The 57671-nt window shown below is 40.4% G+C and carries 59 protein-coding genes and 2 pseudogenes (2 of these 61 cut by a window edge); 5 read left to right on the top strand and 56 right to left on the bottom strand.

Translation table 11 applies throughout. The features are described 5' to 3' along the window. From FXW34_RS17835 to FXW34_RS17780, 12 genes and pseudogenes are all read right to left on the bottom strand, one after another. Positions 1-372: the 5' portion of a flagellin N-terminal helical domain-containing protein gene (locus FXW34_RS17835; RefSeq protein ID WP_147535408.1), read on the bottom strand. The gene continues 342 nt to the left of window position 1, outside the view; 372 of the gene's 714 nt are visible here — the first part of the coding sequence; its start codon is at positions 370-372; its stop codon lies off the left edge, out of view. An 82-nt stretch (positions 373-454) separates the two neighbouring features. After that, on the bottom strand, positions 455-802 hold the full coding sequence (locus FXW34_RS23185; RefSeq protein ID WP_222705334.1) for a carbon storage regulator: 348 nt from the start codon (positions 800-802) through the stop codon (positions 455-457). Between the two features lie 199 nt (positions 803-1001). Beyond that, positions 1002-2501 (bottom strand): flagellar filament capping protein FliD, encoded by a 1500-nt coding sequence (gene fliD, locus FXW34_RS17820; protein ID WP_147535407.1) that lies wholly within the window; start codon positions 2499-2501, stop codon positions 1002-1004. A gap of 237 nt (positions 2502-2738) precedes the next feature. Beyond that, on the bottom strand, positions 2739-3599 hold the full coding sequence (locus FXW34_RS17815) for a flagellar hook-basal body protein (protein WP_147535406.1): 861 nt from the start codon (positions 3597-3599) through the stop codon (positions 2739-2741). Positions 3600-3625: 26 nt separating this feature from the next. Next, entirely contained in the window at positions 3626-4507 is an 882-nt protein-coding gene (locus FXW34_RS17810; protein ID WP_147535405.1) for a flagellar hook-basal body protein, read from the bottom strand. Positions 4508-4552: 45 nt separating this feature from the next. Further along, entirely contained in the window at positions 4553-4984 is a 432-nt protein-coding gene (locus tag FXW34_RS17805) for a flagellar basal body-associated FliL family protein (RefSeq protein WP_147535404.1), read from the bottom strand. Between the two features lie 31 nt (positions 4985-5015). Further along, positions 5016-5459 carry a YaaR family protein gene (locus FXW34_RS17800; RefSeq protein ID WP_147535403.1) on the bottom strand — a complete coding sequence of 148 codons (444 nt, stop codon included), beginning with the start codon at positions 5457-5459 and terminating at the stop codon, positions 5016-5018. 74 nt (positions 5460-5533) lie between these two features. Further along, the gene (locus FXW34_RS23730; RefSeq protein WP_425457449.1) at positions 5534-6454 is read right to left on the bottom strand and encodes a methyl-accepting chemotaxis protein; all 921 of its coding nucleotides are present in this window, start codon (positions 6452-6454) and stop codon (positions 5534-5536) included. Positions 6455-7165: 711 nt separating this feature from the next. Further along, positions 7166-7669: pseudogene (locus FXW34_RS23725) on the bottom strand (MCP four helix bundle domain-containing protein); the annotation flags it as partial. Positions 7670-7747: 78 nt separating this feature from the next. After that, positions 7748-8227 (bottom strand): chemotaxis protein CheW, encoded by a 480-nt coding sequence (locus tag FXW34_RS17790; protein ID WP_147535402.1) that lies wholly within the window; start codon positions 8225-8227, stop codon positions 7748-7750. A gap of 85 nt (positions 8228-8312) precedes the next feature. Next, positions 8313-8738 carry a chemotaxis protein CheW gene (locus tag FXW34_RS17785; RefSeq protein WP_147535401.1) on the bottom strand — a complete coding sequence of 142 codons (426 nt, stop codon included), beginning with the start codon at positions 8736-8738 and terminating at the stop codon, positions 8313-8315. Between the two features lie 21 nt (positions 8739-8759). Then, positions 8760-10823: a chemotaxis protein CheA gene (locus FXW34_RS17780; protein WP_147535400.1), complete on the bottom strand. Its 2064-nt coding sequence runs from the start codon at positions 10821-10823 to the stop codon at positions 8760-8762. A 260-nt stretch (positions 10824-11083) separates the two neighbouring features. On the opposite strand from FXW34_RS17780, the gene motA reads away from it, so the two are divergent. The 3 genes and pseudogenes from motA (at position 11084) to FXW34_RS17770 (ending at position 12698) form a co-directional block, all read left to right on the top strand. Then, positions 11084-11875 (top strand): flagellar motor stator protein MotA, encoded by a 792-nt coding sequence (motA, locus tag FXW34_RS17775; protein ID WP_147535399.1) that lies wholly within the window; start codon positions 11084-11086, stop codon positions 11873-11875. 16 nt (positions 11876-11891) lie between these two features. Next, a pseudogene (locus FXW34_RS23720) lies at positions 11892-12012 on the top strand (flagellar motor protein MotB); the annotation flags it as partial. After that, a complete protein-coding gene (locus FXW34_RS17770; protein ID WP_425457448.1) occupies positions 12012-12698 on the top strand; it encodes an OmpA/MotB family protein in 687 nt (228 codons plus the stop codon). The pseudogene FXW34_RS23720 and the gene FXW34_RS17770, both read left to right, overlap by 1 nt. Positions 12699-13222: 524 nt before the next feature. Here the strand turns inward: FXW34_RS17770 and FXW34_RS17765 are convergent. The 44 genes from FXW34_RS17765 to FXW34_RS17550 all read right to left on the bottom strand — a co-directional run bounded on the left by FXW34_RS17765 (position 13223) and on the right by FXW34_RS17550 (position 54919). Beyond that, positions 13223-13618, bottom strand: coding sequence for a flagellar protein (locus tag FXW34_RS17765; RefSeq protein WP_147535397.1), 396 nt, complete (start codon positions 13616-13618; stop codon positions 13223-13225). A 225-nt stretch (positions 13619-13843) separates the two neighbouring features. After that, positions 13844-14206 (bottom strand): response regulator, encoded by a 363-nt coding sequence (locus FXW34_RS17760; RefSeq protein ID WP_147535396.1) that lies wholly within the window; start codon positions 14204-14206, stop codon positions 13844-13846. Positions 14207-14233: 27 nt separating this feature from the next. Beyond that, a complete protein-coding gene (gene fliY / locus FXW34_RS17755; protein WP_147535395.1) occupies positions 14234-15373 on the bottom strand; it encodes a flagellar motor switch phosphatase FliY in 1140 nt (379 codons plus the stop codon). A 1-nt stretch (position 15374) separates the two neighbouring features. Further along, positions 15375-16349 carry a flagellar motor switch protein FliM gene (gene fliM, locus FXW34_RS17750; RefSeq protein WP_147535394.1) on the bottom strand — a complete coding sequence of 325 codons (975 nt, stop codon included), beginning with the start codon at positions 16347-16349 and terminating at the stop codon, positions 15375-15377. 26 nt (positions 16350-16375) lie between these two features. Beyond that, positions 16376-16801 (bottom strand): flagellar basal body-associated FliL family protein, encoded by a 426-nt coding sequence (locus FXW34_RS17745; protein ID WP_147535393.1) that lies wholly within the window; start codon positions 16799-16801, stop codon positions 16376-16378. A 60-nt stretch (positions 16802-16861) separates the two neighbouring features. Next, positions 16862-17764, bottom strand: a complete 903-nt coding sequence (locus FXW34_RS17740; RefSeq protein WP_147535392.1) for a flagellar hook-basal body complex protein — start codon at positions 17762-17764, stop codon at positions 16862-16864. 35 nt (positions 17765-17799) lie between these two features. Beyond that, the gene (gene flgD / locus FXW34_RS17735; protein WP_147535391.1) at positions 17800-18237 is read right to left on the bottom strand and encodes a flagellar hook assembly protein FlgD; all 438 of its coding nucleotides are present in this window, start codon (positions 18235-18237) and stop codon (positions 17800-17802) included. Positions 18238-18254: 17 nt separating this feature from the next. Beyond that, positions 18255-20975, bottom strand: a complete 2721-nt coding sequence (locus FXW34_RS17730) for a flagellar hook-length control protein FliK (RefSeq protein ID WP_187119013.1) — start codon at positions 20973-20975, stop codon at positions 18255-18257. Positions 20976-21401: 426 nt separating this feature from the next. After that, positions 21402-21983 (bottom strand): MotE family protein, encoded by a 582-nt coding sequence (locus FXW34_RS17725; protein WP_147535389.1) that lies wholly within the window; start codon positions 21981-21983, stop codon positions 21402-21404. 101 nt (positions 21984-22084) lie between these two features. Further along, positions 22085-23122: a protein-glutamate methylesterase/protein-glutamine glutaminase gene (locus FXW34_RS17720; protein ID WP_147535388.1), complete on the bottom strand. Its 1038-nt coding sequence runs from the start codon at positions 23120-23122 to the stop codon at positions 22085-22087. 5 nt (positions 23123-23127) lie between these two features. Next, positions 23128-23928, bottom strand: coding sequence for a CheR family methyltransferase (locus FXW34_RS17715; RefSeq protein ID WP_147535387.1), 801 nt, complete (start codon positions 23926-23928; stop codon positions 23128-23130). A 195-nt stretch (positions 23929-24123) separates the two neighbouring features. Further along, on the bottom strand, positions 24124-24927 hold the full coding sequence (locus FXW34_RS17710; RefSeq protein ID WP_246141156.1) for a sigma-70 family RNA polymerase sigma factor: 804 nt from the start codon (positions 24925-24927) through the stop codon (positions 24124-24126). 30 nt (positions 24928-24957) lie between these two features. Then, positions 24958-25854, bottom strand: coding sequence for a MinD/ParA family protein (locus FXW34_RS17705; RefSeq protein WP_147535386.1), 897 nt, complete (start codon positions 25852-25854; stop codon positions 24958-24960). Further along, entirely contained in the window at positions 25811-27310 is a 1500-nt protein-coding gene (gene flhF, locus FXW34_RS17700) for a flagellar biosynthesis GTPase FlhF (protein WP_147535385.1), read from the bottom strand. The genes FXW34_RS17705 and flhF overlap by 44 nt, the downstream gene beginning before the upstream one ends. Continuing rightward, complete coding sequence (gene flhA / locus FXW34_RS17695) at positions 27307-29340, bottom strand: flagellar biosynthesis protein FlhA (RefSeq protein ID WP_147535384.1); 2034 nt, start codon at positions 29338-29340, stop codon at positions 27307-27309. The genes flhF and flhA overlap by 4 nt, the downstream gene beginning before the upstream one ends. Further along, positions 29337-30428, bottom strand: a complete 1092-nt coding sequence (flhB, locus tag FXW34_RS17690; RefSeq protein ID WP_147535383.1) for a flagellar biosynthesis protein FlhB — start codon at positions 30426-30428, stop codon at positions 29337-29339. Before flhB ends, flhA begins: the two co-directional genes overlap by 4 nt. A 2-nt stretch (positions 30429-30430) precedes the next feature. After that, entirely contained in the window at positions 30431-31213 is a 783-nt protein-coding gene (gene fliR, locus FXW34_RS17685) for a flagellar biosynthetic protein FliR (RefSeq protein ID WP_147535382.1), read from the bottom strand. Positions 31214-31217: 4 nt separating this feature from the next. Further along, a complete protein-coding gene (gene fliQ, locus FXW34_RS17680) occupies positions 31218-31487 on the bottom strand; it encodes a flagellar biosynthesis protein FliQ (RefSeq protein ID WP_147535381.1) in 270 nt (89 codons plus the stop codon). A 207-nt stretch (positions 31488-31694) separates the two neighbouring features. Next, positions 31695-32444, bottom strand: coding sequence for a flagellar type III secretion system pore protein FliP (gene fliP, locus FXW34_RS17675; protein WP_147535380.1), 750 nt, complete (start codon positions 32442-32444; stop codon positions 31695-31697). A gap of 5 nt (positions 32445-32449) precedes the next feature. Next, positions 32450-33013 (bottom strand): flagellar biosynthetic protein FliO, encoded by a 564-nt coding sequence (locus FXW34_RS17670; RefSeq protein WP_147535379.1) that lies wholly within the window; start codon positions 33011-33013, stop codon positions 32450-32452. 43 nt (positions 33014-33056) lie between these two features. Continuing rightward, positions 33057-33689 carry a MotE family protein gene (locus tag FXW34_RS17665; RefSeq protein WP_147535378.1) on the bottom strand — a complete coding sequence of 211 codons (633 nt, stop codon included), beginning with the start codon at positions 33687-33689 and terminating at the stop codon, positions 33057-33059. 11 nt (positions 33690-33700) lie between these two features. Beyond that, complete coding sequence (fliJ, locus tag FXW34_RS17660; RefSeq protein ID WP_187119012.1) at positions 33701-34135, bottom strand: flagellar export protein FliJ; 435 nt, start codon at positions 34133-34135, stop codon at positions 33701-33703. Further along, positions 34132-35454 (bottom strand): flagellar protein export ATPase FliI, encoded by a 1323-nt coding sequence (gene fliI, locus FXW34_RS17655; RefSeq protein WP_147535376.1) that lies wholly within the window; start codon positions 35452-35454, stop codon positions 34132-34134. The genes fliJ and fliI overlap by 4 nt, the downstream gene beginning before the upstream one ends. Positions 35455-35457: 3 nt before the next feature. Next, complete coding sequence (locus FXW34_RS17650; RefSeq protein ID WP_187119011.1) at positions 35458-36258, bottom strand: FliH/SctL family protein; 801 nt, start codon at positions 36256-36258, stop codon at positions 35458-35460. Continuing rightward, complete coding sequence (fliG, locus tag FXW34_RS17645) at positions 36245-37267, bottom strand: flagellar motor switch protein FliG (protein ID WP_147535374.1); 1023 nt, start codon at positions 37265-37267, stop codon at positions 36245-36247. Before fliG ends, FXW34_RS17650 begins: the two co-directional genes overlap by 14 nt. After that, positions 37251-38861 carry a flagellar basal-body MS-ring/collar protein FliF gene (gene fliF, locus FXW34_RS17640; RefSeq protein ID WP_147535373.1) on the bottom strand — a complete coding sequence of 537 codons (1611 nt, stop codon included), beginning with the start codon at positions 38859-38861 and terminating at the stop codon, positions 37251-37253. Before fliF ends, fliG begins: the two co-directional genes overlap by 17 nt. Positions 38862-38891: 30 nt before the next feature. Next, positions 38892-39191, bottom strand: a complete 300-nt coding sequence (gene fliE / locus FXW34_RS17635; protein ID WP_147535372.1) for a flagellar hook-basal body complex protein FliE — start codon at positions 39189-39191, stop codon at positions 38892-38894. Positions 39192-39202: 11 nt separating this feature from the next. After that, positions 39203-39655, bottom strand: coding sequence for a flagellar basal body rod protein FlgC (gene flgC, locus FXW34_RS17630; RefSeq protein ID WP_147535371.1), 453 nt, complete (start codon positions 39653-39655; stop codon positions 39203-39205). Between the two features lie 5 nt (positions 39656-39660). Continuing rightward, a complete protein-coding gene (gene flgB, locus FXW34_RS17625) occupies positions 39661-40053 on the bottom strand; it encodes a flagellar basal body rod protein FlgB (protein WP_147535370.1) in 393 nt (130 codons plus the stop codon). Between the two features lie 308 nt (positions 40054-40361). Continuing rightward, the gene (locus FXW34_RS17620; protein WP_246141155.1) at positions 40362-41051 is read right to left on the bottom strand and encodes a glucosaminidase domain-containing protein; all 690 of its coding nucleotides are present in this window, start codon (positions 41049-41051) and stop codon (positions 40362-40364) included. 311 nt (positions 41052-41362) lie between these two features. Continuing rightward, positions 41363-41704: a hypothetical protein gene (locus tag FXW34_RS17615; protein ID WP_147535369.1), complete on the bottom strand. Its 342-nt coding sequence runs from the start codon at positions 41702-41704 to the stop codon at positions 41363-41365. A 271-nt stretch (positions 41705-41975) separates the two neighbouring features. Next, positions 41976-42317 carry a hypothetical protein gene (locus tag FXW34_RS17610; RefSeq protein WP_147535368.1) on the bottom strand — a complete coding sequence of 114 codons (342 nt, stop codon included), beginning with the start codon at positions 42315-42317 and terminating at the stop codon, positions 41976-41978. A gap of 15 nt (positions 42318-42332) precedes the next feature. Next, on the bottom strand, positions 42333-42713 hold the full coding sequence (fliS, locus tag FXW34_RS17605; protein ID WP_147535367.1) for a flagellar export chaperone FliS: 381 nt from the start codon (positions 42711-42713) through the stop codon (positions 42333-42335). Positions 42714-43012: 299 nt separating this feature from the next. Then, on the bottom strand, positions 43013-43924 hold the full coding sequence (locus FXW34_RS17600; protein WP_147535366.1) for a hypothetical protein: 912 nt from the start codon (positions 43922-43924) through the stop codon (positions 43013-43015). Positions 43925-44404: 480 nt separating this feature from the next. Then, complete coding sequence (locus tag FXW34_RS17595) at positions 44405-45031, bottom strand: flagellar brake protein (RefSeq protein WP_147535365.1); 627 nt, start codon at positions 45029-45031, stop codon at positions 44405-44407. 174 nt (positions 45032-45205) lie between these two features. After that, a complete protein-coding gene (gene flgL / locus FXW34_RS17590) occupies positions 45206-46111 on the bottom strand; it encodes a flagellar hook-associated protein FlgL (protein ID WP_147535364.1) in 906 nt (301 codons plus the stop codon). Between the two features lie 16 nt (positions 46112-46127). Beyond that, positions 46128-47585: a flagellar hook-associated protein FlgK gene (gene flgK / locus FXW34_RS17585; protein WP_147535363.1), complete on the bottom strand. Its 1458-nt coding sequence runs from the start codon at positions 47583-47585 to the stop codon at positions 46128-46130. Between the two features lie 30 nt (positions 47586-47615). Then, positions 47616-48098, bottom strand: a complete 483-nt coding sequence (locus FXW34_RS17580; RefSeq protein WP_147535362.1) for a flagellar protein FlgN — start codon at positions 48096-48098, stop codon at positions 47616-47618. An 11-nt stretch (positions 48099-48109) separates the two neighbouring features. Further along, positions 48110-48385, bottom strand: a complete 276-nt coding sequence (gene flgM / locus FXW34_RS17575; protein WP_147535361.1) for a flagellar biosynthesis anti-sigma factor FlgM — start codon at positions 48383-48385, stop codon at positions 48110-48112. 79 nt (positions 48386-48464) lie between these two features. After that, positions 48465-49019, bottom strand: a complete 555-nt coding sequence (locus tag FXW34_RS17570) for a DUF6470 family protein (protein WP_147535360.1) — start codon at positions 49017-49019, stop codon at positions 48465-48467. 164 nt (positions 49020-49183) lie between these two features. Further along, positions 49184-50218, bottom strand: coding sequence for a protein-glutamate methylesterase/protein-glutamine glutaminase (locus tag FXW34_RS17565; protein WP_147535359.1), 1035 nt, complete (start codon positions 50216-50218; stop codon positions 49184-49186). A 40-nt stretch (positions 50219-50258) separates the two neighbouring features. Further along, a complete protein-coding gene (locus FXW34_RS17560) occupies positions 50259-51071 on the bottom strand; it encodes a CheR family methyltransferase (protein ID WP_246141153.1) in 813 nt (270 codons plus the stop codon). A gap of 67 nt (positions 51072-51138) precedes the next feature. After that, on the bottom strand, positions 51139-52851 hold the full coding sequence (locus FXW34_RS17555; RefSeq protein WP_147535358.1) for a methyl-accepting chemotaxis protein: 1713 nt from the start codon (positions 52849-52851) through the stop codon (positions 51139-51141). 22 nt (positions 52852-52873) lie between these two features. Continuing rightward, positions 52874-54919 (bottom strand): chemotaxis protein CheA, encoded by a 2046-nt coding sequence (locus FXW34_RS17550; RefSeq protein WP_147535357.1) that lies wholly within the window; start codon positions 54917-54919, stop codon positions 52874-52876. A gap of 311 nt (positions 54920-55230) precedes the next feature. On the opposite strand from FXW34_RS17550, the gene FXW34_RS17545 reads away from it, so the two are divergent. Together FXW34_RS17545 and FXW34_RS17540 are read left to right on the top strand one after the other, a co-directional pair. Further along, entirely contained in the window at positions 55231-56355 is a 1125-nt protein-coding gene (locus FXW34_RS17545; RefSeq protein WP_147535356.1) for a betaine/proline/choline family ABC transporter ATP-binding protein, read from the top strand. Continuing rightward, a protein-coding gene (locus FXW34_RS17540) for an ABC transporter permease/substrate-binding protein (protein ID WP_147535355.1) crosses the window boundary here: on the top strand, positions 56355-57671 show its 5' portion. The gene runs 246 nt beyond the window's last position; the window shows 1317 of its 1563 coding nt (coding positions 1-1317); its start codon is at positions 56355-56357; its stop codon lies beyond the right edge, outside the window. The genes FXW34_RS17545 and FXW34_RS17540 overlap by 1 nt, the downstream gene beginning before the upstream one ends.

Below are 57671 nucleotides of genomic sequence, written 5' to 3'. Positions count from 1 at the left end.
AATCCGATCAATTTCAGATAGTAACTGATTTAGCTCTTTTTGAATCTCACCACGATCGTCAGTAGTATTAGTGTCATTCCCACCTTGTACAGCTAATTCTCGCATACGTTGAAGAATATCGTGTGTTTCATTTAAAGCCCCTTCCGCAGTGGCTATCAACGATATTGAATCCTGTGCATTCTTCGAAGCTTGATCTAATCCTCGAATTTGGCCACGCATTTTTTCTGAGATTGCTAGTCCAGCTGCATCGTCTCCAGCTTTGTTAATGCGAAGACCAGAAGCTAATTTTTCCATTGATTTAGATTGATTTGTCGATGCACTAGTCAACTGACGGTGCGTGTTGAGTGCTGCAATATTGTGGTTAATACGCATTGTAAAATCCTCCTTATTTGGATATTAAGTATTATTTTTGAGGGGAAATCCCCTTATATAACAAACCCAGTGGGTCTATTAATTAGATGATAAACACCTTTTCAGGCTCAGTAAGGAAATTGATTTTGCAAAGCTCTTCACGGAAAATACTGATTTCCTTTGGCGCCTCAATTGCAAACCTGAGTAAACCAGATACGGTTTGGAGAATGGTTACTTTGATTGCATCCCCAATAAGAATCGTCTCGATAATTTTCCTTACTTGTTTTTTGACAACATATGTTTTTCGGTGTTGGTGTTTCAACTTTTTGATTCTCAAATGTCTTGGTGCTTCAATCGCAATCCGAGGTTTGGAACCAGCTTGTAGAACAGTCACTTTGATCTCTTCACCAATGATGACGGATTGTCCAATTTCTCTGCCTACAATCAGCATCCTATCCCCTCCTGAGATTCACTTGCTGTATAGTTCTTTTATCGGAGCATTAAAAGAAATGTTTAGTTCATTTTGATACTATTTTCCAAAATCAATCAAATAATTTTGTATTATTTTTATCGGTAACATTTTTAAAAGGTTTAATAAAAAAGCAAAAAAATAGCCATCCCGATTGGAATGACTAGTTGATTTATAATTTTCACATTCCTATTTGCTGCGAAAGCCATGAACTTTGTGAGTTCATTTTTGATAGCGCACTTTCCATAGCGGTGAATTTTTTCCAAAGTCTAGCTTCGTAATCGGTAACTCGTCTTTGTTCTCTTGTGATGTTAGCTTCAATCGATTTTAGTTGTTTCGCCATAAAGCTTTGCGTATCGACCTTGGAATTTGGTGATCCAGCTAGTTCCCCAAGCTGGGAAATGGCAACATTTAAACGTTCATATATTCTCCAACCAAAACCACTTTGATCATGTACAGTCCTATCCTTAGTAGTTGAATTTACACCACTTGCTTCCGAGCCAATAGCTGTAAACATTTTCTTTACATCTTCTAAATTGGTTTCCAAGACGCCCTTAAATTTGGTTTCGTCAAGGATGATTTTTCCTTTGTCGATATATTCTTTGGAGAAATCTAGTCCAATTTCCTTTAATGAATCAAAATTTGTGGATACTCCTGAACTTTTCACCATAGTTGAAAGGCTGTTTCGCATTTCATTCAGGACACTTTTTATGGTTGAATCATTTTGGAGTAAGCCGCTTCTCGCTTTTTCTTCCCACAGCTTAATATCGTTTTCCTTCATATCCTTTTTCTGTTCATCTGTTAATGGTGGAAAGTCACGATATTTCTTTTGAGTAAGGCGACCATTTAAATCAGCAATCAATTCGTTGTACTTATCGACAAAGGTTTTGATGTTATCAAAGATTCCTGAGGTGTCACTAGTAATTTGCACTGATACACTTTTGTCTGCTGTAATTGGCTCTTTGATGTTAAAGGCAATACCATCATAAGTGAATTTATTAGAAGAAACGTTAATTCTGTTACCATCTATGATAATATAGCCTGTCTCAGCTTTCTTTCCTATTCCACTTTTGTTAGATAAGCCAAGATTGTTCGTCCCAACTGATAAATTTACATTAGCTGCTTCACCTGTATCTGTTGATGTGAGGACCAATGAACCACCAACATTTGCTGCTTTTACTTTTGTTGAAATTTCTGGTTCTGCTATTTCCGTACGCTTATTGATTTCAGAGACAACCTCGTCGAGCGTCATGTCTTTTTTTAGTGTAATCGGAACTTCATTGAGTGTAATGGTAGTATCCGCATCAACCTTTGTCCAATTGATATCATAGCTTACCATTGCTGGTTTAGCTGTTGTCGACGGGGCAGCTTCCGTAATGACAAAATCTTTCCTAGAACTTGTCCCTGCAGTTGAGACTTCTATTCTTGAATCACTGGCTGTTACCTTTTGCTTATTAAAGGTTGATTGCAGACGCAAGCCTTCCATTGCTTTGCGGAATTCATCAAGCTTGCGGTTGACGTCGCGATAGGCGTCGCTTTTCCAGGTGGCAGTTGTTTTGTTTGCGATCATTTTGTTTAGGCGGGCACTTTGGGCTGCGACTAGTTTATCAACGATTTCTTCGGTATTCATTCCGGAGGCGAGACCTGTCACTCTTAATGGATCATTATTTATTGCTGACACAAGTAGCACTCCTTTCCTTATTAATTGTTTGCTATCGAAATAGAATGTTGATTTCCGCTCCAGGCACTTCGCTTTCCGCGGGCGGTGCAGAGAGCCTCCTCGGCGCTTTGCGCCTGCGGGGTCTCCCTATGCCCTTTGCTCCCGCAGGAGTCTTCGTGCCTTCCGCTCCAATCAACTTCTCACAAAATGAACTTTTTGGAAAAACCTATACTACTTCTAAGCACCCTTCAAACATCACTAAGATTTTATAATCCCATTCGCAATTCCTAGCATTTGGTCGGCGTAGGTCATGGCTCGGGCGTTTAGTTGGAAGCCACGTTGCGTTAGTAATAGTTCGGTCATTTCGGTTGCTAGGTCGACGTTTGAGGCCTCTAGATAGCCTGATGTTACTGAAATTTCATTGACGCCCATTGCTCTGACAAAGTTGGCTTGGTTTGTTCCATTCGGTAATGCGGCTGGATCGAACGAATATTGATTGCCGCCTAGATTTTTTAGCAAGTTCGGATTTTGAATGTCGACGATGCCGACTCGTTGCGCGGAGATAAAGTCACCGCTGACAGTGTTTTTATTTTTCAAAAAGATTTGGCCATTGCTTTGAATTTGCACTTCGTGTTGGTCGTTCAAGACGATTGGATTTCCGTTTTGGTCTAACAGATAGCCGCCATTTGGATGAACTAGATTATAGGTACCCGGGGTATCACTGTTTGGACTTATCTGGAAGTTTCCGTCACGAGTGTATCTTGTTTCGAGTGCTCCACCACCGGTTTGTGATGGATACCCGATTTGGAAATAACCGCTGCCATTAATCATCATCGCAAATGGGTTATCGGTTTGCATTGGTGCACCTTGAGTCGTATCCATTTGTGTTAAGCCAGTGCGGGTGCCGTAGCCAACGCGGATTCCGTTTGGTGTTAGGCGACCGACCTCTTGGCCAGCTCCAGCTTGGTTATTGATTTGGTTCGCCAGAATTTCAGTAAAGCTTTGTCGGGTGCGTTTGAAGCCCGGTGTATTCACATTGGCAACATTATTTGATATAGTATCAAGCTTTTGCTGGTATGCGCGCAAAGAGCCTGCCGAGATATTAAGTGAAGTATTCAATTTCGCTTACCTCTTTCTTGATTCTATTAGCCATTGACTTTTCCAACTGAATACAATTGCTGTAGTGATTGATCGTATGCGTTGATGACCTTTTGGTTGGCCTCGTAGCCACGGATGGTTACCATCATGTCGGCCATTGTTTGACCAGCATCAACATTGGATTGCTCAATAAATCCCTGATGAAGGAGCATACCAGGATTAGTGCTTCCAGGGTCGGTAACAAACGGGATTGCGTTATCTGATCCGTAAAGGTTCTCTCCACGACGAATTAGGTTATGCGGATTTTGGACAACAACCATTCCGATTTGCCCAATGTTTCTCGTCCGGGCTGGATCATTTGCGTAAGCTAAAATATTTCCTTGAGTGTCAATTTGCAAATCTTCCTTGGCAATACTATCGGTAATACGAATCGGCTGATGATTGGTGCCGAGAACGCGATAGCCTTCGGGCGTAACAAGATTTCCATTGGAGTCCAAATCAAATTTACCATTACGGGTGTAACCCACTGTTCCATCTGCCATTTGCACCGCGAAAAATCCGGCTGGCTTTACGAGTCTACCATTGATAGTTTGATAGGGAATGCTTGAGTCTTCTATCGCTAGGTCCAAAGCGCCTGATGTTTGGACGAAAGTTCCTTGGCTAAAGTTTGCGATTCGTTCTTGTGTATAGACTCCGCTTGCGATTTCGTTATTAGGTGGATATTGTCCTGATACTTGTCCAGTTCCTGTTGTTCCGTTTTGATTAAAGTCGCGAATTCGCTCTAACAAATGATTCGGAAATGCGCGTAGGATTGGATCATCCTTTTTAAAACCGGGTGTTTGGGCATTGGCGAGATTATTCGTTAATGCCTCTTGCTTTCGCTCCAGTGAAAACATTCCAGACGCTGCGGTATTCAAGCCTCTTAACAAATGCTTCACTCCTCTCTCATTACTTGCATTTATTAATAACGATTTTTATTGAACTAAAAAATCAACAATATAGACGCGGGTTATATAATCCTTGGAATCAAATTCCTTATTCAAATCGTTTTCGATACTTTCTTCTAGCGATTTGAACCCTTTTATGCCGATGACTTCATTTTTTTTCAAGCTATTTATATTTTTAATAATCGTATTTTCGATGCGAAAGTTTAATTTGCTAATTTCTTCTGCTGTTTTTTGTGATTTGGTAACGATTTTGAATTTCGCCTGCATAAAGTTACCGTCTGCTAAATTGGTGGTGATTGGTTTAGTATCTAATGAGATTTCTAATAGCTCTTCTATCGAAACTTCATCTTGATTTTTCGTTTCGCTTGGGGCATTTAACGCAAACCAAACAAAAAATGCTCCGACGCCAATAAAGGTAATACTGCCAATAATCAGTAGCGATTTTTTCAACAAATTCATGGGCACTGCCCCTTATCCTGTAATAGAAAGTTTAAGTGTAAAGATTGATTAATAAGCCTTTGATTTCGCCAATTCGCTCTAGAATTGAGAGACTCGTTGTTTGTTCGTCTAACACATGCTTCGTTAATTCCATTAATTTTGTATCAATTGTTTTGATGGTTTTCAGTGTTTTGCTTCCGGCATATGGGTCCCATGTTTCGGATTGGTGTAGCTTAACACCGTGCTTGGATACCTCATTCATGTATTGCTTGACCAAATCCTTGTATTTGCGCAATTCATGAAAGGTGCGCTTCTCGCTTAAGGTTTGACCTTGCTGCTCAATGTTTTGCAGTAGCTGCTGAAGCCGGTCCTGGGTTAATTCCTTTGAGTAGCTGCCGATGATTTTTTGAAAAGAAGTATTGCTGGTGGTAGACCGATCAGATGGTGTCAGCTGCGGGTCACTAACATTTACCCGAACAGGTTCTTGAATTTTCATTAGTCCACCTCCTTTAGAAAAGCGGAAGCGCCTCCGCAATTAAGCGAAAGCGTTCCATAGAATTGTAGTAATAACTATTTCAACTTCTCAACCTGAACTTCAACATCGTGAATTGCTTCGGCAACTCCTTCTGCTTCTTTCGTTTGCGTTTCAATGCTGGCATTTAGCTCGTTAGTTTGCTTACGGACTTTAGAGATTTCTGATGAAATTTCTTGTCCAAAGCGAGCTTGGTCGTTTGTCACGACGGTGATTTCTTTGACCATGTTTTTAATTGCATTAAGGTTGCGAACGATTTCCTCAGCTGCCAATGCTTGCTCGCGAGTTGCCGCCGTAACTGAGTTTGATTGACTAGATACGTCTTCAACTGAAGTAACAATTTCACGGCCGCCTCTAGCTTGCTCAGCAGTAGCAGAAGTAATTTGTTGAACTTGGTTTTTGATATCCATAATACCTTTAACTACTTCTTGGGCAGTTAACGATTGTTCTTTTGTTGATTGCGTCATTTCTGATGCTTTATGGGCTACGTTTTCAACCGATTTCGTAATGAGTGCAGTGTTCTTTGATTGTGTTTCGGTTACTTCAACGATTTGATTCATTTCTTCACTCATAATAGTGATGCCTTGCGTGATTTTCTTAATGGCTTCATTCGTTTTATCAGCAAGCTGGTTTCCAACCTCAACCTTATCGGCACCGCTCTTAATCGAGTTGACTGCCACTACGGTTTCATTTTGAATACCTTTAATTAAGTTAGCGATTTCCTTCGTCGCTTGGGCGCTTCGTTCCGCAAGCTTTCTTACTTCATCAGCCACAACGGCGAAGCCTTTTCCGTGTTCGCCAGCACGGGCCGCTTCGATTGCTGCGTTAAGTGCCAGCAAGTTTGTTTGACCAGCAATATCATCAATCGTTTCGATAATGCTGCCGATTTCCTCAGAACTCTTGCCGAGGTTAATCATCACATTGCTAGCTTGGTTGATTTCTTTAGAAATTTCCTTCATTGCATTTAATGTTTCATTAACGGTCCCAGCACCTTCAACTGCATCCGTTTTAACAGATTGGCTAAGCTCGTTCATTTTATGAGTGCTTGATGCAACCTGTTGTACTGAGGTAATCATTTCTTGAACTGATATTGATGTTTCATCTGCGGTTTTTAATAGACTTACAGCACTATCAGAAACAACATCGATTGATTTACTCATTTCTTCGATTGAGGCAGAAATTTGTTCAACGCCCGCACCAACATTTCCAGCATTACCAGCTACTTGTTCGATAGAAGCCATCATTTCTTGAATAGCGTTGGAACTCTTATCTGCTGCATCTGACAGGTGGTCGGCACTTGTTGCCACTAAGCTGATTGTGCTGCTCATTTCTTCGATGGCTGCTGAGATTTCGTTGACGCCAGAAGTTGTTGTGGTTGTATTTCCGGCAACCTCCTGAATCGATGAAACAAGTTCATTTAATGAATCACTTGTCTTATCCATTGAATCATCAAGCGTATGCGCCGCAACCGCTGATTGATCGATTGACTTCTTGATTTCGTTGACGGAGTTGGTTGTGATTTCTACATTTTTCACTACTGCATTTACGGAACGACGAATTAATCTTGTCATGATAAATGAAATAATGATTGAGAAAATTCCAGCACCGACGGAAACTGCAATATTTTCAATGACTGCTTTCATCGCAAAATCTTCGGAATCTTTGATAAAGTTATCCGTATCTTTATTAACATCCTCAGAAAGCGCGTGTAATGCTGCGACTGCGTGTTCACCTAATGGAGCCATTTCGCCCATTAATTCATGAACAGCTTCATAGTCATTGCTTAATGAACCATCAAAATAATCTGGGAAACTAGCGGTATATGCTTCAAAATCATCGCTAAAGTCGTTTAAACGCTTACTATTTTCATCCGTTAAATCAAGCTCTTTCATTTCCTTGATTGTGTTTCGTACATCCTCAATATCTTCATCTATAAAGGTTTTCATTGTGTTTTTGTCTGCTAGTTCGTGCTCATAGGCATGCTTTGTTACGTACAAGCGGACCCGAGTAAAATCCTCTTTAATGTTACCGACAAGTTCAACTTTTGCCGTTTGTGTATTACCTAAGTAATCGACTTGTTCCTGTAAATCACTAATGCTTAAGTATGCAACAAAATTTAGTACAGCAAAGAAAGCGATGATAACTAAGTAACTGCCCCATTGTTTAAAACTCATCGATGTTTTATGAAAAATTTTGTTAAACATTTCTCTCACTCCCTGTTGTAGCCGCATTGACACGGCCCTCTTTTGACTTTACAGCATATCTTTAATCAGTTTTAGTTCATCCAGGTTGGTTGTATCTTCTAGTAGCTGTTCAATATCTAGGAGAATTAATAGTCGTTCTTCAAGTTTGGCAATTCCTATTAGATAGGATACTTCTCTCGTTTCAAGTAAATGTGGCTGCTGGATGCTAGTAGCAGGAATGTCTAGGACTTCTGTTGCTGCATCCACTAGTAGACCAATTGAGTGATTTTTGACTTGGACGATGATGATTCTGGATGACTCACATTCGGCAAAGGCCTTTCCTGTTAAAGCAGCCCGTAAGTCTACAACAGGTATCACTTCTTCGCGGACATTCGTGACACCTAATACGTATGGTGGACGGTTCGGGTAGGAGGTGATGCTTTGCATCCGCTCGATTGAGACTACTTGGTTGATGTTGATTCCGTAGTCTTCTTGTCCGACTTTAAAGATAAGTGATTTTGCGTCTTGGTAGGTAGTTTGAATATCCATATTTGTCCTCTTTTTCAAATATTTTTATTCTTTCGGTTTGCTAATTGTTGATTTCCGCTCCAGGCACTGCGCTCCAATCAACAAATTAGTTGTAAAGTTCTTTAAGCAATTCATCCAAATTCAGTAAGATGATTAGGCGGCCGTTGATTTTAGCTATGCCTTGGAAGTATTCGGAGTCAAAGCCGCTGTTGGCTGCTTGATCAATACAATCTGGGCTTACGTTTAAGACGTCGCTTGTTTCATCAACGATTAAGCCGAGCTGGCTGTCACCGTAATTGATGATGATGACTCTAGAATTTTCCGTGTATTGAGTGTGTCCCATGCCGAGCATATTCTTTAGTTCAATAATCGGCGTGACATTTCCGCGCAGATTAATGACCCCTTTTACAAAAACCGAGGCATTTGGAACTCTTGTTGTATGATTAATCCGTTCAATCGATTGAACGTGAAATATATCGAGACCATACTCTTCTTTTCCTAATTTAAATGCGACTATTTTTGAAATTTCCATGTGCTGTAAGATTCACCCCTTCTAATTAAAAAACTGGTTGGAGTCGATGATTAAGGCCACTTCGCCGTTTCCGAGGATTGTCGCACCGGAGATGGCGTATAAATTCGTTAAAAATCCGCCTAGGGATTTTAATACGACCTCCTGCTGACCTAATACTGAATCAACAACGAGTCCAACTGTTTGCGTCCCTTTTCGAACAATGACGATGAAAATTTGTTCTTGTTCGATTTCCTCTTCGAGCGGCGGAACGTGAAAAACTTCATTTAAGTATATGAGTGGTAAAACCTGTCCACGGAATTGGAAAACTCGTTTTCCATGAAGAGTCGCAACTTGTTCTGGTGTTAAAGTGGTAATTTCCACGATTGAGCTAAATGGAATCGCATACGTTTCGTCCTCTACCTTCACGAGCATCGAATAAATAATCGATAGTGTTAATGGAAGCTGGACGCGGAAGGTTGAGCCTTGGCCTGGTGTTGAATCCACCGTAATCACGCCACCTAGCGACTCAATTTTTGTTTTTACAACATCTAGACCGACCCCACGACCAGAAATATCAGACACCTTTTCAGCCGTACTAAAGCCAGAGGCGAAAAGTAGGTAATATACCTGCTGGTCAGTGAGTGCTTTTCCTTCTTCGGCAGTTACTACACCTTGTGAAATCGCCTTCTGCAGCACTTTTTCACGATTAATACCATGTCCATCATCACTAACCTCGATAAAGACATGGTTGCCGCCGTGATATGCCTTGAGTAGGATTGTTCCTTCTTCAGGTTTATTGTTGGCAATTCGTTCTTCAGTGGTCTCGAGCCCGTGATCTAAGGCGTTTCGCAACAGATGCACCAATGGGTCACCGATTTCATCGATTACCGTCCGGTCGAGCTCCGTTTCAGCGCCTTCAACGATTAATTGAACCTTCTTGTTGAGATCTTTAGCAAGGTCGCGGACCATGCGTGGGAAACGGTTAAATACTTGATCAACCGGCACCATTCTCATATTTAAGATTAGTCCTTGAAGGTCAGTCGAAATTCGCGCCATATGTTCAACGGTTTCAGTTAGGTCTGAAATTTCCGCTCTTCTCGAAATTTGCTCTAATCTGCCGCGGTCGATGATAAGCTCGCTGAATAAATTCATCAATTGGTCAAGCTTCTCAATATCGACCCTGATTGATTTTGTTTTAGCTTTCTTTTGCTTATGTTCAGTTTCTGCTTTCGCGGGAGGCTGATTCGATTTTTCCGAATCTGTTTGAATCGTTTTTGATACTTCAGCTGTCTCAGATGTATCTGGAGATTCAAGTTCAACTGTAACAGCAGTTTCGCAGATATGATGCTCATCATCACTTCTGTCAATTACACTGACTTCTTTTACCTCCATGACATTAGCCAATTGAGCTTTAACCTCTTCTGCCTGTAGCGGAGAAATCAATATCATTATGAAAGAGTTTCCGAAATCCTCCGTTTCAATTTGCTCTGCCGGAGGACTTGTTTGGATGATTTCACCCATCTCCTCAGCGACTTGGATGACCATATAGGCCCGGACATTTTTCATCAAACAATTTTCTTCAAAGCTGACTTTAATTTGATGAGTAAAATTGCCCATCTTTTGCGCTTCTTTAATAAGCGATATAACAAATTCATCTAACTCAAGCTTCGGTTCTTGCTCCATAGATTCTTCGACTGCAGACACTGGGTCAGCAGGCTTCGCTTGAGTGCCATCCTTTATTTTTGCTAGCTCATTTACTACTTCGGTAACATTTTCCTTGCCGTCCCCACCATTTTCGATGCTGACTACCATTTTTTCGATTAAATCAACGCATTTGAAAATGATGTCCATTAGATCTGTATTAATGCTGATTTTCCCATTCCGGAGAAGGTCCAAGACATTTTCCATTTGATGTGTCAGTGAGGCTAAATCTTCAAAGCCCATTGATCCGGCCATGCCTTTTAGTGTGTGGGCCGAACGAAAGATTTCATTAACTATGTCGGTATTTTCTGGTTCAGACTCCAGCTTTAGCAATTCATCATTGATAGATTGTAAATGCTCTTTTGACTCTTCTAAAAATATTTCTAAGTATTCGTTAAAGTCCATTTTAAACTCCCTTCGCAGACCTTCATCAAATGTAATTCCCCGGATAATGGAATTTTATAAAAATGTTGATAAATATACACTTTATATTAGCATATTTTTTGATACGATTGAGTGTTTATTTTGATAGTTTTTGTTAAAATTACACTGTTATAAAGGCATGGAAATGATTACAACTTCAACTATCAAACAAATAGTTGTGTTATCAAAAAATATCCAATAAAATAATATTGATATCATTTTTTCATAAAGGGGGTGCCAAATTGAAAGATCCATCAACACTCATAGGGATTATTTTGGCGCTTGTTGCTATTGGGGTCGGAATGGTGATGAAAGGCGCCAATCTAGTTTCTCTCGTGAATAACCCCGCAGCATATTTAATTATTATTGGTGGTACAGCAGCGTCTTTATTTGTCAGTTTTCCCTTAGTTGAAATAAAAAAGCTGCCAGTGTTATTTAAGATCATTTTTGGAGGAGGCAAGCCACTTCCTTCAAAAATTGAACTCATTGATACATTCACTAAATGGGCATCAATCGCTAGAAAAGAAGGCCTTCTCGGACTTGAAAGTGAAATCCAAAACGTTGAAGATTTGTTTTTAAAGCAGGGACTTGAAATTATCGTTGATACGACTGATTCCGATTTTGCTAGAGATGTGTTATTGGAGAAGATAAGTGCTATGCAAGAGCGCCATCGTAAAGGTGCTTTAATTTTTTCTCAGGCAGGTATGTATGCCCCAACTCTTGGGGTTTTAGGAGCGGTAGTAGGTCTTATCGCCGCATTAGGCAATTTAGCAGATGTTGAAGCACTTGGACACTCAATTGCCGCAGCATTCATCGCCACATTATTAGGGATTTTCACCGGATATGTGTTATGGCATCCAATGAGTAATAAATTGAAGTTAATCTCCAAGCAAGAGATTGAAATCCGACAGATAATGGTCGAAGGACTTCTATCTCTTCAGGAAGGCATCACTTCAAGACAATTGGAGCACAAGCTAAACGTTTACTTAGATCCAGTCGAATTAGAGAAGAAAAACCTAGGTTCTGCATCGTAATTTTGGAGGGTTTCCAGTGGCCAGAAAGAAGAAATTAAAGGAAAATCATGAAGATGATCATATTGATGAGACGTGGCTGATTCCTTATTCTGATTTGCTCACTCTGCTTCTCGCCCTGTTTATCGTCCTCTTTTCAATGCGTTCTGAGGATGTTGACAGAACCAATTTATTATTTGATTCCCTCAATGAAGCGCTAAATACGTTTATGATTTTCGAGGGTTCAGGTGGGGAACAAACTCCTGGGGAACCTAACAAACAACCGGTGACAGGAGATGAAGGAACAGAAAAACAGCCAACCGGATCTGAGGATGAAAAAACCGATCAGGATGATGAAAAGAAGCCTCAGAAAGGGTTTTCTGTCAATGATAAAAATGAGCAACAGCTGCAAGACCTAATGACTGATCTTCAAGAACACATTGAAGCAAACAATCTTAATGCAGAAATGTCATTAACTGATATTTCATCAGGAATTCAAATCACTCTTAGGGATAAAATAGTGTTTGACTCAGGTAGCGACCATATTCAAGTCAATTTCATTCCAAGTTTGGATGAGATAACGCGGATAATAGCGAAGCTGGATAATCCAATTATTATTGAAGGACATACCGATAATCGACCAATCCACAATTCACGGTTCACCTCGAACTGGGAGCTGTCAGGAGCACGGGCAGCAGCGGTGCTGCACTATTTCCAAAATAACGGAATTGATCCAAATCGCTTGCGTTTCACCGGATATGGCGAATTTAAGCCAATTGCCGGAAATGACACACCACAAAACAGAGAATTAAACCGAAGAGTCAATATCATTGTGCTTCGGAAATAGCAAAATCGCCAATGCTCACTGCATTGGCGGTTTTTTTTGGTTGGTTGGGTAGGTGGGTGGGATTTTAGGAGGAGGGATGCTGCCTTTTAAGTGAACTATTTTTTGGTGAAATTCTAAAATAGGGGCACTTATATCGCGTTTAAGTTACCTCTTTTTTGAATGACACTGGAAATAGGTAACTTATATCGCCTTTAAGTGACCTCTTTTTCGCGTGACACTGAAAATAGGTAACTTATATCTTCTTTAACTGACCTCTTTTACACCCAAAAATGAAATTAGGGCACTTATACCCTGTAAGCGACCTCTTTTTCGAAATTGAAAATAGGTAACTTATATCGCCTTTAACTAACCTCTTTTACACCCAAAAATGAAATTAGGGCACTTATATAGTTTAAGTGACCTCCTTTTCGAACGAAACTGAAAATAGGTAACTTATATCGCCTTTAACAGACCTCTTTTTCTCCTAGCAATGAAAATAGGGCACTTATAACGAATATAAGTACCCTCCCTTCATATTGTAATGATTAATCACGATAGATTTTGTAGCTGCTTGGGCGATTGTCGTCCTTTTTTTGATTTTTTTCGAACTCTACCTTTTGAGCCAATTCTGTTACATTTTTTAAACAGCTTGGACAGGTTTTGCCTTGCCGAATTTGTTTGCCGCATTGGTCGCATGGATAGGACAAATTAGAAAATTGACCAATGATAATCCTGTTCTCCATGATAAATTGGCGGATTTGGGCAATTGAAACCTCTGCGCCCTCACTTAGTTCTTTTATATTGCAGCCAGGATGGTCCCACAAGTATCCTGAAACTTTACGGAAATCTTCTTCCTGCTTTTCATAGCAATCATCGCAAACTTTTCTTACTTTTAAAAATAGCTTCCCACATTTTGGGCAATTCCCCAGCTTCGAAACCAAGCTACTCTCCCCTTCTTGAAAAGCGTAAGCGCCTTGCTCAGCGGTGTATGGACTGGAGCCATCCCGACTGAGATAAAGGAAACACGGTGAGCACGATAGTGCGAATCGCTGTTGACTTATCGTAGGGAGGGAGGGTGAAGTCCACTAGACGCTAGGCGCTGGAGCTAGACACTGTTCTAGTTAAACGCTTTTTTCTATATTTTCTTCAGTAGGCTATGTGGTTTGCTACCTTCCTAATACTTTATTAATAGATTCCATTACTCTGTCAGGTTGAAATGGCTTAACAACAAAGTCCTTTGCACCCGCTTGAATCGCTTCAATTACCATTGGCTGCTGACCCATTGCTGAGCACATAATGATATTTGCTTGCGGGTATTCAGCACGAATACCTTTGACTGCTGTTATTCCATCCATTTCTGGCATCGTAATATCCATTGTTACTAGATCTGGCTGAAGCTCGCGAAATTTCTCAATACCTTCGATACCATTCGCTGCCTCACCCACTACTTCCATTCCATTTTTCGATAAGATATCTTTTAACATCATACGCATAAAAGCCGCATCATCTACGATTAACACTTTTGCCATCGGCATAATCCTCCATTAAGTAAGTATCTATTTTGTCATATTTGATAAACGATCAGCTGGGCTGATTATGTCTGTTATCCGGACACCAAAATTTTCTTCGATGACCACAACTTCGCCCTTCGCGATTAATTTATGGTTTGCCAGAATGTCAACTGGTTCACCAGCCAATTTATCTAAAGGAATTACCGCTCCCGGTCCTAACTCGAGGATCTTTTTAATCGGAAGCTCGGTGCGCCCTAATTCAACCGTAATACCTAAAGGAATATCAAATAACATATTTAGATTATGAACGCCCTCAGGTGACCGAGCCGGCTCAGAAAATGAGGTGAATTCTACCTTTTGCACATTAGCATTCACTTTTGGCTGAGCTGTAGCCTGTACTTGTGGCTCTGGCCGCATATTCTGGTACTGCGGTGGTGCTTGAGTTTGTCCGCTTGCTTGTGTTACAGGTGGAGTCTGCACAGCAGGTTTAACTGGTTCCGGGTCCGATTGTCCCCCACCAGTTATTTTTCCAACCATTTCCTTAGCAAAAGAAATCGGGATTAACTGCAGCATATTAGAATCAATTAAATCCCCAACTTTTAGTTGAAAAGAAACCTTTATGAGAATATCATCATTAATTTCTTGCATTTTATGAAGCGGAACATCCATTAGATCAATCTCTGGTGGTGAAATATCCACCTTCTGATGAATCATCGTCGACATCGACGTGGCTGCTGATCCCATCATTTGATTCATCGCTTCCTGGACTGCACTTAAATGAAGGTCGGTTAGCTCCGGCTCTAAATTTGTGCCATCCCCGCCCATCATTAAGTTAGCGATAATTTTCGCATCATTTTCCTTTATTAATAACAGGTTTTTCCCGCGTAAGCCTGTCGTATAATCAACATGGATAGCTACTTGTTTTTGATCGACCAGCTTGTCGATTTCATCATGCTCAAAAACCGTGAGCTCAGGTGTGGTAATCACCACTCGCTGATTTAATAGAGTCGAAAGAGCGGTGGTCGAACTACCTAATGATATATTTCCAATCTCCCCAAGGGCATCGACTTCCATTGGAGATAAATAATCTTCAATCTTTAGCGCTGGTTTAGCATCAGCACTCGCACTGGCAGCTTGATTAAACAATGCATTAATCTCATCCTGTGATAGCGAACCTTCATTCATACTATGAATTATCTCCTTCCGTATCGATTACTTGGTCGATTTGTATAGCGTAATGATTTTTTTGGATACCAGGATTACCGAGAAATCTCGTCCTTTGACCAACCTTGACTTGGACTTTTCCAGCTTCAATTCCGATCACATCGCCTATCTGTAAATTGAGTACATCTGAAATAGGTATCTTCGCTCTACCTAATTCAGCTATCACAGGCACATTGACATTATCTAGGCTTTGCTTAATCACTTCCTGTGATGGAGAATTTGACTTCGCTAGCGACGATAGCCATTGCTGCGATGATAATTTTGATAGGACTGGCTCCAATATTAAATGTGGCAAACAAAGGGTCATCCGACCTGTAATCTCTCCAATTGTGGTGTGGAGAACGATAATAATAACCGTGTCATTTGGGGCAGCGATTTGGATAAACTGTGGATTTGATTCAATCCCTTCCCAATTGACGCGAATCCTTTCAATATTTTCCCAAGCATCTGAATACAAATTGAATGCACGAGAAAAGATTCTTTTCATAAGTACTGTTTCAATTTCTGTCAACGAACCGTTTCGATTCACAGGATCACCTTGTCCGCCCAACAACCTTTCTAATACCGCATAAGTAACCTGTGGATTGATTTCCATGACCATTTTTCCATCCATTGGTTGTACGGCAAACACGTTCAAAACCGTTCGCGAGGGGATGGACGCGATGAATTCATGGTAGGTTACTTGGTCTACCAAGTCGATCTCAATTTGAACGTAGGTTCTTAGTTGAGCAGAAAGGTAAGTTGTGAACAAGCGTGCGAAGTTTTCATGAATACGCGTAATGCTGCGAAGCTGGTCCTTAGAATACCGCATCGCGCGTTTGAAATCATAAACCTTTACTTTATCCTGTTCCTCTGTAACATCCGATGCATGTATTTCTCCACTCTTAATGGCTGATAACAAAGCATCTATTTCTTGTTGCGATAATACATCTGACAAAGGTATCCCCCTAACTCTTCCGTGAGTTATTGAATGATCTTATCCGTCGTATACACTCTTAACACTGTCCCACTTTGGAGCAGTTCATTAAGTTGATTTTTCATTTCCTCTTCAAACTTGATCATTCCTTCTGCACTTTTTGCCTCTTTTTCAGTCATCGAGGCTGCCTGGCTCAGAACGATATTGCGGATTTGAAATTCACGCTGAGTAAGCTCCTCAACTGCATCCTTCGAGCTGACCTGAATCCTGAAGCGCAATTGAATATAGCCACCTGAACCTAAGTTCGTAGTAATCATTTCCGTTTCTACGCTTGTTTCCAGTATTTCATCAGCCGAAAGCCCTTTTGGAGTCTCTTCTTTTTTAGTGAATTGCGTTAAACCAAACCATATGACCCCCAGCAATACAATTGCTGAAAGGGCCATGATTACAATGACTTTTAATTTGGCTTTCATGTAATCTCCTACCTTTTTACAAAGGGAGGCTAGTGAACTCCCAATGATATCCTCTCTATGTTATCGTTTTAAGTTAACGACTTCTTCAAGGATTGAATCTGATGTCGTAATCATTCTGGAGTTTGCTTGGAAACCACGCTGAGCAACAATCATTTCCGTAAATTCTTCCGTAAGGTCAACGTTGGACATTTCTAGTGAACCAGCATAAATCATTCCACCCTCAAGTTCCGCAATTCGTCCAAAATCAACCTTTCCAGAGTTTCCGCTCTCTTTATACATAGTGTTTCCTACTTTTGTTAAACCAGCTGTATTGGAAACTGTACCAGTGGTAATAGAGATATTTTCCGGATTCGCTCCAGTGCTTAGGTAATACTGTCCACCGGCATTTCTTGCAAGTTTACCGATTGCCCCCTCAGAATCAACAACATTAATATAGCCATCTACATCAATTGAATAAGAGGTAAATTTATTCCCAGTTACCTCATCACCAACAATTTTGATAGAAAACTGATCTAATGATCCTGGACCACCAGTTGTACCTGACAAATAATAGCCATTGGAAGTTACTAGATATCCTTCTGAATCACGAGTAAAGTTACCAGCCTTCGTTAATAAATTTGTATCTGTATCAAATCCAGTCTTTTTAGGACCGACAACAAAATATGCATCTCCATCAATCATTAAGTCTGTTCCGATATAAGTCGTCATTGGGCTTCCTGGAGTGTGAAGTGTTTCGATTGCCCCAACCTTAGATCCTAAACCAATTTGCATTGGGTTACTTCCTCCACGATCATCCTGTGGCGGTGTTGCACCAGCAATATTTTGATTCATAATGTCCTGGAACATTACCCGACTTTTCTTAAAGCCTACTGTATTAACATTGGCAATATTATTCCCAATTACATCTAGTTTTGTTTGAAAACCTTTCATACCTGATACGCCAGAGTATAGTGATTTTAACATTGATTCGTCCTCCTATGGTTTCGAAATTAGTTTGATTAGATGGTTTCTTCCGTCTTCTGCTTAATCTCAGTTACTGCTTCAACTGGAACCTTTTTATCTCCGACTATATAAAAATAACTACCGTTTTGTGTGGAAATCCCGGATACTTCACCTGTTTTTGGTTCAATTGCTCCCTCAGGCGTCCAAGTGACTTCCTTCCCAATCGTTGCTGCAAAATTACTCATTTGATTGCTAGAGAATTTCGCAAATGCCATATTTAAATTGGTTAATTGCTCCAAGGAGCTAAACGTGGCCATCTGCGCAATAAAATCCTTATCCTCGAGCGGACTTGAAGGATCCTGATTGGAAAGCTGCGTTGTTAAAATTCTTAAAAAGGCATCCTTGCCCAAGTTGCTTTGTTCTTCATATGATTTAACATTGTTGAATTTAGAATAATTTTTCGCAACGTTTGTGACATCAACCCAATTAGCCATTAATAGTTGGCTCCTTCCTATGCCGTAAAATCAATACGTGAAGCTGTACGCACTTGCGTTCCTCCGTATGTATACGACGGCATCGTATTGTCCCGCTCTACTGGATTTTGACCAATATCCTTATCGGTGGTATTTGACGCAGCTTTTGAAGCAGAATGAGGCTCCTGTTCATGATGCTGATTGTATTGCTGCTGATTGCCCCCGCCTTGTGAGAAGGTTGTGTTGTTGTTTCCTTGATTAAACTCCTGTGCAGTTGGAACGTGTTGAATGATTTCGATTTTTTGAACCTGCAAACCTTGCTGCTGCAGTGCTTGCTTTAGCATGGAAAGTTGACCCTCCAATGCTTCTTTTGCGACTTGTGTATCGGTTACGATTTGCGCTGTAATCTGACCTTTTTGTGCAGCGATTTTGATTTGAAGTTGACCTAAATGCTTAGGATATAACGAAAATCTAGCTTCACTAAGTCCAGATAGGTCTTTTGAAATCTTGAAAAAACGTCCCATCCATTCGCTTACTTCAGGCACAAAGCTTGCAAGCGTTAGCGTTGCCGTCTGTTGTGTTACTACTGTGTTGGCGTTGCTGTTTCTAATTGGTACCGCTTCTCTTTGCTGAAGCTGTTGAATTTCGGTTACCTCCTGTTGTTGCACATCAGAAGTAATCATTTGCTCTGACGGTGGAGGTTGGTTTGTCTGGACTTCGCTTTTTGGTGCAGCTATAACAGACTCGATTGCAGAGGTCTGATTATGCTGCTGGTTATTTATATTTTCTGCCTTTGCAGTGTTTGTTGGTTGTACTTGAACTGCCTGAATTTCCTGATGTGGTACTGTATTAAGAATACCTCCATCTATTTTTCTTTTTTCAGGTGGTAATGAAGCATCCATAAAAGTTTGTACTCGACTTGTTGTGATTGGGTCGATTGATTGCTTTTGTGGATTTTGTATAACCTCGTTGCTAACTTGTTCCTGTGAAGTAAAATGATTTATTTTATCCTGTTGAATTAAAGTTTCAGGTGTTGTTGAGTTTGCATTTTGTGTTATTCCAACCTGAATCGTGTTATTCTGCTCAGTTTTAGTGTTAACTGGTGGAACTTCAATATCCAAGTTTGTTGGTGTAGTCGAGTTCCTTGCATTATTTTGACTAGATGCTGTATTTTGCTCAACTGGATCAGTAGTGATCTTACTAGAATCCGACTCTGTTACTTGAACTGCTTGTAGTTCATCTATGATTGGTTGGTTGATTTGCTTTGGAATTTGAATACCATCGATTTCCTCGGTAACAAAGCTACCACCAATCATTTCAGTCGCAAGTGTTGGTTCTTGTAACGGTTTTACATTGCTATTATTGATAATGTTGTTCCTCAGCATTACAGGCCGCACCATTTGAAAATCCGGCTTCGCAAAGGCGATGTTGTTCATGAAGCTCTTATCGAGATTAACATCGCTAGAAAGCTTAGGTACTTGTCTAGAAAAATGAGGATTGAAGAGAGCCTCATTTGTAGGTTTTGTATTGCTAACTGGACTTAAGTCCTTTTCTTCTATCCCAAACAGACGCAGGATTTGTTCCAAAATGTTTGTGTGCTCAGGAGCTAACCTTGGGTCTGTGGTTTGGTTGACTGGTATCGCCACCGCTTGCTCAAGTATTTGACTTGTGTTTGTTATTGAACTATTAGGTACAGTCGCAGTCTTAGGGACTGTACTTGAGTCTGCATCACGACTGGTTGGTACAGTCGCTTGTTCAAGAACTAGCCTCGAGTCTGTACTTGGACTGTTTGATACCACCACTTGTTCAGGGACTGGACCCGAGTCTGTACTTTGGGTATTTGATATCGCCAACTGCTCAAGGACTGGCCTTGTGTCTACTGTTGTATTATTTCGTATATTCACTTGCTCAGGAACAGACTTCGAGTCTGTTGTTTGAGTGATTGGTATCGGCTCTTGCTCATGTGCTTGTCCTGTGTTTGCGGTTTGCCTATTTGGTATTGCTGTTTGCTCAGTGTTTGCAGTTTGCCTATCTGGTATTGCTGCTTGCTCATGAACAGGTTCCGAATCCGCAGTTTGATTGTTTAATATTCCAGCTTGGCTTGGAACTGGTCCTGATACTGACGCTTGACTGTTTGCAGTATTCACTTGTTCCTCAACAGGCTGCGGGGCATCAAGATATTCGGTTTGCTCAAGTTGCCCCTGAATCTCTATCGATATATTTTGATTTATTTTTCCTAGAGTTGTTAAGTTATTTGCAAACTGGGTAATTTTATCAATTAATTGTTTCTTTTCTAAATATGATAATTGCTCAATGCCCCCAGCTTTTTGTAGCCATTGTCCTAAATCGGCATGAACCTCGCCGATGACCTGTTGGATGGATTGACCCACCATACCTTCAGACTGGCTCATCGAAATCGAGATTAACCCATCTTTAAAATGGCCTGTTGGTTGAATGTTTGGCAGCACCTGCTGATAAAGTCCAAAAAGCTCATGAAGAATGGTATCTAATTGTTTCCAATCTTCTTCAGAAAGACTGTTTGGATTTTGCAAGATGTCTTCTGTCATTTCAGTACCGTTTATGGAAGGCGTTTTTTCACTAACGCCATTCTCATCTGGTACCTGGACCATATTAAATAAAGAGAGGATTTGATCAAAAGATTTCGACTCAGCATTAGCTGGTACGTTGTTCTTTTGTTGTGTGTCTTTGTTTGATTGTACAGCGAGATTTACTTTGATCATTAGTTGAGTAGGCTCCAACATCCACCCTCCTTTTTAATAGGTTTTTTTATACACAATTACTATACAATTATAACTTAATGCAATGCGATAGTCATGGGAATTTTTGATTGTTATCAAAAACAAAATTGTTCATATTGATTATTTTTGATTATTTTTTATTGCGGAAAATAGCAATGGATTGGTAAAAATGTGGGATTGGTTACATAATTACGATTTTAGAGAGGGAGAAGTTACCAATGAAGTTGATTGGTGACAATTTGAACTGGTTTCAAGCCGAAGGTGTTACCAATAGACCCGATTGGTGACAATTTGAACTGGTTTCACGCCGAAAGTGTTACCAATAGCCTTGATTGGTGACAATTTGAACTGGTTTCAAGCCAAAAATGTCACCAATACAAAAAAAAGAGCCTACCAAATTCCACTATTTGGATAAGCCCTTATCATTTAGTCCATTTGCGTGATAATCCAGCCGGCGATGTCCGGATTGAGGAGGACAATCACCTTTGAGGCTGTTTTTGGATCAAGCTTTCGAAATTGTCTTAGTACCTCTTCACGATCTTCGATGCCTTTGAAGATGATCGCAATTTGTTCTGGCTTTAAATTAGCGTAAATTTCAACTGATGATGCTATGTTCGAATCTTGATTATTATCTTCAATTTGTGATGAAGTTGGATTATTATCATTGTTTCCGCTGCTTGATTCAGTATCATTTTTATTAGAGTATGGTACTTCCTCATTGCTTGTTTTTGTTTCAGTTGTTGATTCCGTATCTGTTTCTTCCTTTTCAGTTGGAGGTGCTGTACTTTTCGGAGCATCAAATAGAGCAATCAATGGTTGTGCGACATTTCCAACCGTCTTTACTTGTGTCTGAATATTAACCCCTGCAAAGTGTAAAAGTAACATGACTAAACCAATACCATATAGTGTTGGCACCAAAACTAAAACAATAAACTTTATGAAAATTCCTGCTTGCGCCGGCTTTTCCTCAATAGCCTCTTTTACAACTTCTAATTTTGGGGCTTCCATATTTTCGCTCCCTTTCTACCACGCTTCTGTCATTCCTTTCCGCCAACACCCCTTTGGCTTTACCTTGAAAGGATACGTGCTCTAGCTGCCAATCAAATTGTTTAAATGTAATTCATAATCTCATGATACATTTGTGTTACTGAAAATTGACCGTCTGCATAACCTGCCTCAAGGACAGCTTTTGGCATCCCATAAATGACACACGAGTCCTCGGCCTCAACAAACACATTGCCATTGAAACGCTTCACGAGCCCACAGCCCTGCATACCATCTGTTCCCATTCCGGTTAAAATAACCGAAAGTAACTTGTCTTCAAAGACTGGTGCTGCAGAACTTAATGTGATATCGATACACGGCTTGTACAAGGATGAATCATCTGCATGATTATCGACTTTGAAAATTACAGTACCTTCTTTTGTTTTCAAGAAACGAGTTTGTAAGCCTGATGGCGCAATGTAAATCGAACCTGGCTTTAATTCTTGACCATTTAACGCTTCCTGTACTTTAAGTTGACATAGGGTATCAAATCGCTCTGCTAAAGGTGTCGTGAAACCTGGTGGCATATGCTGACAAACAACAATCGGAATCGAAAAACCCTTTTGGAAATGGGGAAGGATTGCTTGCAATGCTGAAGGACCTCCAGTAGAACAACCAATAATAATTAGTTCTGGTTTTGGATGCGCTCTTTTCCCGAGAGCGCTTCCGCCTAAATGTACCTTTTTAGCACCTAAAGTCATTTTCGAATCAACGATTGACTTAATTCGAAGTAAAAATTCCTGTATTTGCGTGCCATCGCCATTGACGTTTAATAGGTTTTCTTTTAGAAAAAAGTCTACCGCTCCTAATTCTAGTGCTTTTAATGTTTCCGCTGCCCCTTCTCCGGTATGGGAGCTGAGCATGACAACAGGAACAGGTGTGTTTTTCATGATGATTTCTAATGCCTTTAAGCCGTTCATAACAGGCATTTCAACATCCATCGTGACGAGGTCTGGCTTGAGTCTTTCAACCTTTTCTACAGCTTCCTCTCCATTTCTGGCGATACCAACCACGAAAAAGTGCGGGTCATTTTCTAGTATTTTGCTTATCCCACGCCGCATGAAGGCGGAATCGTCGACCACTAATATTCCGTACTTTTTCATGTGTTTCAGTCCTTTCGATAGTAAATACTCTTATCTGAATTGATTTTGTTCATGCCGAGATTACCTTCAGTGATAGACTCAGCATGGCCAAGGAATAAATAGCCACCATGAATAAGGTTTTGAGTTAAGCTATTAATCACCTGCGTTGTCGTATCGTGGTCAAAATAAATCAGGACATTTCGGCAGAATATTACGTCAACTTCTCCGATTTCGGCAGCTTTTTTCTGATCAAGAAGATTTAATTGCTTAAACTTTACCATTCTTTTAATGGAATAATTGATTTGATAGCCACCATCAACATCTGAAAAATACTTTTCTAAAAGATGTGCTGGAATGCGACGGAACGAAAAAGCCGCTTTGTTGTACCAACCCTTTTGCGCTTTTTCGAGGACCTTTTTGTCGATATCAGTAGCAATAATCTCCACTGCACCTGGAAGAAATAACCCCGTCTCGTGGAGCAACATCGCAATCGTGTAGGGCTCTTCCCCTGTTGAGCAGGCCGCACACCAAATCCGAAGCGGACGATGGATATATTTTTTCATAGTAGGTAAAATATCGTAGCAACAATGGTTTAATTGGTTTTCCTCACGATAAAAATATGTCTCGTTGATCGTTAATAAATCAACTAGAGCATCCCATTCGCCGGGTGTTTCCTCGAGATAGCGACAATATTCCCAGTAAGATAGTCCCAGACGCGAGACATGCTCCGATATCTTTTCCTTTAAAGTGCTCAGTCTGTCAGCATATCTCAGCCCGCAATAATCTTTTATGAGCTGGCTAAGAGTTTGTAGCCCTTTATCTTCCATTATCCTCACCTAATTAACAGGGCTGACTTTACGCGCCAAATCATCTGCCCTCAAATTTTATCTATATAATTTCTACGGATTCAAAACCACATGTTCATGCTGTCTACAGTATTAATCAAAATATGGATATTTAGGAACCTCTACCCTAAAAGTACTAGATAACTAGAGCTTAGTCAAATGACTAGAATTTATATTTTAATAAAATGAATCTAATGTATATCCCTTGCCTTCTAGGTGTTGTCTCATCCGCAGCACCGCTTTAGAATGGAGCTGTGAAATCCGCCCCTTTGTAAGGCTTAACACTTCAGCAATTTCAATTTGTGATAGTCCTTCATAATAAAATAGGGTGATGACTAGTTTTTCTTTTTCAGGCATGATGTCTATACATTGGGCGATCATCTTTTGGAATTCACCCATTAGTAGATTGCGGTCCTGTGAGACGGATTTATCATCCACGAGCTGGTCAACGTGATTTTGTTGTTTGCCCTCGTCATTAGCTGAATTGACCGGAGCATCTAGCGATAGAAGTGCAGAAGTGGATAGAACCGACATCGCCTGATCGACTTCTTCAGCTGTCATATCTAAAAAGCTGCTAAGCTCTGCTTCAGTCGGTGTTCTCATTAGCTTTTGTTCTAATTGTGAGTATGCTTGATTAAGCTTTTTAGCCTTATCTCTCAAGCCCCTAGGTATCCAGTCCATCTGTCGGATGCCATCGAGCATCGCTCCCTTAATCCGCCATAAGCCATAGGTCTCAAATTGATAGCCCTTTTTGTAATCGAATTTTTGAATCGCCTCAACAAGTCCGATATAGCCCAGACCGATTAGGTCCTCTTTTGGAATAATTCGGTGCGGGATACTCATGCTCATTTTACTGGCCATTTGCTCAACTAAGTGCATATATTGTTTTGCCAGTTTATCCTGTGTTGACGAATCATCTTTTTCGTTATAAGTCCGCCACAAATGATAATTTGGAATAACCTCTTGCTTAACCGGGTTCACTTCGTATCCCTCCCCTCTTTAAACTCGTTACTAAGTCCGTTTACCTAAAGAAAAGACTTTCTGAAAGATCCCCTTCATTCCTTTAGGAGAACTAGTAGCATTGGTGTTTATTTCTGGAACATATACAGCCACAATTTGCTTAATGCTTTTCGTGGCGAGGCAATTTGGATAGGAAATAAAGAAAGGAGTTTGGCTCCGCACCGATTGACGCACATGCGTATCCTCCATTAAAAAGCCAAGCGTCTTCACTTCCAGCTTTAAAAAATTACTCGTCGCATTTTGCAAAGCGCGCGCCGTTTCCAGGCCTTCTTTATAATTTTGCACGCGATTCACGACTAAGCGAATCGGTGGTGGCTGCTTCGAAAAATGCTGTACCGTCTTTAAAACCGAGTAACAATCGGCAATCGAGGTCGGCTCAGGTGTTGTCACCAGAATCGTTTCATCTGATGCCAATATCCAGTCGATGAGTTCCTTCGAAATTCCCGCTCCCGTATCAAGTAAAATAAAATCCGCATAGGCTTGAAGCTCTTGAATTTGATTCCAAAAATGAGTTAATTTTTGCTGATCAAGGTCCATCAGCTCTTCGATATCGAGCCCGCCGTAAATATAGTTGATGCCATCAATGCCATGCTCAATGATGTCCCAAATTTTTTTCTTTTGATGGAGGACATCTACTAAGCTGTACCTTGGTGTAATGCCCATTAATATATTGATATTTGCTGTAGATAGGTCCATATCTAATACGATGACTTTCTTTCCAATAGCTTTTAAACCAAGTGCAAAATTGAGCGTAAAATTCGTTTTGCCAACTCCGCCTTTTCCACTCGTAATTGTGATGACATGCGAAGATTTCTTAGTCGTTTCGTTTACTTCTTGTTCGGCACTAAATCGATGCATATATTCCCTGAGGGTTTGTGCTTGATCCATCGCTATTATCACTTCCTAATATGTGGTTCACAATCAGCTCAGCGTCGAACGCTAAAATATCCTCTGGTACACTTTGGCCATTGGTAAGGTAAGCAATTTGATAAGGATACTTGTAAGCGATATTCAAAATCGAACCATAGCTGCTTGTTTCATCAAATTTAGTAAGAATCAATTTATTTATCGGACTATTCTCAAATTCATTTAGCAATAATTGCATATCTTCATACTTTGTCGTCAAACTTAGCACCAAATAATTATCATTTTGGAAAGGATGGTCTAAATATTGATTAATAGATTCACGGTATTTATCTTCCTTGTAATTGCGTCCGGTTGTATCCATGTAAATTAAGTCATAATGTGTAAGCTTATCAAGAACAAGCTTTAATTCCTCTGCAGAACGAACGACTTCAATTGGGACGTTCAAAATTCCAGCATACGTTTTTAGCTGTTCAACAGCCGCAATCCTGTACACATCAGTGGTAATCATTGCAACGCGGCGCTTCTGCTTTAACACCTGTTCGGTTGCAAGCTTGGCAATTGATGTTGTTTTACCGACACCGGTTGGACCAATCATGTTAATCATTCGTGTTTTTTCATCAACAGCGATGGATTCTGGAACTCGTTTCATGATGATTTGCAGCATCATTTCACCGATTTCCTGCTTGAGTGTATGTTGATCGACAGCATTGATGTCCTCATGCTTCTGAAGCACGTGATCAACTATATGCTGAATGATTTCATCATCGATACCCTGTTTTTTCAATTGGTTTACCCATTTTGCTACGGGCGCTGGCATGATACTGCTTGCTTTGTCAGCCATCATGTATGTCATCATCATTTTGCGCATTTGCTGAAGCTCATCGAGTACCTGATTATTGCTAGAGTCTTCATTCCTGCTATCGGGATTGTTATTGATTTTATTAATCGTTTCGTTTTTCGCTTGAGCCATTGGTGCGCTTTCCGGCTTTGATTTTTCAAAAAGAGGAATGAATTCCTCATTCACTTGTTGAGGTTGAGCAACTGGTTCGCTCCGTTCCACTGTTGGTGGTACTGGTGCCGCTTTTGGTTTCTCCTGAGCAGTCGGTGCTGCTGCTTGTTGTTGGACCTGCTCTGCCGGCGCTTGCTGTGAATAGTATTGATATAAATTCTGCGGCTTGCTATGAAATCCGGAGGAAGGTTGGTCCTTCTCACCGTTCATTGGTTCAAATGTATTGATGGCTGGAGCTTGTCTGTCAGGTTTGCTTTTTAATTCAACGGAAAACTTCGGCTCAGGGCGATCCCTGTAAGCATCAATTGAGTATGCCGTTACTTCATATTTTTGTTTCGCGAACAGCCCAAACAATCCACCGGTTTTTACAACAGCCGTGTTAACGATAATCGCGTTATCTCCTAATTCCTGACGTACCATCTTTAACGCTTGCGGCATAGAATCTGCTACGATTTTTTTCGTTTTCATATGTTCACCACTCCTATACTCTGAATCTCAGTATCTGGCTCCAATTCGGTGTAGGCAAGAACTGGCACAACCGGCATGATTTTATCTACTAACTGTTTTAAATACATCCGAATTTGCGGAGAAGTTAGGAAGATTGGCTGTCCACCGGCATTGATAATTTGTTCGATATGAGTTTTAAGCACTTCCGTAATTTTTCGAGAAAGCTGCGGGTCCATCGCTAAGTAATATCCACCCGCTTCGCTTTGCTGGATGCTGTCTGAGATTCCTTTTTCCAAGGTTGCCCCTGCAGTTAAAACTTGGATGATTCCATTTTCCGTATATTGCTCGGTGATTTGACGTGTTAACGACTGGCGCACATACTCTGTTAATACTCGTGGGTCCTTTGTATAAACGGAGTAATCCGCTAATGTTTCAAAAATTGCTGCTAAATCGCGAATGGAAATTTGTTCACGCAGCAAGTTTTGCAGTACCTTTTGAATCTCGCCAATTGTCATTAAATTTGGGACGAGCTCCTCAACAAGAGCTGGGTGCGTTTCTTTGAGATTATCGACTAATTCCTTCGTTTCTTCACGACGAAGCAATTGATGTGCATAACGTTTTAATACTTCGGTTAAATGAGTTGCAATCACGGACGGAGGATCGACAATCATATAGCCAAGCAGTTCGGCTTTTTGCTTTTCCTCCATATTGACCCAAATCGCCGGGATTCCAAATGCAGGTTCAATGACCTTGATTCCGTCAATATCATCGCTTGACGGTCCTTGGTTCATCGCTAAATAATGATCCAAGTACACTTCACCCGTGGCGATTTTACTACCTCGGAATTTCAGCACATATTCATTCGGCTGGAGCTGCAAATTATCGCGAATCCTGATCGTCGGTATGACTAAACCTAATTCAATCGCAAATTGGCGGCGGATCATCACAATTCGGTCAAGGATATCTCCACCTTGCTTCGTATCCGCTAAGGGAATGAGGCCATAGCCGATTTCAAGCTCCAATGTATCGAGCTGAAGGAGATTGATAACCGTCTCAGGGCTTCGAATATCCTCCTCCGTCTCTTGAATTTCAGCCTGTTCCAACCGTGCTTCTTCCTTCTTCATGTTCTGCTGCATCTTGTATGCAGCATAGGCCATAATCCCGGCCACTGGTAACGTCAACAAAAGACCGATTGGTGTAAACACACCTAGAGCTAAAATCGTTCCAGCTACCATATAAAGTTGTTTTGGGTATGAAAAAATTTGCTGTAAAATGTCTGTGCCTAAATCACCGTCTGATGCGGCCCTCGTTACAGTAATACCAGTTGCTGTCGAGATCAATAAGGCGGGTACCTGGCTGACTAAACCATCCCCGACTGATAAAAGCGTGAAAGTGCTAAGCGCTTCCTGAAATCCCATTCCATGAATCGCCATACCAATCGCAAAGCCACCAATAATATTGATTAATAGGATGACAATCCCGGCGATGGCATCTCCTTTTACGAATTTACTGGCACCATCCATCGCTCCGTAGAAATCCGCTTCCTGTTCAATTTTCTTACGGCGTTCCCGCGCATCATGTTCACTGATTAAGCCGGCATTCATATCCGCATCAATACTCATTTGCTTACCTGGCATCGCGTCTAATGTAAAACGTGCTGTTACCTCAGCCACACGTTCCGAACCTTTGGTAATAACGATAAATTGAATGATGACGAGAATTAAGAACACGACGAAACCAATGACGGCGTTCCCGCCAATAACGAAGGAACCGAACGTCTCAATAACCGCTCCTCCATCTGCTTTTGATAAAATCGAGCGGGTTGTCGATACATTTAAAGCGAGTCTGAATAATGTCGCAAGCAAAAGCGCTGTTGGAAAAATCGAGAAATCGAGCGCTTCCTTCGTGTTCATTGAAACTAGCAAAATCATAATTGATAATGAAATGTTAAAGATTAATAGAAAATCTAATAATAAAGTTGGCAAAGGGATAATCATCATGGCCACAATTAAAATGACAACTATCGGCACTGCCATATCTTTTATTTTCATGATTTCATCTCCTTATACCGACCTTCTTGGAAGTATACATAAGCTAAAATTTCACCGACTGCATTAAATAATTCCTCAGGAATCGTATCCCCAATTTCACAGCTGGCAAATAGACTTCGAGCAAGCGGTTTGTTTTCAACCGTCATAATTTTATGCTCTTTGGCAATTTCTTTAATTTTTAAAGCAACATGGTCTTGGCCTTTGGCAATAACCTCAGGCGCTGCCATCGTGTCAAAATCGTAACGGATAGCGACAGCAAAGTGAGTCGGGTTGGTGATGACAACATCAGCCGTTGGCACTTCTGAAATCATTCGATTCATCGCCATTTGACGCTGCTTCGCCCGTCTCTGACCCTTAATGAATGGGTCCCCTTCCATCTTTTTATATTCATCCTTGATGTCTTGCTTTGACATCCGGAGCTTTTTTTCATGGTCAAATTTCTGGTAAAGATAATCGGCTGCAGCAAGAACAATTAAGAGAATTGCAACAACCATACCGATTTGAATCGCCAGCGAACCTATAAAACGCGCTGCGTCCCAAATGCTTTTATTCCCAATTTTCAGCAGCTCGTCCATTTGGCGCCATACGACCCAAAAGGCGATACCACCGACGATTGACATTTTTAAGATTGATTTAATTAATTCAACAAGCGAACGCAGTGAAAATAATCTTTTAAAACCGCTAATTGGATTGATTTTTTCAAGCTTCATCTTTAAAGCTTCAGTGTTAATCATGAAACCAACCTGCATATAATTGGCGATTAATCCAGCAACCATCGCCACGCCGAATAACGGCCCGACTAGTTTTACGGTTTCCCATAATAATTGAGTAAAGAGGAGCTTCGTGTTGTCAATTGACAACTCCCATAGCATATATTCCGAAAAGCTTCGTTTGAATATATTCATACAGCCTTCAATAAAGCTTTGCCCAGCAATCATGAGGTAGGAAAAGCACAGCAACAGCGTTAAGGCGCTTGAGACCTCCATGCTCTTGGCAACCTGGCCCTTTTTCCTTGCCTCCCGACGTTTATGGGGGGTCGCTTTTTCTGTTTTTTCACCAGAAAAGAATTGTAAATCTAAGCGAAGCATGCTTATGCCCCCATTAATTTCAGAATGGAAAACATCGAATCAAACATGTTTTCAAATAATAGTTTTAATAAATAAAAGAAACTTGGCAGTACAAAAATATAAACCGAAAAATGCACCAAAATTTTGATTGGCGGGAACACGGTAAACATGTTCATTTGCGGTACAGTTCGTGAGACAATCCCCAGTGCGACATCGACAATAAAGAGTGTCCCAACAATAGGGGCCGCCATCATAAAGCCAATCATAAACATTTGGGTGAGGCATTCTAGTATAAACGTAGATAGACGACCATCGAGCCAGGCTGGTACAGCTGCATCCAGTGCAACCCACTCAAAGCTCGTCAAGATTCCGCGAATAAGTAGGTGATGCCCATCGATTGAAAACAAGACTAGAAAGGCAACGATATTTTTAAAGCGACCTGTCAACTGAGTATTAGTTCCAAAGCTCGGGTCATAAAGGGTCGCCATTGAAAAACCAATCAGTAAATCCATCAAGGAGCCGGCCATTTGAACGGCATAAAAGAAGATGCTTGCTACCATTCCCAACACGAGCCCTACTAAAAATTCTTTCAAAATCATGACCGATAGCGTCCAGTCAGACCAGGCTTCAATGTCAGCTGGGCCCTCAACCAAACCTACTGATAACAGACTGAGTATGATTCCTAGCGTTACCTTGTATTGGTTCGGTATTTGCCGGCCTGAAAAAATCGGGGCGGTAACCATAAAGGTTGTGATTCGAACAAAGATGAGCAAAAAGCTCCACCATGATGCAATATCAATGATCATCCTGCTACCCCACAAATTGAGAAAGATTTCCCAATAGGTTTTGTGTGAAATTTACAACGCGCTCGAGCATCCATGTTCCAAAGAATAAAATTGCCAGGAAAACGGCAATAATTTTCGGAACAAACGCCAGCGTCTGTTCCTGAATTTGCGTGGTTGCTTGGAATATACTGACCAATAAACCAACCCCAAGCGCTACACCACAAATAGGTGCGATGACGATTAAAATCGTGTATATAGCTTCCTGAGCAATCCGTAAAATCATTTCAGTAGTCATCCATCATACTTCCTTTACTAAAGGCTGTTTTTACAAATTAGTGTTGATTTCCGCTCCGGGCACTTCGCGGACCTTAGGGGTGGGCGGTGAGCCTCCTCGGCGCTTTAGCGCCTGTGGGGTCTCACCTGTCCCACTGCTCCCGCAGGAGTCTTCGTGCCCTCCGCTCCAATCAACACTGCGTAAAATCAATTCGTTTATTTACGAATACTAGAAACTCACGAGCAAGGATTTTACAATTAAATGCCAGCCGTCGACTAGGATGAACAACAATATTTTAAACGGTAACGAGATCATTACCGGAGGTAGCATCATCATACCCATGGACATCAGTACACTCGAAACGATCATATCGATGACTAGAAACGGCACAAATACTAGAAACCCCATTTGAAACGCTGTTTTCAATTCGCTAATCGCAAACGCTGGAACTAACGCATTCATCGGAATATCCTTAATGCTTTCAGGGCGCTCCATTTGCGCGTAATCCATAAACAGCGCTAAATCCTTCTCACGGGTGTGCTTCGTCATGAACTCCTTCAACGGGACACTTGCCGCTTCGTACGCCTCCGTTTGTGAAATCGTACCTTCCATCAATGGTTTAAATGCCACATCATTTACTTCTGAGATAACTGGTCCCATGATAAAAAAGGTCATAAATAACGCTAAGCCAATTAATACTTGGTTAGGCGGGATTTGCTGCGTTCCGAGCGCGTTGCGGACAAATCCTAACACAACGATAATTCGTGTGAAGCTTGTCATTAAGACGAGAATCGCCGGGGCGATGGATAAAATCGTAATTAACAAAATAATTTTTAGCGTATTGCCGACGTTTTCGGGGTCCTCGCTACCTCCGATTTCAATTCCAGGAATCAGTGATGAAATCGGATCCTCGGCATATGCAAACGTGAAAAAGCTAAAGGTAAGAAGCGGTACTAAAAAAGCTAATTTACGAATCATACCTATTACTCCTCACCATTATGTTTGTTAAATTTATTTAAGTTTTTCTTTAAAACGTTAAACCACTTTTTCTTGGAATCTAGTGTCAGCCATTTCGGCGTGATCACTTCCGCTTGATTTTCAAAGCCCTCCAGCAAGGATTGATATTCCTCACCTTTTTCAATCGTGCGAATCAACGAGATTTGATCGCCGACTCCGACAATGTAAATCGTTTGGCCAATCAACACGACCTGCAGGGAACGATTATTGCCTAAAGTTTGACCTCCAAGTGAAAGGATCGGTCCATTGCTTTGGAAACTACGATTTCGTTTCGATAAATAGTTCATGAGCAAAAATAATAAGCCAATGACTAAAGCAAACGAAAAGATAAATTTAATGAATGAGGAAAATAACGAAGCTTGCGGGCTATCAGTTGGTTGTGATGGCTCTTTTTTAGATGATTTCTCGCCCTTTTCGATAGCATCATAGACGGAAGTATCCCCGTCAGAAGTTGAACCTGAGGCAAAACTTGTGGATTGATATGAAAATAGGGAAAATAGCAGTAAAAATACAAAGATAAAACGTTTCATGCTGGTCTCCTTCCTTGGAGTTACTTCCTCTAGTAAAATGTTGTTATGGTGTAGCTTGCTGTTGCTGTTGGACGATTTCCTGGATTTTTTCTTGAAGTACAGTTGGATCCTTTTCGCTCACTAAGGCAAGCTCCTTTAAAATCATCGTAATTTTCGCAGCCAGCTTTGGATCCTTCATACTAGCGAGAATGCTGCTTTGCTGGCTTTGCTTTAACATCGAAATCGTTAAAGTAGCTTCCTCAATCGACAACGTCTCTATCATCGCCGCAGCCTTTGAAGCAGGTATATCAGCGTAAATTTCAGCTACCTTTTTGACTTGCTTGTCGTATTCAACTGAGCGTTTTTCTGTTAATTGGTCTTTTAATCTTTGATTGCTTTTCGTGAGCTGCTTAATTTTACTTTGCTGCTCATCAAGCTCTTCTTTTTGGTCAGCAATCAAATTGTTCATCTCTTCTAATTCTTGTTTCAGGTCGAAAATCGTGTTCTTTTGCGAACTTGACTCCCCTGGAATCATGTCCCGAACAACCGGTATGTTGTTTCCCCAGTCCTTCAAGGTCTGCTTAACCGGAATATCTAATGCGAAAATAAAAATCAAACAGAAAACAGACGTAAAGAATACCGGGACAATCGCTACATATAACAGGGACGCCAATTTCCCTCGGGGCTTATCATCCATTTGATTTCTCCTTAATGCCTCCTGGAATGACGAATAACAGCCATTTCATCCAACATCGCTTGTTCCTTCTGGTTGACCATTGTCTCAAAGGCAAGCTTTGATTTAGCCTTCCATTGGTTCCACATTTTGGCTTCCTTTGATTTTTCAATCAAAACCTGCTGTTGCTTTTCAACCTCTTGTTCAATGAGCTGAGATTGAATTTCCAATTGCTTTAGCTGATGGTTTACATGGTCAATTCCTTGTTGAAATTCCATGATTTCCATTACAGTCTTACGATTGACATGGTCGTATTGGTGAAATGCCTTATCCTTCTCCGATTCGAGGCCTTTCATTTTTAGTTCTAGTTCCAATTGTTTATTTTTAACAGAACCAAATTGCTGCTCTGCCAGTTCTTTTTCTTTTTCCTTCACATCAAGCACCTTTTGAAAAGAAAAAATAAAACTCACCGCATATTCCCTCCAAACTGTGATATTAAATATTCTTTGCCGTCCTCTAATTTAGAAACTTCATAGATTCCTTGCCGTAAAAATTGATCGATTTGCGGCTTTAAGCGGACAGCGAGGTCGATATCACGATTTGAACCCTTTTTATAAGCACCAATATTGATTAAATCCTCGGCTTCATTAAATGCAGCTAGCAATTTATTAAAGTTTCTGGCAGCGTTTAAGTGTTCTTCTGAGGTGATTTCCGTCATGACACGACTTGCGCTTTTCAACACATCAATCGCTGGAAAGATTCCCTTACCGGCAATGGCTCGGTTTAGCACAATGTGTCCGTCCAAGATTCCCCTGACAGCGTCAGCAATCGGTTCATTCATGTCGTCCCCATCGACCAAGACAGTATAAATCGCAGAAATCGAGCCCTTTGGTCCGGTGCCTGTCCGCTCTAATAATTGGGGCAACATCGCAAATACAGACGGTGTATATCCTTTTGTTGTAGGTGGCTCACCGATGGCTAAGCCTACTTCACGCTGGGCCATTGCGAATCGTGTGACAGAGTCCATAACCAGGAGGACATCTTTTCCCTGTTCCCGGAAGTATTCGGCAATCGAGGTCGCGGTCATCGCTGCCTTAATTCGAATCAGGGCTGGCTGGTCTGAAGTAGCACAAATGAGCACCGACTTTTTCAAGCCTTCCTCACCAAGGTTTTGTTCGATAAAATCAAGCACTTCTCGGCCCCGTTCTCCGACTAAGGCAATAACGTTCACATCAGCAGTTGTGTTGCGACACATCATCCCAAGCAAGGTGCTTTTTCCAACACCACTTCCAGCAAAAATACCCATCCTTTGCCCTTTCCCGAGTGTCAAGAGACCATCAATCGCGCGTACGCCGACCCCTAATGGCTCATGGATTCGCGGTCTAGTTAACGGATTTGGGGGCTTGGCATGGGTTGGGACTTCCTCTAAACCAAACGGTAAAGGTTTGCCGTCAATCGGCTGCCCTAATCCATCCAAAATTCGTCCGAGCAGCTGAAAGCCTGCTTTGACCATCATCGGTTTTCCGCTGGCAACGACATCACATCCAGGACCGATGGCACGTACTTCACCAAGCGGCATTAAGAGCACTTTGTTTTCACGGATTCCAACAACCTCTGCAGAGATTGGGGTTTGTGAATTGGATGGGTAGATGGAGCACAGCTCACCAATTCGAACATCAGGGCCTTGCGATTCGATAGTAAGACCGATGATTTGTGTTATTTTCCCATTGACTCTAACCGGGTCTAACCCGCGAATCACATTGATATATTTTTCAGCTGAAAGTTGCATGCTTTACTCCCTTCCAACCTCGAGAATCGCCTTCTTGATTTCTTCGATTTGCGTATCGATTCGGGCATCAATACTGCCATATGCAGTTCGAACCACAACACCTTTAGCTGTAACTGAATGGTCAGGAATGATTTTGATTTCTGTATCGCCATTTACAACGGAAACGAGATGAGCCCGCTGTGATTGAATATAATCAAAATCATCTGGGTGAACACAAATGGTGATATATTCCTTTTCCTTAAACCTGAGAATATGCTGTTGAATGAGCTCCACAAATTTCTCAGGATAGCTGGTTAATTCCTGTCTGACGATTTGCGTCGCAATCGTCGTGCTTAACTCGAGTAAAAACGGCTCTGCCTCGGCGATTATTTCTTCCTTTTGCACGTAGGCTTGGTCAATAATTTGCTGCGCTTTCGCAAATTTTTCCTCATAAGCTTGGCGAACCTCTGCTTCAGCCTCTAGCTTTCCTTTTAAATATCCTTCTTCGTAACCTTGATGAGTGGCATCAATTTTCACAACTTCTAATTCTTGTTGATTTTCCTGCCACCACTGCTCTATTTTTTGCTCAGCTTCAGCTTCAAGTTCATGCGCCTTTTGATGGGCTTGCTCAATAATGACTTTGGCCTCTTCATTGGCAGCATGAAGATAGTCATTCTCGAGAGCCTCAGCAAAGTCTGCACTTCTAGTAGCATCATCTTCTAATCCATGATGATCAGGGTGGAGCAGTATTTTCGGTTGGCTGATGACCTTAACTTCATCTGTCATTGACAGTTGCGAGGCTTTAAAAATTTTAGAGTAGGACATCATCAGAACCACCCCGTGAAATAACAACCTCACCGGTATCCTCTAGACGACGGATAACAGAAACAATTCGCCCTTGGGCCTCCTCAACTGCTTTAACACGTACCGGTCCGAGGAATTCCATATCCTCTTGAAAGCTTTCAGCCATACGCGTAGACATATTGGCCAAAATAATCTTCTTCACCTCAGGGCTAGCAGCTTTTAATGCAAGCAGTAAGTCCTGATTGTCAACCTCTTGAATGACACGCTGAATCGCGCGGCGATCGAGATTGATAATATCCTCGAACACGAACATTCTCTTTTTAATTTCATCGACTAAGTCGTTGTCTCGTTCACTTAATTGTTCTAAAATAAGCTTTTCGGTTGAGCGATCAACACCATTTAAAATATTAACGATGGATTCAATTCCACCGACAACAGTGAAATCATTCCGAACAGTTGCTGCTAATCTAGATTCTAAAATATGTTCAACTTCCTTAATCACTTCTGGGGAAGTTTGCTCTAATAGGGCAATCCGCCTTGCAACATCAGACTGGAGCTCTGGTGGCAGCGAGGATAGAATGGTCGCTGCCTGCTTTTGATCCAAATGCGCCAATACAAGCGCAATCGTTTGCGGATGTTCATTTTGTAAAAATTGATAGATTTGCATGGGATCGATTCTTCTCGCAAAATCAAACGGTTTAACCTGCAATTGCGAAGTGAGCCTCATGATAATTTCTTCAGCTCGTTCTTTGCCTAGTGCTGCTTCTAGAACATTCTGAGCGTAATTAATCCCACCCATTGCTAAGTAATCCTGGGCAATGCACATCTCGTGAAATTCTCTTAAAACTTCTTTTTTATCTTCGCTGCCTACTTTAGAAATGTTTGAGATTGCAAGAGTTAATTGCTCGATTTCTTCATCTGGCAAATGCTGATACACCTTAGAAGATGCTTCCTGTCCCAATGAAATAAGGAGAATTGCTGCTTTTTGCTTTCCAGTTAGTTTTGCCAAGGTGTTAAGCCTCCTCCTCATTCAGCCATGTACGAAGCATTTTTGAGAAATCTTCAGGCCTTTGTTCAAGTAATTTCTTCAATTGGGTTTCGACACCCATTTCCTGCTCAACAAAATACTCCAGTTCATCCACTGTCTGAGGCTGTTGTTGTAATGGCAGGTCATTAAATGGAATCTCATCTTGGGCTGCTTTTCGCTTGCGGCGCATCATCCAAAGGACAATTCCTCCTACCAATAGAACAGCTGCCGCAGCTCCACCAGCAATCCATGGCCAAATAAGCGCTTCTTCTGCCTTTTTAGACTCACTTTCTTCAAACTTGTGCGGGAAAATCGTAATTCGCTGTTCAACCTCGTCATCCGATAATTCTGGGTGCCCTAATGCAGTACGGACTGTGTTGGAGACAACATTCCGGATATTATCAAGGGTCTCTTGAGGTAGCTTATTTGGTTCAGACGCATTTGATTCAACCCCGACATTGATGGTAATATCATCGATTACATATGGGCTTTTTGTAATTTGATTGTTAATCCGATTAACCTCATAGTTCACCTTTTCCTGAAGCTCCTCATACGAACTACCATCACCAGCTCCATCTTCAGAAGCTACATAACCAGGAATATCGGTTTCTCCAGTGCCGACAACACCGCCATTAGCCTTAGTGCCACCTGTTGAGGACACAGAGTTTCGTTCAGAGCTAATCGGGATTCCTTCATTGTTTTCATTTGAAGGCTGAACTAAGTTTTCTTCTGTTTTCACTTTGTCAAAATTCATTTTCACGAATGTATGAACGTATACCTTATTTGTTCCAAGTATGGTTCCAAGCAAGCTTTGTAAACCTCTTTGAATATCCTGCTCAACATCTTTTTGGATTTTTCGTTGCTTATCATATTTATCAAGTGACTGATCATCTTCATCGCCACCTTCAAGCGCAAGCGTCTCACTGTATTGGTTCATGATGGTGATGTTTTCAAGCGGCAGCTTTGGAACACCGCGAGAAACAAGAGTGTATAACGCTTGAATTTGTTTCGAATCAAGCTTAACTCCCGGTTCGACTTCAACCATGACCGAGGCAGTTGAGTTCTCCTGCTGATCCTGACGAATAAATACCGAATCCTCAGGTAATGTCAGTATCACTTCTGCATTTTTTATACCGTCTACATATTTAAGTACGTCAGCCACTTTGTTTTGCATCGCTTCACGTTCTAAGATGTCAACTTGGCGATCAGTTGCACCAAAGGTTAAATTCTCGCTAAAAACGTCATAATTTATATCATTTTTCTTCGGGTATCCTGAAGAGGCGAGACTCACGAGTAATTCTGGAGCATCTTTTTTTGGTACCTGAATCATTGTCCCAGAATCGGAAAGCTGATAATTTGTAAAGCCTTGCTTATCCAATTCAGCCTTTATGTCCCCAACTTCCCGCTGTGTTAGTTGTCCTTCATATAAAGGGACATATTGTGGTCGAGATGCAAAAAAGATTGTGGCAGAAAGGGCAACAATTAGAAACAAAAAGGTACCAATAATAAGACCCTTTTGCTTCGAGCTCCGCGCACCCCAATAATTAGTGAAGTGCTCCTTTGATTGTTTGATTTGATCTATCCATGATCGATTCATAACTCACCCAGCTCAGCTTTCTATCATTCTTTAAAATTGCATTCTCATCGTTTCTTGATATGCTTCCACAGCTTTATCTCTTATGGTTACGGTTAGTTCTAACGCGATTTTTGATTGTTGTGATGCAATCATTACATCGTGTACATTATCAACTTTTCCCGCAGCTACTTGCTTTGTTAGCTCAGTAGATTTATTAATCGTTGAATTCACGTTTTCCATATAGCTTTTGAAGACGTTTGCAAACGACGTATTAGGTGCCTCTGTATTGACCTTTGGTGCTGGATTCTGATTGATTTTCGAAAGTCCTGCACCAATCGTTTTAATATCCATTTATTCCACTCCTAGCGTCCGATTTCCATCGCTTTCATCATTAATGATTTACCAGTATTAAAGGCAGTAATGTTCGCTTCATAGGCACGAGAAGCCGAAAGCAAATCGACCATTTCCTTTGATAAATCAACGTTTGGTGTCATCACATACCCTTCAGCATTCGCATCTGGGTGAGTCGGGTCATAAACCGGATTAAACGGAGTTTGATCTTCGACAATTCTTGTTACACGAACACCTTGAAGCTTTGTGCTCTGTGATTTCTTATCCATTTCACCGCGTAAAACCTGTTCAAAATTCTTTTCGCGCGACTCCATTACCACCATTTTGCGGCGATATGGTTCCCATACACCATTGACAAATTTCCCTCGCGTTGTTTGGGCATTGGCAATGTTTGATGAGGTGATGTCCATCCGTAAACGTTGAGCCGTTAGGGCAGAGCCACTAATATTTAACTGTTCAAACATTTAGACTAGCCCCTTCCCTTAATCGCATAAGATAAATTATTAAAATGACCTGATACTCGCTCTGTCAGCATGTAATACCACAAGGAGTTTTTACCCATTTCTGTCATTTCGTAGTCCATATCCACACTGTTTCCATTGTTATTAATAAACGCTTCCGTATTTTCAACCATTTGCGGCGCAGGAATAGCGCTACCTCGGCCAATCGTTACATGGCGAGAATCTGTTTTTGTGCCTACAAAGCTGGTTTGATCTGATAAATGTTTTTTCAATATATTCTCAAATGCTACCTGTTTCGCCTTATAGCCTGGTGTCTCGGCATTCGCAATGTTTTGTGAAATAACCTGTTGCCGCATACTCGAGGCATCTAACGCTGACTTTAGGAGGCTAATATTATCCAAAATTATCTCCACCCTTTTTGTTTTTGTCAGTTTTTTAGTTATTTTGATAAAATAAAAATCACATCATTATCAAATATACTATAAAAAAATACATGTGTACTGTGACATTTATAGCAATCGAAGTTGAACTTGATATTTTTACTGGTACCTCAATCAAAATTTACCAATAGCTATCAAAATCTTGTTTTATTGAATGGCTGTGTTAAATTTGGATGTTGATTTCCGCTCCAGACACTGCGTTCCAATCAACTTACCAATAATCAACAATCTGCATTAACAGAGCCTATTGAAGATGAATGACCAAAGCTCTATCCAATGTTTAACTTGTTGTAATATTTTGTGACGCCGTTTACCCAATAGTTATTTAGGCCAGTTGGGTCGTTCGCTGCACCAACTGGGGCATATTTCGCTCCAATGTTTGCTATCGTCGTTAAGCCTTTGTCGAGGTAGTTCTGACTTAAATTTCTGGCCATATCCATAATGCTGTCCTCAACAGTGGCATATGTTTTTAAGCCATTTTTTCCCATCATCCCGGCAATATTATTCTTTTCAAGAGCCGCTCTTGATTTCCCATTCCCAGTCTCGTGCTGAGCAATCGCTGCCAGTAATGCCGGATCAATATTATACTTCTCTCCAGCCTCCACAAACACCGAGCCCATTCCTGCTAGCTTCCCACTAAGGGCTTGATCAATTTGAGCAGCAGTACTTGACCCGAACGGGAGCACACTTTTGAGATTCCCCGCTTGATTGGCGAGCTCAGTAAAAGTAGTCATACTCGGTGCTTCTGGCGAACTTGTATAGGAAAAAGGATTTGGCAGCAGATTCATGCTTTCTTTCCCAATTAAGCTTGTTGGTTGTTGGTCAAGAAGCTGGTTTAATACACTCGAAAACAATTTACTAAACTCCGCATTTTCAGTCATTTGCGCTCTGAGCTTATCGTTTCTCGTAATTGTGTTAGTCAGCATTATTTTAGTCAGCATATCGTCACCGATAATCACTCTCTAAGCACCTCCTAGTCACATCATTAAAGTGAAACTTCCATCAGTGGGGGTAATTACTGCCCGTTAAGGCGGGATAAAGAACAAAAGCGCAAGCGCCTTGATCAGGGGCGACTGGAAAGGTCCGCCCTGCAGGAAATCCTGATTTCCGGAAGGGATTGACTTGTGACCCCGAGCCCCTAGGCGCTGGAGCTGGGCGTGTATAACGTTGTGAAACTTAATCACATCATTACAATTTATAATTTCCTAAGAAATGAAAAAAGGCGTGTACCACGTTATTTTCATCTCGTGTTCCACGCTCCGATACAAGGTTAATTGTTGTCGACTATAAGAGTGTTTGCTTTTTGACCTTCAAATAAGGCCTTAATCTCGCTTAACGAATCCTCCTGAAGCTTTAGTAAGCTTTTGAGTTTTCCGTTTTCTATTTCCCCTTCTGTCAGCAAAATCGTGCAGGGATCCTGTTCATTTCGTAGAACCAATATTTGCTTGCCTTGATAAACGAAATTTTTTAGTAGAAAATATGTTTCAGTTAGCATGTTATCGCCAACAGTTATATTCATAGGTTTTGTAAAAAAAGGTTTATTTTTCCTAAACTCATTCAAATCATATACCTGACCAAATTTAGCTTGGCCGGCTAATTTCGGCTTATCCACGACACTCTTCCCCTCTGTGTCCAATAAAAATATGAATTTAGCTAGTTAAATTTTTATAAGCTTTATATTTCCACCCGATTTTGAGACATAATCTCAACTAGATTGTTAACAAAATTTATTATAATTGAAATAAAGATAGTTATATTAAAATAATTGTTACAAAATTGTGTCTAACCCCCTTAAAAAAGTTTACTAGGTGAATTAGGACTAATTATGGACAAAAAAAATACTCGTCGTACACGAGTATTTAGAGTTGCATAAACAATCGGAATTACTTCTTTTCGTCTAAGAATACGCCGCTTGTTTGCTTACTATATGGCTGAAATTTTTTAGAAACCTGTTTATTGATTTTTTGTTGATTAATTAAACTTTCCGTTTCCGCATGCGCTTTGATTAATTGATGAGTGACCTGAGTATCGATTAAATTCATTTCTCGCAATAATAATTTCGCTTGCTGTGAATACTGATGATGTTCCGTTTTTGCTACCTCAATTTCCGCGATAATCATGTTGCGTATATCAAGTAGCTCATTAAGCTTCTCATAGTCCTCTTCATCCAATGACTGCTTCATCATTAATGTAATATCGTAAAGCTTTGCGATTAATTTATCCATATTTAATCAACAACCCTACTGCTTTGTTTTATTTAACTTTATTGCTTCGGACCATGTATCTAGCAGTTCTAATGATAATCCTTCTACTTCGTCGAAAAGCTCAAGCTTTTTCGTTAAGTTTGCTTCAATTAAGCGAGTTTTCATAAAATCATATAATGACAATAATGATTCAGAGATTTCGTAGCCGGTTTTTAAGGTTACCATTAGTTCAGTAATAATGTCTTGCGCTCGTAGATTATGCTTATGACTTGCTTCGATATTATTATTCTCAAGATCGTGTTTGGCTAAACGAATAAATTTGACGAGGCCTTGGTATAGCATAAGCGTTAGTTCTTCCGGACGGGAAGTTGTAACCGCTTGTTTTTGATAGGTTTGATAAGGATTTTTTGTCACCATGTTGAGTATTTCTCCTTTCACATAAAACCAAAAGTTAATTTTATTATCGGACTTTGCTGCGGAAAGTTTAGGAGTAATTTGGGGCAAATGTTGATTTCCGCTACAGGCACAAGCGGTCCACGGGCGGTGCAGGGAGCCTCCTCAGCCCTTTGCGCCTGCGGGGTCTCCCTATGCCCTTTACTCCCGTAGGAGTCTACGTGCCTTTCTCTCCAATCAACTAAGTTTGCACTATCACTAATACAACAGCCACCCCTAAAAAAATAAAGCTACCCCGTTGGTTAGGGATAGCTTGATTGGAGTTATATTAGGCGACTAAGCGGCTCGACTTGGTTTTCTTTTTTGATGATTTGGTTCAGTTTTTGATTGAACGATTTTAAATTTTGTATTTTCGCCACATCATTTAAACTGTTGAAAACTTCAATTTCCTTCGCTAGACGTGACATATCTGCTGCTAAGTCCTGATTGCGTTGTTTTTCCTGTACTAATTGTCTTTCTGCCTTAGCTAACTTTTCCTGTAGTACTTGCTTTTCTTGATTCATTTCTGTTTTGATATTTGTGATTTGCTGAAGTGCCGATTGATTTTGCAAAGCCAAATTCGTTAGCTCATATAAACTTTTCAGCAATTGATTAAGATTCAATCCCGGCAACTGCTGAACATTCGTAATGAATCCTGATAATATATCTAGCAAATCATCAGCTTGTGTCGATGCAGCATAATGAACTTGCACATCGTCCTGCGGATTTCCGATTAACTCCGTCGCCACTACAGGTATACTATCTTCAGAAATCGTAGCATATTTTATTTCCATTTGCGCCTGATTTTCAGCTTGCTTTTTTGCTCCATTTTTGACGAGCGTATAATATTTATAATTAACCGACTGATAGCCTCGATTTAACAGCTGGGCTATTTCCTCTAAAATCTCAGTAATATTTAACGCCCCTTCTTCCTGGCGCGCCTGAATATAGCGAAACATAAATTCCATTTCTTGTTTTGTCCATTTTCGGTTAATCTTTTTGGCCTCATCATTCGTTTGATTTGCCAGGTCAGCACTATTTTTTTGTACCATCAATAGTTGATGATAATAGGATGATAATCCCCCAGGATTTATGCCATGCTTTATTTCAAGCTCCCGTACCATTTCTTCCTGTCCATCGATTTCTTGATTCATTAATGCTTCCTTCATTTGAAAAATAGCTGTCTTCAAACTCACAATGACTCCTCCTTGTAATCATATTGTTCGATTACAACTTGTTTTTTCTGACCATTAATTTTTGATATTCATCAAAAACAATCAAGGTGCGACGATATATTGAAATAGCAGATTGTTTGACTAAAATATTACCGATGACAAAATTAATAAATATTTTCAACGCAATGATTTATATCACAATTATTAATAAAATAACAAATATTTTATGAACATTATATAATTTTCTTTGTTATCTGTAAATATACAGAATCAAAATGATGTTCAAACAAAATAAAAACAAGCAAATCTCTCATCAAATACATGGTTTGATGGGATTGGCTTGTTTAATAATTTTTGCCACTCTAAACTTGTCTGTTGATTTCCGCTCCAGGCACTTCGCTTTGCGCCTACGGGGTCTCCCTATGCCCTTTGCTCCCGCAGGAGTTTTCGTGCCTTCCACTCCAATCAACTTAGACGAAACTATTATTTTTATATCAAAGCCTATGAATTGGTTCTTAGTCTCATTTTTCTTTGTTGTTCGAAGCAGGATTGGACTATAATGGTCTGATCCTTTGGGCTGATTTCGGTGAACTCTACCGCAACAAAGGTATGAGTTTTATCTTCTGATTGATAAACGCGTCTGATTTCTCCATGGAAGGTAATGAATTCAAGATCGTGAGCCTGGACATTTGGGACGAGCACTTGTCCAGTTAGCGGCTGACCTTCCTTAAGGTCGAGTTTTCCGGGACCTGAGAATAATAATCCCCCGGCACTGACGTTTACGGTCGTATACTCATTTTCTAATAACACGAGCTTTAAATGAAGGTTAACACGGAAGTTTTCACGGCGTTGGATGCGATAAATCTTTTTCTCAATTGGTTTAAGGATTCGATAGAGCGGGATATTGTCTAGTTTTTTTCCGGTAATTTCCGATGAGAATTTATATAGATTTTCACCAACTTTATACGAAATCTCGATTTCAGTTCCGTTAGGCAAAATACCAATTCTATCAGACATCGGGATTCCAATTAAGATTTCATCGTCTTGATACTCAGCAATAATTGACCTGTAAGACATCTCCTTTTGAACAATATCGATGAGGATTTGTTGATTTATCTTGGGATACATTGTTAAACACCTTCAATATCAGTTTTTTTGTTCGTAAAATAATTAGGAGATAATTTCACGTTCATGAAAAATATGTAAGTAATAATGAAATAAAAAGGCTAACTCAAAAGGATAATACCACTTTTAGAGTCAGCACAACAGATTTTTATTTTTGTAATATATTAAACAATTGCTTTATCTTAAGAAATCGACCAGTGTTGGTTGGATAATTCGCGCTCCTGCTGAGAGAGCTGCACTGTGGACGTTTTCCTGCGCTTTGAGGTCGATGATAACTTTGGATATATCAGCATCTTCTTCAAGGGATAGCAACCTAGTTGTTGATACTTCAAGCGCATCAACTTTTGAAGCACTTAGCTCGAGCCGATTCATTCGGGCACCGAGTTCAGAGCGTTCCTTTAGGATATTATCGATTTGAAAATCCAATTTATCTAAAAAGTCAGCACTACCACTGCTATCTGGCGCATTAAAATGATTAACAATATCCTCTAAAACCTTAAATACCCCACCAGCACCATCGTTATTAAATACGGTTGTCCCCAACACATTGATTTGAATATGATTCGTTTGTCCGACCTGTAACTCTAGCTTTTCATTGTTGGTGTTTCTGAATTCCTTTGCAGAATCTGGAACAGCTTCGTCTGCACGGAATGGCGGAGTCTTTACATCAGTACCGGCAAACACGTATCTTCCAGCAATTTGAGAATTAGCAATTTCACCTAGATGTTCTTTTAATTGGTTAATCTCTTCAGCAATCGCTTGACGGGCACTTGGATCATTTGTATCACTGAGTCCTTGAACAGTAAGTTCGCGAGCACGTTGCATCACACTCGTAAGCTGATCGAGTGCTTCGTCTGTCGTAGACATCCACGAAAGGCCATCTTCAAGATTCCGTTTAAATTGATCAACTTCATTTAGAGAAGATCGATAATACATACTTCTTACTGCCGTTACAGGATTATCAGATGGCAAATTAATTTTTTTCCCAGTCGATAATTGATTCATGTATTTTCCCATTGCTGTATTGCTACGTTGTAGGTTAGCAAGCAAATTTTGGTTTAGCATGTTTTGCGTAACTCGCATGATCCTTCAATCCCCCTTACAATCCTACTCTGCCCATTCCATTAATGACTTTATCTAAGCACTCATCCATCACGGAGACAACTCGGGCAGCAGCATTGTATGCTTGTTGAAACTTAATCATATTCGTCATCTCTTCGTCTAAAGAAACGCCAGAAATCGATTGACGGCGATTTTCAACCTGTTCAACGATTCCTTGGGAATTAGCACGCATCCGCGCTGCTTCCTGTGAATCAATTCCAAGCTGTCCAATAATATTTCGATAAAAATCGTTCACGGTTGAGGTTGAATCTGAAAAACTGAGATTCTTTGTTAATAAAATATCGGCAATCACTTTCGCATTGTCACCATTTCCGCTTGATGCGATACCGGTTTTCGGATCCTTATGTGCAGCTGAGATAAAGTCAAGTGAATCCATTATCTTATCGTTCACTGCTAAATCTTGAGCCGAAGTACCAGTGAAAAAATCAAACTTATCTGTACTTCCATTTTTTATATTGTCTAAGCTTTCACCATTGCGATGCGCTTCATTAACGGCTTTTACAACCGTCATCGCAAAATCATTCATTTTCCCTTTAATGTAAGGAATGGTAGATTCAGAACCTCCACCAACAAAGCCGTATGATTCGAACCGACCTAGAAGCTCGCCGGAAACAAGCTTGATTTTTTCATCAGCGATTGTGATGCTTTCTGGATCAATTAAGCCTGTTGTAGAATCATAGTTAAACTCTAGTTTATTGGCATTGTTTCCTTCGACAAGCATTCCTCCACCAACCGCAATATCAATCTTTCCGTGGGTAGAGTTGGTCACCTTCACATCAACGATCTTTGAAAGTTGGTCGACTAGTAAATCACGCTGATCATATAAATCATTCGGGTCATAATTGTTTGCGACAAGTCGTCCAATTTGATCATTTAAATTGGCAATTTGTGTAGCGATCGAGTTAACCTCGCCTTTTTTCGTATCGACGACATGCTTGAGGTCGGTTTGCATTTGGTCAAGTGAGTCCATGATGGACTTAAATGATTCCGTTACCGCAACACCTCTTTGCCGCACAACCGCACGAGCAGCAGCACTGTCAGGGTCTTTCGCCAACTCCTGCCAGCCCTTCCAAAATTCATTCATGATATAGGCTAAACCCTCATCTGATGGCTCGTTTAATATTTCTTCTATCTTAGAAAGGGAGTCGCTCTTGGCTTCCCAATATCCTAAATTTTTATTTTCAGAACGGATTTGAACATCTAAATAATCCTCGCGCATCCGTTCAAGCTTGCTTATTTCAACCCCTGTACCTAATTGAAAGGAATAGATTCCTGCAGAAACGCTCATTGCACTGCTTGCTCGCATTTCCGCTCTTTGCCTTGTGTATCCAGCTGAGTTTGCATTAGAAATATTATGTCCTGTCGTTGAGAGCGCTGTTTGCTGAGCGAATAGTGCTCGTTTCCCTACCTCAAGACCATGAAAGCTTGAAGCCATATCATTCCCTCCGTTTCAAAAACCTTTTCATTAAACTTTAGCATCCAATAGGCTTGCTTGATTATTTTTTGATTTCGGTCCATACCCCACAGGAGTATCCTTCGGGATAAACATATTCATTGAGTATTGAAGATAAGCTAATGTTGTTTCGATTAGCTGTTGGTTTCCTTTATTTATAGTGGAAATTTCCTGAACTAACGTACGAAGTTGCTTGGCGATTTTCGTCATAGTGGCTTCAATGTGGGCATCATTTAGTAGTTTAATGATTTCCTCAAGCGTAAAAGAAGTACCCCGATAACCATTCGTTTTAAGGTACTCCTCGACAAATTGTTTTCTTTGGTTTTCCAGTTTTTCAATCTCTATCGCAATTGAATTTTCTCGGTGAGTCATTTGCAGGAGGTTTTGATGATCCCCCTCAATCAAAACTTGACGTTTCTCTTTTGTCAGATCTAATAATCTTTTATGGGCATCAACCATTGAAACCAATATTTCAATTAGGTTTTTTAAAGTCATAGTCACTTCTCCTATTTGGAATCAGAACTCCAAAAGCTGATAAGCTTTTCAGCAACTTTACTTGAGTCCACCTTGTAATTACCTTCCGCTATCAGTTGCTTCAATTCTTGAACACGCGCTTTATGCTGGGCTTGCTCTGTCATTTTTGCTTGCGAAATTTCTCTGCCTGCTGAAGAAATGCTAACGTCGCTTGAGGAAGGTGACTTTTTTATTTCTTTGCTTGTCACAGAATTTTTCTGTTGATTTTGATATGAGTACATACCATATTTCATATTATCAATTCTCATAACAAGTCGCCTCCTGTCTTTTTTTATTTTATCGGTAGATTTAGCCGATAGTTTAGTATTTTTTGAGGAAAAATTGAAACTATCCTAAAACATCTATTTTAAGCTCGGGCCACTCGCTCATAAATACCTCTGCTTTTCCGGGCTTGTAGTGATGGATTGGCTTTTGCGGTAAGATTTCAATCTGGGTACCTCCGATTTGCCAATCAATTTGCAGCTCTGTTGGAGTATAGTCAAACTTGACTGATCCGTAGCTCGGAATAAAACCAATATTAAAGTCCGGTGGTGGCTTCTGTGTTTGTTCTGTTGCCATGGCAACAATGGCATCTGCTTTATTTTTTATGGCCGCCATCCTATTTCCCCTTTGAACGATGGCATCAATCGCTTCTAACAGCTGCTGTCTACCAAATTGGGCAAAATCATCTGACAGGACGCTTGGACTTTTTAAATTCACTTCATTTCGTGCCTGTTCCTGATCTATCTCTAGCGTCCCTGGTTTGCGGTCGATGACCATTTTGGTATGCTCTTGCTTAATGGACATTTGCGCAGGAGGCTGCTCTATATCCTGAACAGGCTTCGTTATGCGTATTCCTATTTTAGCATAAGTTTGTTGCAATTGAATTTGAGGAATTTTCATAAACAACCTCCTATTGAATCTAACTGAATAATAGCTAGCAACATCCACATACCTTTATATAATATTATCGTCATATAGTCTGTGATGTTTAACAAGTGTGATTTTTTGGAAAAAGTAAAAATGGCGGTGAAAACTATGAGTCGTTTCCACCACCATTTATTAGATTAGTTTTTATTGATAAGTGCTTGGAGCAGGAGTGTCGGAATCCTTTCGATGGAGCCTTGTTTTTCAACTGCTCCGATTGAGTAAGCAACCTTGGGCATTCCGTAAACGACTGATGAAGCTTCATCCTGCCCGATCGTTCTACCGCCATGCTGGCGAATCGAAAGCAAGCCCTTCGCGCCGTCGCTTCCCATTCCGGTTAAAATAATCCCAATTGCTTTTTTCCCTATTTCTTTTGCGACCGATTCAAATAATACGTCGACTGACGGGCAATGACCGCTCACTTTTTCACCTTTAAAAACATCTAGCTTGATTGAAAAACCTCTTCTAATGATTCTCATATGACGTTCGCCAGGGGCAATATAGATTTTTCCTGGTTCAACAATATCTCCAGCCTCTGCCTCTTTCACGGCAAAATGGGTTTGCGCATCAAGACGCTCAGCAAACATTCTTGAAAAGTTCGCTGGAATATGCTGTACGACAACAATGCCCGGTATGTCACGCGGCAATTGCTTAAAGAGTCGAAGCAACGCCTCTGTTCCACCCGTTGAGGCACCGATAGCAATAATTTTCCCTTCCTTACTCGTAGTATATGATTTGATTTGGGTTTCGTTTTTTTCAGGTGCTTGTTTTATAATAATTTTTGATTGAGAGGCAATTTTTATTTTATTAATTAAATGGTAAAGGAACTTCTCCACTTCCTGCGGCGAGCCAACGTTTGGCTTACAAACAAAATCCACTGCACCTGCGTGAATGGCATCCAATGCCGCTTCGCTCAAGGAGCTTAATACAATGACCGGTATCGGATATTGTGGAAGTAGTTTTCGAGTATACTCAATTCCATTCATTTTCGGCATGACAATATCACAAATTAGCACGTCTGGTCGATATTTTAATAGCATATCGGTTGCTTCAAAAGCATCCTGGGCTGCCCCGACTACCTCAATCGCTGGATCTGACGAGATTCCCCGCGAGATTATTTCTCGATGTACACGGCTATCATCCACCACTAAAACCTTTATTTTCTTAACATCCACTGTAATCATCTCTTTTTATTGGAGTTGGGTTTAGGATAGGTTACATTTTTCTAAATATGGCTGGCTTTATATATTGATAGGCGGTCCGTTCGCGATTCAATGATTCCGAATGACCGATAAATAAATATCCACCTGGTTCGGTATATTGGTAGAGTTTGTTGACCAGTTCCATTTTTGTTTGTTCTTTAAAATAAATCATAACGTTCCGGCAAAAAATCACATGAAACCTTTTTTTAAACGGAAACACTTTATCCATTAAATTTAATCGTCGAAAAATAACTTCATCGCGTACTCTTTTGGTAATCTCACTTGTATCTTTGTTAATGTGCTCAAAGTAATTTGTCCTCCAGGTGGGAGGGACTTTCGTTAATGCACCATTGCTATATTGACCATCTCGAGCTATTTTCAACACCTTATCAGAAATATCTGTTGCTAATATTTTCGTATCCCAAAACAGCTTTTCTTTTTTGAAGTAATCATTTATGATCATTGCCAAAGTATAGGGTTCTTCCCCGGTGGAGCAACCAGCACTCCAAATTCGCAAATCCTTGTCTTTAACACTTTCGCTTAAATATGGAAGAACAATGTCGCGAAAGTAATCAAAATGGTCGGTCTCTCTCATAAAGAAAGTATGGTTAGTTGTAATTTTATTAACCAAATTGGTTGCTGTTTGATTCGTCTTATCCTGAATTAACCGCTGATAAAATTCACTGAAATTACTCATGTTATTTTCTTTTATATAATTATATAATCGGCCTTCAACTAAAGTCTTTTTTTCCTTTCGTAAATGAATACCATAGTTATACTCGATATAATACGCCAATTGCTGAAATTCCTTATCTGTTATGAACACACAAGACACCCCATAACGAGGAGAGAGCATCTCAACTGAGCTTGCTCCCTCTGAACGTTGTAATCGATTAGTATTTACCAAACTCTTTATCACTCAAATCGATAGAATGTATAGAACCGTCTGTTGAGTATTTCTCCTTGTGATAGGATGTTTGGTTAAACTCTTTTTCCCCCATATTTTCAATTAATTTTAATACCGCTGGAGAAATCCCATCTCCCGCATGAGCGGTACGTCCTCGCTTTAACTTAAAGCGTCTTACCATATTATTTAATAGCTCCGCCTGACTTGATAGCTCCTCACTCGCTGCAGCGCTTTCCTCGGCAGTAGCTGAATTGGCTTGAATGACTTGCGAAACTTGTATGATTCCTTGATTCACCTGACCTATGCCGGATGCCTGTTCATTTGAAGCAACGGCTATATCACCTACAAGGCTTGCTACCTTTGTAATCCCAACGACAATTTTATTAAGTGCATCTGCTGTTTCCGTAGCAATTTTTGTCCCATCCTCGACCTTTTTGATTGAGCCTTCAATTAAGTCCGTCGTTTCTTTTGCAGCATCTGCACTTCTTGCCGCTAGGTTTCTCACTTCCTCCGCCACAACCGCAAACCCTTTTCCATGTTGACCAGCCCGTGCTGCTTCGACGGCAGCATTTAATGCAAGAATATTCGTTTGAAAAGCAATTTCGTCAATCACCTTAATAATTTTTGAAATATTACTAGAGGATTCATTAATATCCTCCATCGAACCGAGCATTTTGATCATTCGTTCATTGCCACGCTCGGCATCCATTTTCGCAGATGATGCAATCTCATTTGCCGCAATCGCATTTTTGGCGTTGTTATTTGTTTGTGATGAGATTTCTTCAATTGATGCGGTAAACTGTTCGATTGAACTCGCCTGCTCGGTTGCTCCTTGAGCGAGCTCCACGCTAGAATCTGATACTTGTTTTGAGCCTGATGAAACCTGTTCAGCTGCAGAATGAATATTGGCAATAACATCGTTTAGGTTTTCAGACATTTTCTTAAAGGCACGGGCAAGCTCCCCCACCTCATCCTTGGACTGGAAGCTGATATCCACATCTAAGTCTCCATCAGCCATTCTGTTGGCGACATTTCCTAAGTTCTTAAGCGGATTGGAAATAAGGCTTGCAACGTATAATCCAATTCCAATTGCAAATAAAGTCCCTATAATTCCGACACTGGTGATAATGATCGATCTAGAAACGAAATCAGCCTGACTTTCTTCGATATGCTTTTCGGCGCCTTTATGACTCTCATCAAGAAGGTTTTGGATATTTTGATCACTTTCCGCTGCTGCATTCTCAACCTCTGGTAATTCCGCTAATGCTTGCTCGTAATTTTGCGATTTAATTAGCTCTAAATTAGCATTGCGTAACTCTCGATAAACGCCTAAGCTTTCTTTAACTTTAGTAAATAAAACGGCTTCAGTCTCACTTGCTCCCTTTTTCTCAAGTTCTGTAAACCTATCGTTATCCGTTTCGGTTAGTTCATCAATTTTCGTTAGTTTGCTTGGCAGTGATTCTGGATTTTGTTCATAAATAGCTTGTAAATGTATAATATGTATTTCCTTCGTATTAGAAATGATTTCAGAAAGCAGCAAATCTGCTTGATAGTCATCTGTATAAATTTTATCAACGGTATCGTGAATGGCTCTCATTTCATATATTCCGATCAAACCAACGATGATGGTAAAGATTGCAGCGATGAAAAAACAGGTGATTAATTTCACCCTTATTTTTAGATTTTTAAACCAAGTCATCACTATTCCCCCTTATATCACACTAGGCAATTAGACCGTTTGATTCTAAAATTAGGCTAATACTTCCATCACCAAGCAGAGTACAACCTGCTAGGCCTGGAATTTTTTTGATTTTTTGAATATAGTCTGGCAAAGCCTTTACGACTACCTGTTGTTCTCCTAATAATTCATCGACAAATAAACAAATGGCATTATTTTCATTTTCGACCATAATCATAATGCCCTCGTGAAATTGTTCAATCTCAGTAGGCACTTGATAGAAGCGGTGCAACCGCAGTATTGGAAAACAGCAGCCACGAATCATAATCATTTCGTTTCCATCAGGATCTGTTATGACATTCTCTTGCTTTGGCTTAAATGATTCTCTAATGGAAGTGGTCGGAAGCGTATACCTTGCATTTCCGACTTTAAAGTTCATCCCATTGATGATGGCCAAAGTAAGTGGGATTTTTATTGTCATCTTTGTACCTTTTCCCTCAATACTATCAACCAGAATTGAACCACCTACGGCTTCGATATTGTTGATGACAACATCCATTCCAACTCCTCGTCCGGAGAATTCTGTCACGTTTTCTTTTGTCGAGAAACCAGGTAACAAAATTAAATTACTAATCTCTTTATCTGTCATATCTTCAGGTTTTTTGTTTAACAGCCCATTTTTCGCTGCTTTCGCAAGGATTTTTTGTTTATTTAGCCCTCTGCCATCATCTTCAATGATGACTAACACTTCACTCCCTGCGTTCCTCGCTTCTAATGTAATTGTTCCAACTCTGTCTTTCCCTTGTGCTTCCCGTTCTTCCGCCGCTTCTATTCCGTGATCTAAAGAATTCCGGACGATATGCATAAGTGGGTCCCCAAGATTATCGATAATATTTTTATCAACCTCAGTTTCTTCACCAATGATTTTGAGCTTGACTTCTTTTTTCAGCTTCCGACTCATATCACGAACAACACGGTTCATTTTAAAAAAGGTTGGTCCAAGCGGTACCATCCTTATAGACATGACTGTATCTTGAATTTCTCCCGTAATTTTCGCTAGCTGTCTCGAGGCTTTTTGGAAATTTTGCAGCTGCAATCCCTTTAAATCAGGATTTTGTGTGACCATCGCCTCTGAAATGACCATTTCACCGATTAAATCCATTAGTTTATCGAGCTTATGTACGTTTACACTAATCATTTTTGAATGGTTGTTATTGTTAGTTTGGGTCTCTTTCACCACATTGTGTTTTGGGTCTGCTAGTTTTTGTTGCGGCTGCTGTTGCGGTGATGGCTTACTTTCTGGTACGACTTGATTCAAGTCGATCCTTTCAATAAAAGCTAGATGCCCAAAGAATGTGTTGATTTCCTCAACTGTTTGGTTTGAAGAAAAAATAATTGTGAATCCGTCGTGTTTAATAGCTTCTGCACTTTCTGGGTTTTCTGCGATATCATGAGGGCTAAACTCTTCTATGGTGGCAATATCTTGGAGATTGTGTGTAATCATGTAGGCGCGAATGTTTTCCATTTCACAATCTTTAATAAAATGAATGAGTGCTTTATAGCGATTCTTAGGGGTAGTTGTGGAGGGTGATTCTAGTCCAGGGTTACGTTCGGACATGGGTGCGGTTGTTGTTTCTGCTTTTGTTACTGGATCTTTTGCTGTTTCCTGTTTGATTACATTACTGTTCTTTAGTAGGTTCAAATATTCATGCAGCTTGGCAATCAGGCTCGATTCATCACTCGCTGCCTTATCACCATTTTTTATTTTTTCTAATTCTAGTTTATTAAAATCGATTGCTTCCAAAACGAGGTCACATAATGAGGCGCTATCAACCTTTGTTGGTTTATTTTCGCGAATAAAGAAAAACAAGTCTTCGGTGGCATGAGAAACCTTGGAAATATTATTGAATTGCATCATTGCTGATGAGCTTTTTATGGAATGCATGTTTCTAAAAATATCATTGACGATTTCAGTTGAAAAATATCCAGTTGTATCCGCTTCGATAATCGCTTGCTCCAGCTGCTCAATTTGTTGAGCTGTCTCAAACAGAAACGGTTCAATCATATGGTCAAAATTTGTTCTTTCCATTAAATAATGCACCACCAATACTAAGAAAATCGTACCGCTGCGAATATTTAAAATTGTTAAACATTTTCATTATAACAATATAATTTTTAGTTGCATGTTACAAATCTCACCAACTTTAACGATTTAAAGCAGTGGGGGCCTGTCCCCCAGCGCGGTGAAGCGCTGGGGGACAGGCCCCCACTACGGTGAAGCGTTGAAGTATCGGCGTTTGTCGGATTTTGGGCTTTTTTCTTGTAAAAGTAACAACTTATGTGTTAGAGTTGAGTTGTTGGATAAAAAATCGTGAATTTTATTATAGAGGAGGAATGAAATTGATAGAGTTTAAGAATATTAGTAAGAAATACAGGCAAAAGACAATCATCAATGATTTTTCGTTAACCATCGAGGCTGGACAGCTTGTGGTATTTGTTGGACCGAGTGGCTGTGGGAAAACAACTCTACTGAAAATGATAAACCGGCTCATTCAGCCTACATCAGGGAGCATATTCGTGAATGGCAAAGATATTGCAACAACGAATCCGATTGAACTCCGCCGCAATATTGGCTACGTTATTCAAAACACAGGATTATTTCCCCATATGTCCATTAAAGAAAATCTCGAACTGATTCCAAAACTCAAAGGTGAAGCCCCAGAGCAAATTGTGCAGAAGACGAATGACTTGCTCGAAATGGTCGGCTTAAATCCAAATGAATACTTACACCGTTATCCAAAAGAATTAAGTGGTGGGCAGCAGCAGCGCGTTGGTGTTGCACGAGCTTTTTCAACTGATTCAGACATCATTTTAATGGATGAACCATTTAGTGCACTCGATCCGGTTACCCGGAGTTCCTTGCAGGAAGAGCTTTTCCAAATGCAAAAGGAGTTTAACAAGACCATCATTTTTGTTACGCATGATATGGATGAAGCCATCAAAATTGCCGATAAAATTTGTCTACTCAAGGACGGCAATATTCTCCAATTTGATACCCCTGAAAATATTCTAAAAAATCCTGCAAACGACTTTGTCGAAAGCTTCATAGGCAAAAGGCGGGTTTGGAATAACCCTGAGCTACTGAAGTCTGAAGATATCATGATTTCAAATCCAGTGAAAATCACACCGAAGCGAACTGTACTTCAGGCAATAGAAATTATGAAGGAAAATAAAGTTGATAGCCTTATGGTGACCGATAAAAATGGTATTTTGGTTGGAATGGTAACCTTAAAGGGAATCAAACTGCAAAATAGAAACTCAATCATTGAGGAAGTTATGGAAACAAATGTTCAAGCCGTATGTGTGGAATCGAACTTAATTTCTATTTTAATGACCATGAATGAACATAAAATCGGCTACGTACCAGTGGTGAATGATGCTGGCAAGTTAGTCGGACTAATCACTCGAAGCAGTATTTTATCCGCATTAAGTAGCCAACTAATCGATTTGGAGGTGGCATTCTAATGAGTGAATTGTGGAATTATTTAACGAATAACTATCAGCAAGTACTAAGTTTATTAGGTGAACATCTATACTTGAGCGTATTATCTGTACTGATTGCCATTATCGTCGGCATCCCGCTCGGAATCTTAATTTCGCGTGAACAACGGCTCGCTAAACCAATCATCGGAACAACGAATGTCATCCAAGCGGTACCAAGCTTAGCTTTATTAGGCTTTTTAATTCCGTTCATCGGGATTGGTAGTTCTCCTGCCATTGTCATGGTTGTACTTTATTCTTTACTTCCAATTGTCAAAAATACTTATACAGGTTTAACAAATATTGATGGAGACATTCTGGAAGCCGCCAAAGGTATCGGTCTAACGAAAAGTCAAGTCATGCGCAAGGTTCAGCTCCCGCTAGCCTTCCCGATGATTATGGCGGGAATCAGAATTTCAGCGGTAACCGCTGTTGGTTTAATGACAATCGCTGCCTTCGTTGGTGCTGGAGGCCTAGGTTATCTTGTTTTTTCTGGAGTTCAAACAGTCGATAACAATATGATTCTAGCAGGAGCCATCCCAGCTTGTATCCTTGCGTTATTAATTGATTTTATTGTTGGTAAACTAGAAACCTCTTTGTCTTATACAAGCAAAAAGCGGACAGGCCAAGCAACCCGAAAAATTGGTAGCAAAACACGTAAAACGGCGATTGGCTTTGCGATTATCTTAATTTTTGCCGTTGGAGCCTTCTCAATTTTTTCAAAGGCACAAGCAGATGAAAAAATTGTAATTGGTTCGAAAAATTTCACCGAGCAATTGATACTAGGAAATATGGTGGCAGATTTAATTGAAAGCAAGACTGATATAGAAGTAGAAAGAAAGCTGAACCTCGGTGGTTCACAAGTAGCTTTCAGCGCTCTTAATAACGGAAATATCGATTTATATGTTGAATATACCGGAACAGGCCTTGTTAATATATTAAATGAAGAGCTCGTAAGCGATCCTGATGAAGTATATTCAATTGTAAAATCAAAATTCAAAGAAAAATACGGTATTGATTTATTACAACCACTTGGATTTAACAACACGTATGCTTTAGCAGTACGTCAAGATACAGCACAGCAATATGGCTTGGAGACGATTTCCGACCTAGCTAATGTAAGCAGCAGCTTAATTATGGGGCCAACAATCGAGTTCCCTAATCGCGAGGATGGCTTAATCGGCTTAGCAAAAACATATGGTTTGAACTTTAGTGAGGTGAAGGCAGTTGATGGAGGATTGCGCTACACTGCTCTTGATAATCATAAAAGTGATGTAATTGACGCCTTTTCTACGGATGGA

Source organism: Bacillus marasmi (assembly GCF_902168435.1).
Lineage (GTDB): Bacteria > Bacillota > Bacilli > Bacillales > Cytobacillaceae > Bacillus_BU > Bacillus_BU marasmi.
The sequence above is the reverse complement of the archived record's forward strand: the minus strand, read 5'-3'. Positions and strand labels throughout refer to the sequence as shown.

Excerpts from the sequence above, each read along its gene's own strand:
- FXW34_RS17740 (WP_147535392.1), bottom strand. The coding sequence starts at position 17,764 with ATGTTAAAATCACTATACTCTGGCGTATCAGGTATGAAAGGTTTTCAA.
- flhB (WP_147535383.1), bottom strand. The coding sequence starts at position 30,428 with ATGCTTCGCTTAGATTTACAATTCTTTTCTGGTGAAAAAACAGAAAAA.
- FXW34_RS17800 (WP_147535403.1), bottom strand. The coding sequence starts at position 5,459 with ATGAAAATTCAAGAACCTGTTCGGGTAAATGTTAGTGACCCGCAGCTG.
- FXW34_RS23185 (WP_222705334.1), bottom strand. The coding sequence starts at position 802 with ATGCTGATTGTAGGCAGAGAAATTGGACAATCCGTCATCATTGGTGAA.
- fliQ (WP_147535381.1), bottom strand. The coding sequence starts at position 31,487 with ATGACTACTGAAATGATTTTACGGATTGCTCAGGAAGCTATATACACG.
- fliI (WP_147535376.1), bottom strand. The coding sequence starts at position 35,454 with ATGCAACTTTCAGCTGAAAAATATATCAATGTGATTCGCGGGTTAGAC.
- FXW34_RS17715 (WP_147535387.1), bottom strand. The coding sequence starts at position 23,928 with ATGGAAGATAAAGGGCTACAAACTCTTAGCCAGCTCATAAAAGATTAT.
- flhA (WP_147535384.1), bottom strand. The coding sequence starts at position 29,340 with ATGAAAATAAAAGATATGGCAGTGCCGATAGTTGTCATTTTAATTGTG.
- FXW34_RS17785 (WP_147535401.1), bottom strand. The coding sequence starts at position 8,738 with ATGGAAATTTCAAAAATAGTCGCATTTAAATTAGGAAAAGAAGAGTAT.
- flhF (WP_147535385.1), bottom strand. The coding sequence starts at position 27,310 with ATGAAAACGAAAAAAATCGTAGCAGATTCTATGCCGCAAGCGTTAAAG.
- flgC (WP_147535371.1), bottom strand. The coding sequence starts at position 39,655 with ATGTTTGAACAGTTAAATATTAGTGGCTCTGCCCTAACGGCTCAACGT.
- FXW34_RS17595 (WP_147535365.1), bottom strand. The coding sequence starts at position 45,031 with ATGTATCCCAAGATAAATCAACAAATCCTCATCGATATTGTTCAAAAG.
- flgD (WP_147535391.1), bottom strand. The coding sequence starts at position 18,237 with ATGGCTAATTGGGTTGATGTCACAAACGTTGCGAAAAATTATTCTAAA.
- FXW34_RS17610 (WP_147535368.1), bottom strand. The coding sequence starts at position 42,317 with ATGGATAAATTAATCGCAAAGCTTTACGATATTACATTAATGATGAAG.
- fliF (WP_147535373.1), bottom strand. The coding sequence starts at position 38,861 with ATGAATCGATCATGGATAGATCAAATCAAACAATCAAAGGAGCACTTC.
- FXW34_RS17790 (WP_147535402.1), bottom strand. The coding sequence starts at position 8,227 with ATGGATATTCAAACTACCTACCAAGACGCAAAATCACTTATCTTTAAA.
- FXW34_RS17580 (WP_147535362.1), bottom strand. The coding sequence starts at position 48,098 with ATGACTTTAAAAAACCTAATTGAAATATTGGTTTCAATGGTTGATGCC.
- fliP (WP_147535380.1), bottom strand. The coding sequence starts at position 32,444 with ATGATTCGTAAATTAGCTTTTTTAGTACCGCTTCTTACCTTTAGCTTT.
- flgK (WP_147535363.1), bottom strand. The coding sequence starts at position 47,585 with ATGGCTTCAAGCTTTCATGGTCTTGAGGTAGGGAAACGAGCACTATTC.
- FXW34_RS17670 (WP_147535379.1), bottom strand. The coding sequence starts at position 33,013 with ATGAAACGTTTTATCTTTGTATTTTTACTGCTATTTTCCCTATTTTCA.
- fliR (WP_147535382.1), bottom strand. The coding sequence starts at position 31,213 with ATGATCATTGATATTGCATCATGGTGGAGCTTTTTGCTCATCTTTGTT.
- FXW34_RS17665 (WP_147535378.1), bottom strand. The coding sequence starts at position 33,689 with ATGGATGATAAGCCCCGAGGGAAATTGGCGTCCCTGTTATATGTAGCG.
- FXW34_RS17650 (WP_187119011.1), bottom strand. The coding sequence starts at position 36,258 with ATGTCCTACTCTAAAATTTTTAAAGCCTCGCAACTGTCAATGACAGAT.
- FXW34_RS17705 (WP_147535386.1), bottom strand. The coding sequence starts at position 25,854 with ATGGATCAAGCACAAACCCTCAGGGAATATATGCATCGATTTAGTGCC.
- FXW34_RS17550 (WP_147535357.1), bottom strand. The coding sequence starts at position 54,919 with ATGGAAAGAACAAATTTTGACCATATGATTGAACCGTTTCTGTTTGAG.
- FXW34_RS17555 (WP_147535358.1), bottom strand. The coding sequence starts at position 52,851 with ATGACTTGGTTTAAAAATCTAAAAATAAGGGTGAAATTAATCACCTGT.
- FXW34_RS17780 (WP_147535400.1), bottom strand. The coding sequence starts at position 10,823 with ATGGACTTTAACGAATACTTAGAAATATTTTTAGAAGAGTCAAAAGAG.
- fliE (WP_147535372.1), bottom strand. The coding sequence starts at position 39,191 with ATGGATATTAAAACGATTGGTGCAGGACTTTCGAAAATCAATCAGAAT.
- FXW34_RS17760 (WP_147535396.1), bottom strand. The coding sequence starts at position 14,206 with ATGGCAAAAGTGTTAATCGTAGATGATGCGGCTTTTATGCGTATGATG.
- FXW34_RS17805 (WP_147535404.1), bottom strand. The coding sequence starts at position 4,984 with ATGAATTTGTTGAAAAAATCGCTACTGATTATTGGCAGTATTACCTTT.
- FXW34_RS17770 (WP_425457448.1), top strand. The coding sequence starts at position 12,012 with ATGCGTTCTGAGGATGTTGACAGAACCAATTTATTATTTGATTCCCTC.
- FXW34_RS17720 (WP_147535388.1), bottom strand. The coding sequence starts at position 23,122 with ATGAAAAAGTACGGAATATTAGTGGTCGACGATTCCGCCTTCATGCGG.
- FXW34_RS17725 (WP_147535389.1), bottom strand. The coding sequence starts at position 21,983 with ATGGAAGCCCCAAAATTAGAAGTTGTAAAAGAGGCTATTGAGGAAAAG.
- fliS (WP_147535367.1), bottom strand. The coding sequence starts at position 42,713 with ATGGTGACAAAAAATCCTTATCAAACCTATCAAAAACAAGCGGTTACA.
- fliG (WP_147535374.1), bottom strand. The coding sequence starts at position 37,267 with ATGAGGAGGAGGCTTAACACCTTGGCAAAACTAACTGGAAAGCAAAAA.
- FXW34_RS23730 (WP_425457449.1), bottom strand. The coding sequence starts at position 6,454 with ATGAAGGAAATTTCTAAAGAAATCAACCAAGCTAGCAATGTGATGATT.
- flgM (WP_147535361.1), bottom strand. The coding sequence starts at position 48,385 with ATGAGAATTGATAATATGAAATATGGTATGTACTCATATCAAAATCAA.
- flgL (WP_147535364.1), bottom strand. The coding sequence starts at position 46,111 with ATGCGAGTTACGCAAAACATGCTAAACCAAAATTTGCTTGCTAACCTA.
- FXW34_RS17745 (WP_147535393.1), bottom strand. The coding sequence starts at position 16,801 with ATGAAAGCCAAATTAAAAGTCATTGTAATCATGGCCCTTTCAGCAATT.
- fliY (WP_147535395.1), bottom strand. The coding sequence starts at position 15,373 with ATGAATGAAGGTTCGCTATCACAGGATGAGATTAATGCATTGTTTAAT.
- FXW34_RS17570 (WP_147535360.1), bottom strand. The coding sequence starts at position 49,019 with ATGAAAATTCCTCAAATTCAATTGCAACAAACTTATGCTAAAATAGGA.